General features: G+C 61.4%; 57 protein-coding genes, 2 tRNA genes and 1 pseudogene (1 of these 60 only partly in view). 29 read left to right on the forward strand and 31 right to left on the reverse strand.

Annotated features, from left to right (window positions below; all coding sequences use genetic code 11):
* Positions 1-178: 178 nt before the first annotated feature.
* The 9 genes from J1G35_RS21680 to J1G35_RS21720 all read right to left on the reverse strand — a co-directional run bounded on the left by J1G35_RS21680 (position 179) and on the right by J1G35_RS21720 (position 8129).
* Positions 179-541 (reverse strand): 5-carboxymethyl-2-hydroxymuconate Delta-isomerase, encoded by a 363-nt coding sequence (locus J1G35_RS21680; protein ID WP_053136714.1) that lies wholly within the window; start codon positions 539-541, stop codon positions 179-181.
* Between the two features lie 55 nt (positions 542-596).
* Positions 597-1520 carry a LysR substrate-binding domain-containing protein gene (locus J1G35_RS21685; protein WP_053136717.1) on the reverse strand — a complete coding sequence of 308 codons (924 nt, stop codon included), beginning with the start codon at positions 1518-1520 and terminating at the stop codon, positions 597-599.
* Between the two features lie 83 nt (positions 1521-1603).
* Positions 1604-2923, reverse strand: coding sequence for an MFS transporter (locus tag J1G35_RS21690; RefSeq protein ID WP_223015972.1), 1320 nt, complete (start codon positions 2921-2923; stop codon positions 1604-1606).
* Between the two features lie 56 nt (positions 2924-2979).
* Entirely contained in the window at positions 2980-4302 is a 1323-nt protein-coding gene (locus J1G35_RS21695; RefSeq protein WP_223015973.1) for an MFS transporter, read from the reverse strand.
* Positions 4303-4375: 73 nt separating this feature from the next.
* Complete coding sequence (locus J1G35_RS21700; RefSeq protein ID WP_223015974.1) at positions 4376-5254, reverse strand: SMP-30/gluconolactonase/LRE family protein; 879 nt, start codon at positions 5252-5254, stop codon at positions 4376-4378.
* A gap of 64 nt (positions 5255-5318) precedes the next feature.
* Positions 5319-6251, reverse strand: a complete 933-nt coding sequence (locus J1G35_RS21705; RefSeq protein WP_053136728.1) for a 3-keto-5-aminohexanoate cleavage protein — start codon at positions 6249-6251, stop codon at positions 5319-5321.
* Positions 6252-6318: 67 nt separating this feature from the next.
* On the reverse strand, positions 6319-7107 hold the full coding sequence (locus J1G35_RS21710) for an SDR family oxidoreductase (RefSeq protein ID WP_223015975.1): 789 nt from the start codon (positions 7105-7107) through the stop codon (positions 6319-6321).
* Complete coding sequence (locus tag J1G35_RS21715) at positions 7104-7826, reverse strand: GntR family transcriptional regulator (protein WP_053136733.1); 723 nt, start codon at positions 7824-7826, stop codon at positions 7104-7106. The genes J1G35_RS21710 and J1G35_RS21715 overlap by 4 nt, the downstream gene beginning before the upstream one ends.
* Before the next feature lie 156 nt (positions 7827-7982).
* Positions 7983-8129, reverse strand: coding sequence for a hypothetical protein (locus J1G35_RS21720; protein WP_172681511.1), 147 nt, complete (start codon positions 8127-8129; stop codon positions 7983-7985).
* A gap of 197 nt (positions 8130-8326) precedes the next feature.
* Here J1G35_RS21720 and J1G35_RS21725 point away from each other — a divergent pair, with 197 nt between their 5' ends.
* Complete coding sequence (locus J1G35_RS21725) at positions 8327-9631, forward strand: MFS transporter (protein ID WP_223015976.1); 1305 nt, start codon at positions 8327-8329, stop codon at positions 9629-9631.
* Complete coding sequence (locus J1G35_RS21730; protein WP_053136739.1) at positions 9631-10389, forward strand: substrate-binding domain-containing protein; 759 nt, start codon at positions 9631-9633, stop codon at positions 10387-10389. The genes J1G35_RS21725 and J1G35_RS21730 overlap by 1 nt, the downstream gene beginning before the upstream one ends.
* Here the strand turns inward: J1G35_RS21730 and J1G35_RS21735 are convergent.
* Positions 10381-11283 (reverse strand): LysR family transcriptional regulator, encoded by a 903-nt coding sequence (locus J1G35_RS21735; RefSeq protein WP_053136742.1) that lies wholly within the window; start codon positions 11281-11283, stop codon positions 10381-10383. The two genes, J1G35_RS21730 and J1G35_RS21735, sit on opposite strands and share 9 nt — an antisense overlap.
* 209 nt (positions 11284-11492) lie before the next feature.
* On the opposite strand from J1G35_RS21735, the gene J1G35_RS21740 reads away from it, so the two are divergent.
* The 7 genes from J1G35_RS21740 to J1G35_RS21770 all read left to right on the forward strand — a co-directional run bounded on the left by J1G35_RS21740 (position 11493) and on the right by J1G35_RS21770 (position 17855).
* Positions 11493-12344, forward strand: a complete 852-nt coding sequence (locus tag J1G35_RS21740) for an STAS domain-containing protein (RefSeq protein ID WP_053136745.1) — start codon at positions 11493-11495, stop codon at positions 12342-12344.
* A gap of 2 nt (positions 12345-12346) precedes the next feature.
* Positions 12347-12709: an STAS domain-containing protein gene (locus tag J1G35_RS21745; protein WP_027604299.1), complete on the forward strand. Its 363-nt coding sequence runs from the start codon at positions 12347-12349 to the stop codon at positions 12707-12709.
* Positions 12706-13110: an ATP-binding protein gene (locus J1G35_RS21750; RefSeq protein ID WP_053136748.1), complete on the forward strand. Its 405-nt coding sequence runs from the start codon at positions 12706-12708 to the stop codon at positions 13108-13110. Before J1G35_RS21745 ends, J1G35_RS21750 begins: the two co-directional genes overlap by 4 nt.
* A complete protein-coding gene (locus J1G35_RS21755) occupies positions 13101-14108 on the forward strand; it encodes an ATP-binding protein (RefSeq protein ID WP_223015977.1) in 1008 nt (335 codons plus the stop codon). The genes J1G35_RS21750 and J1G35_RS21755 overlap by 10 nt, the downstream gene beginning before the upstream one ends.
* On the forward strand, positions 14101-14964 hold the full coding sequence (locus J1G35_RS21760; protein WP_053136751.1) for an ATP-binding protein: 864 nt from the start codon (positions 14101-14103) through the stop codon (positions 14962-14964). The genes J1G35_RS21755 and J1G35_RS21760 overlap by 8 nt, the downstream gene beginning before the upstream one ends.
* A complete protein-coding gene (locus J1G35_RS21765) occupies positions 14954-16888 on the forward strand; it encodes a response regulator (RefSeq protein ID WP_223015978.1) in 1935 nt (644 codons plus the stop codon). Before J1G35_RS21760 ends, J1G35_RS21765 begins: the two co-directional genes overlap by 11 nt.
* Before the next feature lie 85 nt (positions 16889-16973).
* Entirely contained in the window at positions 16974-17855 is an 882-nt protein-coding gene (locus J1G35_RS21770; protein ID WP_262417369.1) for a hypothetical protein, read from the forward strand.
* Between the two features lies 1 nt (position 17856).
* On the opposite strand, the gene J1G35_RS21775 is transcribed toward J1G35_RS21770, so the two are convergent.
* Positions 17857-19482, reverse strand: a complete 1626-nt coding sequence (locus tag J1G35_RS21775) for a methyl-accepting chemotaxis protein (RefSeq protein ID WP_053136757.1) — start codon at positions 19480-19482, stop codon at positions 17857-17859.
* Positions 19483-19567: 85 nt separating this feature from the next.
* Between J1G35_RS21775 and J1G35_RS31015 the strand changes: the two are divergent.
* Positions 19568-19723: pseudogene (locus tag J1G35_RS31015) on the forward strand (transcriptional regulator); the annotation flags it as partial.
* 139 nt (positions 19724-19862) lie between these two features.
* Here the strand turns inward: J1G35_RS31015 and J1G35_RS21780 are convergent.
* The 5 genes from J1G35_RS21780 to dapA all read right to left on the reverse strand — a co-directional run bounded on the left by J1G35_RS21780 (position 19863) and on the right by dapA (position 23551).
* Positions 19863-19952: transfer RNA gene (locus J1G35_RS21780), tRNA-Ser, on the reverse strand.
* 83 nt (positions 19953-20035) lie between these two features.
* The gene (gene purC, locus J1G35_RS21785; RefSeq protein ID WP_027604309.1) at positions 20036-20749 is read right to left on the reverse strand and encodes a phosphoribosylaminoimidazolesuccinocarboxamide synthase; all 714 of its coding nucleotides are present in this window, start codon (positions 20747-20749) and stop codon (positions 20036-20038) included.
* Between the two features lie 27 nt (positions 20750-20776).
* On the reverse strand, positions 20777-21535 hold the full coding sequence (locus J1G35_RS21790; RefSeq protein ID WP_027604310.1) for an MBL fold metallo-hydrolase: 759 nt from the start codon (positions 21533-21535) through the stop codon (positions 20777-20779).
* A 4-nt stretch (positions 21536-21539) separates the two neighbouring features.
* Positions 21540-22655, reverse strand: coding sequence for an outer membrane protein assembly factor BamC (bamC, locus tag J1G35_RS21795; RefSeq protein ID WP_053136792.1), 1116 nt, complete (start codon positions 22653-22655; stop codon positions 21540-21542).
* Positions 22656-22672: 17 nt separating this feature from the next.
* Entirely contained in the window at positions 22673-23551 is an 879-nt protein-coding gene (gene dapA, locus J1G35_RS21800) for a 4-hydroxy-tetrahydrodipicolinate synthase (protein ID WP_053136795.1), read from the reverse strand.
* A 273-nt stretch (positions 23552-23824) separates the two neighbouring features.
* On the opposite strand from dapA, the gene J1G35_RS21805 reads away from it, so the two are divergent.
* A complete protein-coding gene (locus J1G35_RS21805) occupies positions 23825-24385 on the forward strand; it encodes a glycine cleavage system protein R (protein ID WP_003172487.1) in 561 nt (186 codons plus the stop codon).
* A 12-nt stretch (positions 24386-24397) separates the two neighbouring features.
* Positions 24398-24871, forward strand: a complete 474-nt coding sequence (locus J1G35_RS21810) for a peroxiredoxin (protein ID WP_065928211.1) — start codon at positions 24398-24400, stop codon at positions 24869-24871.
* 60 nt (positions 24872-24931) lie between these two features.
* On the opposite strand, the gene J1G35_RS21815 is transcribed toward J1G35_RS21810, so the two are convergent.
* Together J1G35_RS21815 and J1G35_RS21820 are read right to left on the reverse strand one after the other, a co-directional pair.
* The gene (locus tag J1G35_RS21815; protein ID WP_053136801.1) at positions 24932-26002 is read right to left on the reverse strand and encodes an AI-2E family transporter; all 1071 of its coding nucleotides are present in this window, start codon (positions 26000-26002) and stop codon (positions 24932-24934) included.
* A 31-nt stretch (positions 26003-26033) separates the two neighbouring features.
* Positions 26034-26273 (reverse strand): sulfurtransferase TusA family protein, encoded by a 240-nt coding sequence (locus tag J1G35_RS21820; RefSeq protein ID WP_010212198.1) that lies wholly within the window; start codon positions 26271-26273, stop codon positions 26034-26036.
* 95 nt (positions 26274-26368) lie between these two features.
* Here J1G35_RS21820 and J1G35_RS21825 point away from each other — a divergent pair, with 95 nt between their 5' ends.
* Positions 26369-27802, forward strand: a complete 1434-nt coding sequence (locus tag J1G35_RS21825; RefSeq protein WP_053136804.1) for a M48 family metalloprotease — start codon at positions 26369-26371, stop codon at positions 27800-27802.
* A gap of 67 nt (positions 27803-27869) precedes the next feature.
* Here the strand turns inward: J1G35_RS21825 and J1G35_RS21830 are convergent, their stop codons facing one another.
* The 4 genes from J1G35_RS21830 to rpoE form a co-directional block, all read right to left on the reverse strand.
* Positions 27870-29306, reverse strand: a complete 1437-nt coding sequence (locus J1G35_RS21830; protein ID WP_053136807.1) for a DegQ family serine endoprotease — start codon at positions 29304-29306, stop codon at positions 27870-27872.
* A 226-nt stretch (positions 29307-29532) separates the two neighbouring features.
* Positions 29533-30504 carry a MucB/RseB C-terminal domain-containing protein gene (locus tag J1G35_RS21835; protein WP_223015979.1) on the reverse strand — a complete coding sequence of 324 codons (972 nt, stop codon included), beginning with the start codon at positions 30502-30504 and terminating at the stop codon, positions 29533-29535.
* A 16-nt stretch (positions 30505-30520) separates the two neighbouring features.
* Entirely contained in the window at positions 30521-31108 is a 588-nt protein-coding gene (locus J1G35_RS21840) for an RseA family anti-sigma factor (RefSeq protein WP_003172479.1), read from the reverse strand.
* A gap of 32 nt (positions 31109-31140) precedes the next feature.
* Entirely contained in the window at positions 31141-31722 is a 582-nt protein-coding gene (gene rpoE / locus J1G35_RS21845) for an RNA polymerase sigma factor RpoE (RefSeq protein ID WP_003172477.1), read from the reverse strand.
* Positions 31723-32185: 463 nt separating this feature from the next.
* Between rpoE and nadB the strand changes: the two genes are divergently transcribed.
* Positions 32186-33802, forward strand: a complete 1617-nt coding sequence (gene nadB / locus J1G35_RS21850) for an L-aspartate oxidase (RefSeq protein WP_223015980.1) — start codon at positions 32186-32188, stop codon at positions 33800-33802.
* On the opposite strand, the gene J1G35_RS21855 is transcribed toward nadB, so the two are convergent.
* Positions 33771-34217: a protein YgfX gene (locus tag J1G35_RS21855; protein WP_223015981.1), complete on the reverse strand. Its 447-nt coding sequence runs from the start codon at positions 34215-34217 to the stop codon at positions 33771-33773. The two genes, nadB and J1G35_RS21855, sit on opposite strands and share 32 nt — an antisense overlap.
* A complete protein-coding gene (locus tag J1G35_RS21860; RefSeq protein ID WP_027604321.1) occupies positions 34201-34455 on the reverse strand; it encodes a succinate dehydrogenase assembly factor 2 in 255 nt (84 codons plus the stop codon). The genes J1G35_RS21855 and J1G35_RS21860 overlap by 17 nt, the downstream gene beginning before the upstream one ends.
* 140 nt (positions 34456-34595) lie before the next feature.
* On the opposite strand from J1G35_RS21860, the gene J1G35_RS21865 reads away from it, so the two are divergent.
* On the forward strand, positions 34596-35537 hold the full coding sequence (locus tag J1G35_RS21865) for a folate-binding protein YgfZ (RefSeq protein ID WP_223015982.1): 942 nt from the start codon (positions 34596-34598) through the stop codon (positions 35535-35537).
* A 36-nt stretch (positions 35538-35573) separates the two neighbouring features.
* Positions 35574-36395, forward strand: a complete 822-nt coding sequence (locus tag J1G35_RS21870) for an HDOD domain-containing protein (protein ID WP_053136828.1) — start codon at positions 35574-35576, stop codon at positions 36393-36395.
* Here the strand turns inward: J1G35_RS21870 and J1G35_RS21875 are convergent, their stop codons facing one another.
* Both J1G35_RS21875 and J1G35_RS21880 read right to left on the reverse strand, forming a co-directional pair.
* Complete coding sequence (locus tag J1G35_RS21875) at positions 36396-37781, reverse strand: sensor histidine kinase (RefSeq protein ID WP_053136831.1); 1386 nt, start codon at positions 37779-37781, stop codon at positions 36396-36398.
* Complete coding sequence (locus J1G35_RS21880; protein WP_027604325.1) at positions 37774-38445, reverse strand: response regulator; 672 nt, start codon at positions 38443-38445, stop codon at positions 37774-37776. The genes J1G35_RS21875 and J1G35_RS21880 overlap by 8 nt, the downstream gene beginning before the upstream one ends.
* A gap of 235 nt (positions 38446-38680) precedes the next feature.
* Here J1G35_RS21880 and J1G35_RS21885 point away from each other — a divergent pair, with 235 nt between their 5' ends.
* From J1G35_RS21885 to J1G35_RS21905, 5 genes are read left to right on the forward strand one after another with little or no spacing between them, the layout of a single operon-like run.
* On the forward strand, positions 38681-39973 hold the full coding sequence (locus tag J1G35_RS21885) for an OprD family porin (protein ID WP_223015983.1): 1293 nt from the start codon (positions 38681-38683) through the stop codon (positions 39971-39973).
* Between the two features lie 45 nt (positions 39974-40018).
* Positions 40019-41002 carry a tripartite tricarboxylate transporter substrate binding protein gene (locus J1G35_RS21890; RefSeq protein ID WP_223015984.1) on the forward strand — a complete coding sequence of 328 codons (984 nt, stop codon included), beginning with the start codon at positions 40019-40021 and terminating at the stop codon, positions 41000-41002.
* Between the two features lie 59 nt (positions 41003-41061).
* A complete protein-coding gene (locus tag J1G35_RS21895; protein WP_053136840.1) occupies positions 41062-41520 on the forward strand; it encodes a tripartite tricarboxylate transporter TctB family protein in 459 nt (152 codons plus the stop codon).
* 1 nt (position 41521) lies between these two features.
* Positions 41522-43036: a tripartite tricarboxylate transporter permease gene (locus J1G35_RS21900; protein ID WP_053136843.1), complete on the forward strand. Its 1515-nt coding sequence runs from the start codon at positions 41522-41524 to the stop codon at positions 43034-43036.
* The gene (locus tag J1G35_RS21905) at positions 43029-44066 is read left to right on the forward strand and encodes an AbrB family transcriptional regulator (RefSeq protein ID WP_053136846.1); all 1038 of its coding nucleotides are present in this window, start codon (positions 43029-43031) and stop codon (positions 44064-44066) included. Before J1G35_RS21900 ends, J1G35_RS21905 begins: the two co-directional genes overlap by 8 nt.
* A 65-nt stretch (positions 44067-44131) precedes the next feature.
* Here the strand turns inward: J1G35_RS21905 and ung are convergent, their stop codons facing one another.
* Complete coding sequence (ung, locus tag J1G35_RS21910) at positions 44132-44824, reverse strand: uracil-DNA glycosylase (RefSeq protein WP_053136849.1); 693 nt, start codon at positions 44822-44824, stop codon at positions 44132-44134.
* A 136-nt stretch (positions 44825-44960) separates the two neighbouring features.
* Between ung and J1G35_RS21915 the strand changes: the two genes are divergently transcribed.
* Complete coding sequence (locus J1G35_RS21915; RefSeq protein ID WP_223015985.1) at positions 44961-46073, forward strand: enoyl-CoA hydratase/isomerase family protein; 1113 nt, start codon at positions 44961-44963, stop codon at positions 46071-46073.
* Positions 46074-46128: 55 nt separating this feature from the next.
* Here the strand turns inward: J1G35_RS21915 and J1G35_RS21920 are convergent, their stop codons facing one another.
* Positions 46129-46500 (reverse strand): hypothetical protein, encoded by a 372-nt coding sequence (locus J1G35_RS21920; RefSeq protein ID WP_082341025.1) that lies wholly within the window; start codon positions 46498-46500, stop codon positions 46129-46131.
* 315 nt (positions 46501-46815) lie between these two features.
* On the opposite strand from J1G35_RS21920, the gene J1G35_RS21925 reads away from it, so the two are divergent.
* The 7 genes from J1G35_RS21925 to J1G35_RS21955 all read left to right on the forward strand — a co-directional run bounded on the left by J1G35_RS21925 (position 46816) and on the right by J1G35_RS21955 (position 51997).
* On the forward strand, positions 46816-48438 hold the full coding sequence (locus tag J1G35_RS21925) for a methyl-accepting chemotaxis protein (protein ID WP_053136855.1): 1623 nt from the start codon (positions 46816-46818) through the stop codon (positions 48436-48438).
* 134 nt (positions 48439-48572) lie between these two features.
* Positions 48573-48779: a cysteine-rich CWC family protein gene (locus tag J1G35_RS21930; RefSeq protein ID WP_053136858.1), complete on the forward strand. Its 207-nt coding sequence runs from the start codon at positions 48573-48575 to the stop codon at positions 48777-48779.
* Positions 48769-49461, forward strand: a complete 693-nt coding sequence (locus J1G35_RS21935) for a pseudouridine synthase (protein WP_053136862.1) — start codon at positions 48769-48771, stop codon at positions 49459-49461. The genes J1G35_RS21930 and J1G35_RS21935 overlap by 11 nt, the downstream gene beginning before the upstream one ends.
* A gap of 304 nt (positions 49462-49765) precedes the next feature.
* Positions 49766-50650 (forward strand): alpha/beta hydrolase, encoded by an 885-nt coding sequence (locus J1G35_RS21940; protein ID WP_053136864.1) that lies wholly within the window; start codon positions 49766-49768, stop codon positions 50648-50650.
* Positions 50651-50873: 223 nt separating this feature from the next.
* Positions 50874-50947 (forward strand) — tRNA-Gly (locus J1G35_RS21945).
* A gap of 199 nt (positions 50948-51146) precedes the next feature.
* Positions 51147-51671: a DUF3833 domain-containing protein gene (locus J1G35_RS21950; RefSeq protein ID WP_223015986.1), complete on the forward strand. Its 525-nt coding sequence runs from the start codon at positions 51147-51149 to the stop codon at positions 51669-51671.
* A 20-nt stretch (positions 51672-51691) separates the two neighbouring features.
* Positions 51692-51997: a DUF6482 family protein gene (locus tag J1G35_RS21955; protein WP_223015987.1), complete on the forward strand. Its 306-nt coding sequence runs from the start codon at positions 51692-51694 to the stop codon at positions 51995-51997.
* A 68-nt stretch (positions 51998-52065) separates the two neighbouring features.
* Here J1G35_RS21955 and J1G35_RS21960 read toward each other — a convergent pair whose 3' ends face one another.
* From J1G35_RS21960 to J1G35_RS21970, 3 genes are all read right to left on the reverse strand, one after another.
* A complete protein-coding gene (locus J1G35_RS21960; RefSeq protein WP_027604347.1) occupies positions 52066-52305 on the reverse strand; it encodes a DUF6124 family protein in 240 nt (79 codons plus the stop codon).
* Positions 52306-52592: 287 nt separating this feature from the next.
* Entirely contained in the window at positions 52593-53768 is a 1176-nt protein-coding gene (locus J1G35_RS21965) for an MFS transporter (protein WP_223015988.1), read from the reverse strand.
* Positions 53765-54879, reverse strand: partial view of an MFS transporter gene (locus tag J1G35_RS21970; protein ID WP_223015989.1) — the 3' portion only. It continues 49 nt past the right edge of the window; the window shows 1115 of its 1164 coding nt (coding positions 50-1164); its start codon lies off the right edge, out of view — the gene reads right to left on this strand; it ends in the stop codon at positions 53765-53767. Before J1G35_RS21970 ends, J1G35_RS21965 begins: the two co-directional genes overlap by 4 nt.

Genomic DNA, 54879 nt, shown 5'->3' on the forward strand with positions numbered 1-54879 from the left:
GAACCAGGCGCAGAGGAGTGCCTGATACACCGCATTCTTCTTCATTAGGGGCGCTTCGCACCCCAACGCGGGACAAGCCCGCTCGCCACAGGAGCGCGCTCGCCTGAAATGGCTTATGCGAGACTCAAGACTTTAGAGTGAAATTTTAAATTGCTCCCTCGCCACGATGGATGGCGTGTCAGCCAATCGCGACTTTGCTGTAGGAGTCGCGATCCATGTCGACGAGCAGGACGCTGAGCTGAACCTGTATATCCGCCGGCCAGTCGCCCAGGTCCTGCAATGCTGCCAGCAGGCTTTGCGACAATTGCTGCTTGACCTGCGGCGAACGCCCGCTGAGCAGCGACAGCTTCACCGCGATGAAACCGCGAGGGTTGAGGGAGGTGCCCACCTGAAAATGCTCGACCTTCACGGCGCGGCTTTTGATATCGAACTCGGAGCCGAATTGCCCGGACGCCATCAGCACGTTATTGAGCCGTAACAGGGTTTTCTCGACGGCCAGGTTTGTCAGATTGGCGGTGTATTCCAGGTGCAGGTGTGGCATGGATGACTCCGAGTCATTCGTAGGAAAGTTGTTAGATATAGCACGGATAAAAGCCTCAGGCGTTGTTCGCCAGGCCCCGATCACTCATGAACGCTTCCAGCCGCGAACGCACCCAGCGTTCAGCCGGGTCGGTGTCCACATGGCTGAGCCAGACCATGGACAAATCCAACGTCGGCGTCTCGAACGGAAACGGCTCACAGAACAGGTTGCCCGACACCGCCATGGCTTCGGCGGTGTAGTCCGGCAGGCTGGCGATCAGGTCGGTGCCGGCCAGCAACGCCGGCAACGCGCTGTATTGCGGCACCGACAACACCACATGGCGCTTGCGACCGATTTCCGCCAGCCACTCATCGGCAAACCCGGACACGTTGGCGGTGTGGGACACCAGCACATGGGGGCGCGAGCAATATTCATCGAGGGTCAGCGGGGTGTCCGAGGCATCGGCGCGCAGCAGTCGCGGACGAATGTGGCGCAACAGCTTGCGCTTGGCATTGGCCGGCAGGCCACGGGTCTGGGTGATGCCAACCGTGATATCGCCGGACGCCAGTAGATCAGGAATCCGCCAGTAGTCCACGTGCTGCACCACGAACACCACCTGCGGCGCTTCCTGGCGCAAGGCGCGCAGCAACGGTGGCAGCAGGCCGAACTCGACATCATCGGACAGGCCGATGCGAAAGGTCATGGTGCTGATGGACGGGTCGAAATCGTGGGTCAGGCTCAGGGCCGACGACAGTGAGTCCAGGGCCGGCGACAGGTGCTGGATGATTTCCTCGGCGCGCGCGGTGGGTTCCATGCGATGGCCGACGCGAATGAACAGTGGGTCGTTGAACAAGGTGCGCAGACGGTTGAGCGCCGAACTGATGGTCGGCTGGCCGAGAAACAGCTTCTCGGCCACCCGCGTCACATTGCGCTCGAGCATCAGTGCTTCGAAGACCACCATCAGGTTGATATCGGCCTTGCGTAATTCATTGCGATTCATCGGCGCCTGCCCCTTCCCCAAGACAAGCCGCAGTTTAGAAAGGCAATAGGGCCGCGTCTATGCCGGTGGACGCATGGGGTTGCCTATTTCGTCGCCGGTTTCATCACCCCGTGAGTGGCAGGTGCCGGCTCCTGGCCCTGACGCAAGCGCAACGCCGCCAGCGCGGCGACCACCAGCACCACGGCGATGACTTTCAAGCCGTTCATGGCATTGCCGGTGCTCATTTCAATTGCGCCCATCACCGAGGGGCCGACAAACCCACCCAACAGCCCGCAGGCATTGACGAAGCCCAAGCCCCCCGCCAGCGCCACGCCTTTGAGGCGCGAGGCCGGGTACAGAAAAATGATCGACTGCACCACAAAGAACATCACCGCCGACAGGCAAAAGCCCAACAGGCTGAACACCGGCCCCGACACCGACGCAATGCCCAAGCCCAGCGCCATGGTCAATAACCCCGTGACCAACAGTCGACGACAACGCCCGGGCGTGGTGGCAAAACGCGGGATCAGTACCGCACCGAGTGCCGCCGCGATCCACGGCAATGAGGTCAGCAAACCGACGCTCATGGTGCTCAGTTCGCCATACTTGCTGATGATGCTCGGCAGGAAAAAAATCACGGTGTAGACGGTGATCTGATGGCAAAAGTACACAAAGATCGCCAGCAGGATTTGCGGGGTCAGCCAGTTTTTCAACGCGTGACCGCCCTCCCCGGCACCTTCCTCGGTTTCCACCGCGATGCGCTGTTCGATGCCGCGTGCCTCTTCAGCCGTCAGCCACGGTGCCTTGCTCGGGCGGTCCGGCAACTTGCGCCATACCACCCAGGCAAACGCCACGGCCGGCAGGCCTTCGAGCAGGAACATCCACTGCCAGCCGTGCCAGCCGAGCATACCGTCCATGCGCATCAAGGCCGCACCCACCGGGCCGCCGATGATGTTGGCAAAGCACACGCCAAGCAGGAAATAACCGGTGGCCCGCGCCCGCTGTTCACGGTTGAACCAGTACGTCAGATAGAGCATGACGCCGGGAAACAAACCGGCCTCGGCGATGCCCAGCAGCAGGCGCAATACGTAGAACGACGTCTCGCCCTGCACAAACGCCATGGCGGCCGAGATCAGGCCCCAGGTCACCATGATGCGGGCAATCCAGAACCGCGCGCCGACCTTGTGCATGATCAGGTTGCTGGGGATTTCCGACAGTGCATACGTGAGGAAAAACAGCCCGGCCCCCAGCCCGTAGGCCGCCGCGGAAATGCCCAGGTCGACGTCCAGGTGATGCTTGGCCAGGGCGATGTTGGTGCGGTCCAGAAAACTCAGGATGTAGGCGATGATCAGCAAGGGCATCAGCTTGGCGAACATCAGTGTGTTCAGCGCCTGCGGGTCGCGGGCCGAAGTGGCGGTAGTCATTGGGCAATTCCTCTTGGCGCCCCGCCAGCCTGGCTGGGGGGCGCATCACTGTTGTTCTAGGGTTCGAGTTGCACAACCAGGGCCTGCGGGCGATGGGAAAACAGTTGCAGCAGCGCGCCGCCCAGGGCGCAGCCGGCCATCACGAAGAAACACACGGTGTAGCCATGCAAGGTGGTCCAGCCGCCACCCATGGCAATCAGGCTGCCCATCAGTACCGGCGCCAGGCCGCCGCCGATAAACATCGCGGTGGTGATGATGCCGTTGGCGGTGGACGTCGCCGACGGCTCGGCCGAGTCGCAGGCCACCGCGTAGTAGATCGGCCACACCGCGTTGGCCACCAGGCCGAACAGCAGTTGCACGACGATAATCAACGTCAGAGTGTTGGCGAAGTAGAACGCGCCGACACTCGCTGCCATCCAGAGCCCGCAGATGATCAGGGTGGTACGCCGGCCGATGATGTCCGATAGCGACGGCCACACTAATTGCCCGAGAATGCCGGTGAGGGTGAACACCACGCTCATCCCTGCCGACTCCGCCAGCGACAGCCCGGCGATGTTGTAGAGGTAGGCCGGCAACACGATGTTGACGCCCATGTACACCACTTGGGTGAGCATCGTATTGCCCGCCGTGAGGGCAATATTGCGGTTACGCAAGGTGGCGACAAACGTGCGCCAGGCCTCGCCCTTCACGGTGCTGGCCGGGGCGTTGTCGGGTGGGGTCATGCCCTTGGCGGCGATGTCGACGTACAGCGCGGTAATGCGCTCGGCTGTGGAATAACGCGCCCAGAAGATCATCAGCGGCAGCGCCACCACGAAGGCGAAGAAGAACACGTAGCGCCAGTTGTCCTCGCCGAACACGGTGATGACAAAACTGGCGACGATGCCGCTGAGCATTGCGCCAATCGGGTAACCCGTATGGTGCGCTCCCAAGGCAAACCCGCGACGCTCCACCGGCCACCACTCGGCGGTGTTGCTCACGCCTACCGGCTCGCCCCAGCCGGCGCCGAGGTTGACGCCGACGCGCAGGGCGATAAAGGTCGCGAGGTTGCCGCTCAAGGCTTTGAAGCCGGACAGAAACGAGATCGCCGTGTAGCCGAGCACCAACGGCACCTGGAACCGTGCACGTTTCCAGCCGCCGCCGTAGCGGTCGCTCCACATCGAACCGGGAATATCCAGCAGGGCCAGCGCGAGCATGACCACCGTGGCCACGGTGCCCCATTGGTCGGCGGATAAATCGAAATGCTTGGAGATGGTCGGCCCCAGGCGCAACACGATCTCACGGTCGTAGGCGTTGAGGATCCAGATCATCCAGCAGACCAGCAGCGATACCCAGGAATGCCGGTGAATGCTGCGCAGCGACGCTTTTTTTAAAGTTGCCATGGGCCTCTCCAGGCGCGCGAGGGCGCGCACTGACACAAGGTTGCAAAGGAAGGTGCCTTGTTGAATCAACGCGCTAGCTGGCGAATCGTCGCTCGGCTATTCCTTGCACGCCCAACCCGGTAATGGCGAACAGCGCGCCGCGCTGCTGGCCGTCGGCCGGAAAACGCGGCAGCGGCGGCTTGGCCATGGAGGTCACAAACAGGGTGTCCAGGTTTGGCCCGCCAAAGGTCAGGCTGGTGACCTTTTTTACCGGCATCTGGATGATGCGATCAACGTGGCCGTCCGGGGTGTAGCGCACCAGTTTCCCGGCGTAGACCAGCGCCTGCCACAGGCAACCTTCGGCGTCCACGGTGCAGCCGTCGGCCGCGCCGCCACTGGCGGTATCGACCTTGGCGAAGGTGCGGCGGTTGCTCACGGCGCCGGTGGCGAGGTCGTAGTCATACGCCCAGATCTCGCCGGACCAGGTGTCGCAAAAGTAGAAGGTCTCCCCCGACGGGCTCCAGCACGGGCCGTTGGACACGATGATGCCTTCGTCCAGGGTGTGCAGGCTCAAGTCGGCGTCGAGACGGTAGAGTTTGGCGCTGGCGCTGTCTTCCAGGGTGTCCATGGAGCCAAACACAAAGCGGCCCTGGCGGTCGACCTTGCCGTCGTTGAGGCGGTTGTTCGGCAGGTTCGGTTCCGGGTCCTGGATCAGCGCCAGTTCGCCGCTGGCGAGGTCCAGGGTGTGCACGCCGTTTTGCAGGGCGACGATGGCCGCCTCGCCGTTATGGCGCAGGGCCATGGAGCCGATCTTCTGGCCGACGTCCCAGCCGCGCAGTTCGCGACCGTCGTCGGTGCAGCGCAGGATGCGGCCGTCGGCACTGTCGATCCAGTACAGCCGTTGTTGTTCGACGTCCCATACCGGGCCTTCGCCCAGGGTGGTCTTGACGTCCACAAGCACTTCGATACGCATGGTGTGATCCCCTTATTGTTGTTGTGCGGGATGCAGGCCGCGCGATTACGCGGCCTTTCGCTGGTTAGAAGTTGACGTGGTCACGCCCCTTGAGCCCGAGGATTTCCCGCGCTTCATCCGGCGTGGCGACACGATGGCCGAGGGCTTCGATCACCGTACGAATACGCCGCACCTGGTCGGCATTCGAGGCCGCCAGCTTGCCTGGGCCGTCCCACAATGAATCCTCCAGGCCGACACGGGCGTTACTGCCCATGGATAGGCCCATGGTCGCCAACGGAATTTGCCCACGCCCGGCACCGAGGATCGACCACACGTAGTCGTCGCCAAACAGGCGGTCAGCGGTACGACGCATGTGCGCCAGGTCTTCGGGGTGGCTGCCGATGCCGCCGCGCAGCCCAAACACTGACTGGATAAACAACGGCGGCTTGAGCAGGCCGCGCTCCAGGAAGTGCGCGGCGGTGTAGAGGTGGCCGATGTCGTAGCACTCGATTTCAAAGCGGGTGCGGTTCTCGGCGCAGGCATTGAGGATGTGGGTGATGTCGCGGAAGGTATTGCGGAAGATCCGGTCGTCACTCTCTTCCAGGTACGGGCGCTCCCAGTCGTGCTTGAACTCGGTAAAGCGGTTAAGCATTTCGTACAGGCCGAAGTTCATCGAGCCCATGTTCAGCGAGGCCAGTTCCGGCTTGAACTGCATCACCGGTTGCAGGCGTTCTTCCACGCCCATCGTGGGTGCGCCGCCGGTGGTGATGTTGATCACCACGTCACTGGCGGCCTTGATGTGCGGCAGGAATTCGGCGAACAACGCCGGGTCCTGGCTGGGGCGGCCGTCAATCGGGTCACGGGCATGCAGGTGAACAATGGCCGCGCCGGCTTCGGCGGCGCCAATGGCGGCGGCGGCAATTTCCTGGGCGGTGATGGGCAAATGCGGCGACATCGACGGCGTATGAATCGCACCGGTGACGGCGCAGGTAATGATGACGGGGCGTTTTTTGGACATGACGATTCTCCGACTTTTATTCTTATGAAAAAAATCCTGGGTCCAGCGCTGTGTGTTCTTCCGTGGCTTACAGGTACTCGACGTTTCCGTCGACGCTGATCGCTTGGCCGGTCACGTTGCGTGCGGCGGGCGAACAGAGGAACAAGGCCATGGCCGCGACGTCTTCGGCGGTGACCATGCGCTTGAGGGAGATCTTGTTGAGGTATTCCTGGCGCATCTCGGCTTCGGGCACGCCGACCTGTTCGGCCCGGGCACGGATCACGCCGTCCATGCGCGGGCCTTCGACGATACCGGGCAGCAAGGCGTTGACGCGGATGTCGCTCTCACCCAGCTCCGACGCCAGGGATTTCATCAGGCCGACGATGGCCCACTTGGTCGCCGCATACGGCGTGCGCCAGGCGTAGCCGAGGCGTCCTGCCACCGAGGCGATATGCAGCAAGTGGCCGTGGGACGATTCTTTGAGCATCGGCACCGCGTGGTGGGCAAAGCGGTATTGCGCCGTCAGGTTGACATTGATGGTGGCTTGCCACTCGGCGTCGCTGATCGCATCGATACCACCGGTGGGCCCGGCGATCCCGGCGTTGTTGACCAGCACATCAAGGCCGCCGAAATGCTCGCGCTGTACCTTGAAGACCGCCTCGATCTGCGCGGCATCGCTGACGTCGGCACGGGTGGCGATGCTGCCCGGGTACTTGTCACGGAACGCCGCCAGGGCCGGTTCGCTCACATCACACACATGTACCTGGGCGCCGGCTTCCAGATACGCCGCCGCCAACACCTCACCAATCCCGGCAGCCCCGCCGGAAATCAATACACGTAACCCAGGATAGGGCTGCAGCCGTTGTAGGACACTCATGCACGTTTACCTCCTGAAACAGACGACCGCGCACGGTCGCTCTTGACGAGCAGGCGCGCCAGGGAATCGGCGGCCTGCATGATGTCATCGGTCACCGCCGCGCGGGCACCGGCGCCATCGCGGGCGGCCAGGGCTTCAACGATGCGCGTGTGCGCTTCCATCGAACGTTGCAGGTGAGCTTTATCCGGGGCAACCAAGGCAAAGCACGGGCCCATGTGCAGCCAGAAGTTTTCCACCGCAGCCATGGTCAATTCGGCCTGGGCCACCGCGTAGATGCGCCGGTGGAAAGCGAAGTTGGTCCACAGGTAGCGGGACACGTCGACTTCATCGGCGGCATGTTGCATCTGTTGGCACAGGTCGGTGATTTCGTCGAGGTCGGTTTTTTGCAGGAGCTGCACGGCTTTTTCCGCCAGTAAGCCTTCGAGGGCGACCCGCGCATCACGAATTTCGCGCAGGCGTTCGACGGTCATCAGGCGTACGCGCAGACGGGAGGTCTCGGTAACTTCAAAGGCGTTTTCGGCGCTGAGGCGTTGCAGCGCTTCACGCACCGGCATGGGGCTGGAGCCGAGCGCTTCGGCCAGGCCACGGATGGTGAGTTTCTGGCCGGGCTGGAAACGGCCACTCATCAAGGCTTCGCGGATCTGGCGATAGACCTGGTCTTGCAAGGTATCGCGGGAGACCTGGCGCAGGGTGGGCAGGAGCAGCGGACCATCTGTCATGAGTCAAAACCTGTGTTGTCGTTCTTATGCCTCCAATATGTGATCACAAATCAAATATGTCAAATAATTTCCCGGCGAAAAAAAGGGAGCTGCCGAATCACCTATCGGCAACTCCCATTGGGGTCGCGCCTTGGCCAAACTTACCCTTGGGAAAAATCAGGGCTGCAAAGGGCGCTCCTGATCCCGCTCGGAAAGCTCCGTACCATCATCCGGATGTTTCCAGGTCTGGGGTTTTTCCTCTTCACGCTGCCGAGGGGGTTGTTCACGCTCCGGCTCATCCTGGCGCTGCTGTTCGTTGCCCATGGTCACCTCCCATCCGTAAAAATTGGTCACACCTTTGCAGCATAGAACAGCACAGGACTTTTAAGCGGCGCTCCTATTGATAGCTAACGCACATCAATCAATCTAAATTTGTCACTTTTCATTTCTAAATGTGTCAGCCACTATTCCAGGTCTTAAGCGAAACAAGCACGTTAAAAGAACGCTGGAGACACAAAACCATGACTAGCCATTCCCGGCCCGACTCTGCCAGCTCGAAAGTAGGCGCTGTATTGCGCGTTACTTCGGGCAACTTCCTCGAACAGTTCGACTTCTTTCTGTTCGGCTTCTACGCCACCTATATTGCTGCCGCGTTCTTCCCCGCCGCTAATGAGTTTGCGTCATTAATGATGACCTTCGCCGTGTTCGGTGCGGGGTTCCTGATGCGGCCACTGGGCGCGATCATCCTGGGTGCTTACATCGATGACGTCGGTCGCCGCAAAGGGCTGATCGTGACGCTGTCGATCATGGCCAGCGGCACGCTGTTGATCGTGCTGGTGCCGGGTTATCACACCATTGGCCTATGGGCGCCGCTGCTGGTGCTGCTGGGCCGCCTGTTGCAAGGCTTCTCGGCCGGCGCGGAACTGGGCGGTGTGTCGGTGTACCTGTCTGAAATGGCCACGCCAGGGCGCAAGGGTTTCTACACCAGCTGGCAATCGGGCAGCCAACAGATCTCCATCGTGGTCGCCGCCGCGCTGGGCTATGGCTTGAACGTGTGGATGGAGCCGTCCGTGGTGGCCGACTGGGGCTGGCGTATTCCGTTCGCCGTCGGTTGCGTGATCATCCCGTTCATCTTTGTGCTGCGTCGCAACCTGCAGGAAACCGAAGAGTTCGCCAACCGCAAGCATCGCCCGACCATGCGCGAAGTGCTGGCCACATTGGCGAAGAACTGGACCATGGTCATCGGCGGCATGCTGATGGTGGCGATGACCACCACCGCGTTCTACCTGATCACCGTGTACGCGCCGACGTTCGGCAAGACCGTGCTGCAACTGAGCACCTCCGACGCCCTGCTGGTGACCTTGCTGGTGGCGGTGTCGAACTTTGTCTGGCTGCCGATCGGCGGCACCCTGAGCGACCGCTTCGGCCGCAAGCCGGTACTGATCGCCATGACCGCGCTGACAGTGCTCACGGCTTATCCGGCGCTGTCTTACGTGGTGAATGCACCCAGCTTCGCCCATATGCTGGAAACCCTGCTGTGGTTCTCGTTCCTGTACGGCATGTACAACGGTGCAATGATCCCGGCCCTCACCGAGATCATGCCAGTGGAAGTGCGCGTAGCGGGTTTCTCCCTGGCCTATAGCCTGGCGACCGCGATCTTCGGTGGTTTCACCCCGGCGATCTCCACCTGGTTCATCCACATCACCGAAGACAAGGCGTCGCCGGCGTATTGGATGATGTTCGCAGCGCTGTGCGCGCTGTGTTCGACCCTGGCGCTGTATCGTCGCGCCAACGCACGCGGGCAGGTCATGCAGGGGGCGGCGTGATGAAGTCTCTGCTCAAGACCCTGACGGCCCTGGCCCTCGGCGGACTGGCGCTGACGGCCCAGGCCGAACAGCTCAAGGTGATGACCTCGGGTGGCTTCACTGCCGCTTATAAACTGCTGGGCCCGCAATACGCCCAGCACAGCGGCGACACCCTCGACACGATCCTCGGCCCGTCCATGGGCAAGGCGCCGGAAGCGATTCCCAACCGCCTGGCCCGAGGTGAGCACGCCGACGTGGTGATCATGGTCGGCTACGCCCTGGATGACTTGATCAAACAAGGCAAGGTCGACCCGGCGTCCCGCGTAGAACTGGCCGACTCACGTATCGGTATGGTGGTGAAACAAGGTGCGGCCAAACCCGCGATCGGCACCGATGCCGAACTCAAGGCAGTGCTCAGCCAGGCCAAGTCCGTGGCGTATTCGGACAGCGCCAGCGGTGTGTATGTCGAGAAAGAGCTGTTCAAGAAGCTGGGCATGCCCGCCAAAGGCACCATGATCGAACGCCTGCCGGTGGCCGAACAGGTTGCCAAGGGCGATTACGAAGTGGGCTTGCAGCAGGTGGCGGAGTTGTTGCCCGTGCCGGGTGTGACCTACGTCGGCAAGATCCCGGAGGATGTGCAATCGGTGACGCGCTTTGCGGCGGGCATTCCGGTCAACGCCGAACACCCTGAGCAGGCCAAGGCACTGTTGCAGTTCCTGGCTTCGCCCCAGGCACAACCGGTGGTGCAATCCACCGGCCTGGACTCGGTGTCACGCTGACCGAAACGGCATCTCCCGCACCAATCGCTCCAACTCCAGCGCCGCCGGCGGCAATGTCCGCCCGCGGCGCTTGATCAAGCCCACATTGCGCATCACCTGCGGCTCCACCAACGGCACACTGACCAAAATCGGGTGCTCCGAGGCGGGCATCGCAATCGACGGCACCATCGCCACCCCCAACCCTGCCTCCACCAGCCCGATCATGGTGGTCACATGGTGCGTCTCGCAGATACTCGGCTTTTTCACCCGCACCCCGCGCAAGGCCTGATCCAGCAGGAAGCGGTTGCCCGAAGTCTTGTCCACAGTGATGTATTCGTACTCATAGGCTTCGGCCCAAGTCACGGCGTCACGCTGGGCCAGTGGATGGTCACGGCGACAGGCCAGCACATAGCGCTCTTGCAGCAGCAACTCGAACTCCATCTCATCGGCCAGGCTGCCACTGAAGCTCACGCCGAAATCTGCCTCACCACTTTCCACCGCGTTACACACTTCACCGGCACTGGCATCCAGCACCCGTAGGCGAATCTTCGGATAGAGCTTGTGGAATTCGGAGATCACGTGGGGCATGAAGTAGTACGCGGTAGACGGCACGCAGGCGATGGTCACGTTGCCCATGCGCGTGGACGCGACATTGCTGATGCCCATCAGGGCGACGTCGAGGTCGTCGAGTATGCGTTCGACCTGCGGCAGGAAGGCGCGGCCGACCATGGTCAGGCTGACGCGGCGGGTGGTGCGTTCGAACAGCTTTACGTCGAGGGCGGACTCAAGTTTTTCGATGCGCCGGCTGAGGGCCGGTTGCGAGATCCGGATGGCCTCGGCGGCGCCGCGAAAACTGCCCTTGTCTACCACGGCGCGAAAGGCTTGGAGGTCGTTGAGGTCGAAGTTGATGATCACAAGGGCTGGCCAGTTGAGTCGGGATGGGTGGCATTATCGTCTCGCTGCCGAGTGCACGCTAATTAAACCCTGCCGCCAAACCCTACACAGGCCTGAAGCGCCCGCGTGATGCGGCTTGCGGCGATTGAACGAAAACCATCGAAACAATTCAAAACACTTCAATTTAGTATAAATTGCATGCCATTCCCAAGGCATTCAAGGAGATCCCCGTGGCAACTCTGCAAGCTCATACCATCCAGGCACTGCACACCCATCGCCCTACCCTGCTGACCGAATGGGTTGCCAGCCTTGAGGCTTCGGGGGCCACGCGCAACGTCAAGGCCGAGGACACCCGGCAGCAGGCCAACGACTTCCTCAACCTGCTGATCGCGGCACTGCAGCAAGGCGGTTCGCAACAGGTCAACCATGAAAACTGGGCAGAAACCCGGGTCTTCCTGGAAAAGCTCTCCCACAGCCGCGCCCTGATCGGCCAGGACTCGCAACAGACCGCCAGCTTTATCTTCGCCCTCAAGGGCCCGCTGTTCGCCCTGCTGCAACGTGAATACGCCGAGCAACCGACACAGATGGCCGAACAGCTGTGGGAAATCTCCGAACTACTCGACGCGCTGGGCATGCACACCATCCGTACGTTCCAGAAATCCCGTGAGTCGGTGATCAAGCGCCAGCAGGAAGAGTTACTGGAACTGTCCACCCCCGTGGTCAAGCTGTGGGACGGCGTGCTGGCCCTGCCGATGATCGGCACCCTGGATTCGCAACGCACCCAGGTGGTCATGGAATCGCTGTTGCAGCGCATCGTCGACACCGGCTCGGAGATCGCCATCATCGACATCACCGGCGTGCCGACCGTGGACACCCTGGTCGCGCAGCACCTGTTGAAAACCGTCACCGCCATCCGCCTGATGGGCGCCGACTGCATCATCAGCGGCGTGCGTCCGCAAATCGCCCAGACCATCGTGCACCTGGGTCTCGACCTGCAAGGCGTGGTCACCAAGGCCAACCTGGCGGACGCCTTGGCGCTGGCCCTTAAACGCCTGGGCGTCACCATCAGCAAGGCTGTTTAAGCATGGAACGCATCCCGATTTTGCAGATGGGCGAATTCCTGCTGGTGACGATTCAGGTCGACATGCACGACCAACTCGCGCTGACCTTGCAGGACGACCTGTCTGAACGCATCAGCCGGACCTCGGCGCGAGGCGTGTTGATCGATATCTCGGCGCTGGACATGGTCGACTCGTTCATCGGCCGCATGATCGGCACCATTTCCGGCCTGTCGCGCATCATGGATGCCCAGACCGTACTGGTGGGTATGCAGCCGGCCGTGGCGATCACCCTGGTGGAGCTGGGCATGACCCTGCCGGGTGTGGCGACCGCGTTGAACGTCGAGCGCGGCATGAAACTGCTGCGCGACCGGGTAGACCACTCATGACCCAGGCCAGCAGCGGCACCCAACCGGTGCTCATCGAACAGGATGTGGTGCTGGCCCGACAATTGGTGCGCAAGCTCGCCCAGGAATGCGGCATGCGCCTGATCGATCTGACCAAGCTGGTCACCGCCGTCAGCGAGCTGGCGCGTAACACCGTGGTCTACGGCGGCGGCGGCCATATGGACTGGGCCGTGGTCGAGAAAGACCACCGCCCCGGCCTGCGCCTGACCTTTCGCGATGAAGGCCCGGGCATCCCCGACCTCAAACTGGCGATGACCGACGGCTGGACCTCCGGCAGCGGCCTGGGCCTGGGCCTGACCGGCGCCAAACGCCTGGTGCACGAGTTTGAACTGGACACCGCTCCCGGTAAGGGCACCCGCGTGACGATCACCCGATGGACGTGAACATTCCCAGCGCCTTGACCGAGGTGCTGCTGATCGAAGATGTCAGCCAGGTCGGCCATGCCCGACGCACCGCGCAACAGCTCGCCGAGCAATTGGGCTTTGACGAAACCGACGCCGGCCGCGTGGCGCTGGTGGCCACTGAGCTGGCCAGCAATATCCTCAAGCATGCCACCCACGGCGAGTTGCACTTGCGCGCTACGGGCAATCAGGGCGTGGAGATGATCGCCGTGGACCGTGGCCAGGGGTTTGACCTGGACAGCTGCCTGGTGGACGGTTTTTCCACCGGCGGCACCCAGGGCATTGGCATGGGCGCCATCTCGCGCGTGGCCCAGGTGTTCGATGTGTACGCCGATCAACGCGGCACGGCGATGCTCGCCCGCCTGTATCCGCGCGCATCAGGCGCAAAGGACATTCGCTACGGCGTCAGCCAGCACTCCCTGCACCACGACCCGGCGTGCGGCGATGCCTGGCACCTGGCGATCGAGCCCGGCCGCTTCAGCGTGATGGTCGCCGACGGCCTGGGCCATGGCAGCGAGGCCGAACGGGCAGCGCACGCCGGTGAAGCGGTGTTTGCCGAGGACGCGTTCCTGGACCCGACCGTATTGTTCAACGACCTGCATATCGGCATGGGCGGTACACGCGGCGCCGCCGTGGCCGTCGCCCAGTACGATGCCGCGGCCGACAGCCTGCGCTTCACGGGCGTGGGCAATATCGGCGCCAGCCTGATCGGCCCCGACAAGTCGCGTGGGCTGGCCTCGCACCCCGGCATCGTCGGCGTGCAGTTCCGCAAGGCGCAGCCCTTCGACTACGCTCAGGTCACCGGCCAACTGCTGGTCCTCTACAGCGATGGGCTGCAATCACGCTGGAACCTGACCAACTACCCTGGGCTTTCCCAACGCCATCCGGCCTTGATCGCCGCCATCCTGCACCGTGATTTCTGTCGCGGCCGGGATGACGTTACCGTTTTCGTGATTGCCCTGGAGGCCATTGATGGCTGAGACCACCGCTGCCCTCGCCGATGAAGTGCAACGCCTGCGCCAGGAGGCCGATGCGTTGCGCGCGGAGCTGGACGAAACCAATCAGGGCGTATTGGCGCTGTATGCCGAGCTGGATACCCAGGCCGACCAACTGCGCCAGGCGTCGGACCTCAAAAGCCGCTTCCTGTCGTACATGAGCCATGAATTCCGCACGCCCCTGGGCTCGATCCTGAGCATCACCAGCCTGCTGGCCGATGAGCTCGATGGCCCGTTGAGTCCCGAGCAACACACCCAGGTGGGGTTTATCCGCAGCTCGGCGCGGGAGCTGCGTGAAATGGTCGACGACCTGCTGGACCTGGCCAAGATCGAGGCCGGGCGCATCACCATCTCGCCGGCCTGGTTCGACATGTTCGATTTGTTTTCGGCGTTGCGCGGGATGTTCCGCCCGATTGTCGATGCCTCCTCCATCGACCTGATCTTCGAAGAACCCATCGGCCTGCCCAAGCTCTACACCGACGACAAGAAGCTGGCGCAGATCCTGCGCAACTTCATCTCCAACGCGCTGAAGTTCACGGTACACGGCGAGGTGCGGGTATCGGCGCAACGGGTCGGTGAGCAGGAAATCCGCTTTGCCGTGCATGACACCGGCCTGGGCATTCCCGCCGAACTGCACAACAACCTGTTCGAAGACTTTTCCCAGATCGACTCACCGCTGCAAAAACGCCTGCGCGGCACCGGCCTCGGCCTGTCGCTGTGCAAGCGCTTTGCCGAGCTGCTTGGTGGCCGGGTCGGCGTAGAGAGTACTCCCGGCGTTGGCTCGATGTTTTTCGTGATCATTCCTCTTTCTATTGCTGGCGGGCCTGTCGATGAACCGTGACATTCAACTGCTGATCGTCGACGACAACGCCGCTACCCGCTACGCCCTGCGCCGGCGCCTGGAAAGCCATCATTACCTCGTGCTTGAGGCCGGCACCGGCCAGGAAGGCCTGGACCTGATCGCCAGCAAGAAGATCGACGGGCTGATCCTCGACGTCAACCTTCCGGACATGAGCGGCTTCGACATCGTGCGCGTGCTGCGCGCCAATCCGGTCACTGCCTTGCTGCCGGTGGTGCACGTATCGGCAGCGTCGATCGAGACCGGCGACATCATCACCGGCCTGGATGCCGGGGCCGATGCCTACCTGATCCACCCGGTCGACCCCGATGTACTGTTGGCGACCCTGCGCACCTTGTTGCGCGTGCGTGACACTGAATACGCTCTGCGCGAGAGCGAGGCGCGCTTTCGCGAGATTTTCTTCAACATCAGCGCCCCGATTGCGGTGATGGACGCGCAGCTCAAGGTTCACGAGTGCAACCACGCCTTCGCCCAGTTGATTCACGACAACCTCAACCCCGACGCCCTGCTGGAGTGCTTCGCCGCCGACCAACTCGCGGTGCTTCAGGAACTGTGCCTGCGCCTGGCCGCCGGTGAGCGCTGGAAAGGCACATTGCAAATGAAGGTCGACGGTCAGTTGCGCGAGACCGAGTGGCAGATTTCGCCCTATCGCAGCGCTGAATTGAGCCTGGTGTTTGTCGAGGATGTCACCGAACACCGCCACCGCGAACGGCATCAGCAGGCCGAACTGGCCAACGCCACCAACCGGCTGGCCCACACCGAGGCGCAGCTGTTGCAGGCGCAGAAAATGGATGCCCTGGGCAAACTCACCGGCGGCATCGCCCATGACTTCAACAACCTGCTGACCGGGATCATCACCAGCCTGGAGCTGATCAAGAAACGCATCGACACCCAGCGCACCGACAAAGTCATGGGCTATGCCGATGCGGCGTTGAGTTCAGCCCTGAGTGCCGCCGGTCTGATCAACCGCCTGCTCGCCTTCGCCCGCCAGCAACCGCTGGATACGCGGCCGATCGACATCAATGCCCATGTGCGCTCGCTGGAAGAGCTGCTGGTGCGCACTATCGGTGAACATGTCGCGCTGAAACTCGAACTGACCAACAACTCGGCCGTGGCCATGGTTGATCCGATCCAGCTGGAAAGCGCCGTGCTGAACCTGGTGATCAACGCCCGCGACGCGCTGCCCAAGGGCGGCAATATCTGGGTGACCACCTACCTGGCCTACTCCAACGGCAACCTCAAACTGGAAAACGGCCCCTACGTCGCCCTGTCGGTGCGCGATAACGGTGTGGGCATCGAGCACAGCGTCATCGACAAGGTGTTCGATCCGTTTTTCACCACCAAGCCCGTCGGCCAGGGTACCGGGCTGGGCCTGTCGACCATCTACGGGTTTGCCCGCCAGTCCGGCGGCGATGCACAGATCCGCAGCGTGCCCCGACAGGGCACCGAGGTGACCATCATGCTCCCCGCCGCAAGCGGACCCGCCAGCACGGCGGTCAAGCCCCTGGCAGAACCCGGCCACAGCCACGGCGAACATGTGCTGATCGTCGAAGACATGCCTTCGGTGCGCAGCTTCGTGGCCGAGGTGCTGATCGACGCCGGCTACCGCTGCAGCCTGGCCGCCGATGGCGACGAAGCCATCGCCAGCCTGCGCAACGACCCGAGCATCGACCTGCTGCTGACCGATGTCGGCCTGCCCTACATGACCGGGCGCGAACTGGCCGATGTCGTACGTGAAATGCACCCTGCACTGCCGATTCTGTTCATGACGGGCTACGCGGAAAACGCGGCGAATCGCCAGAGCTTCCTCGGCGAAGGCATGGACCTGATTTACAAGCCGTTTCATATCGATGAGTTGCTGGCGAAGATCCGTCGCGGGCTGGACGCCACGGCAGGCACCCGTTAGCAGGGACATCGGACAGTTTCGAGGTGATGTTCAGCCCTATGCTTGGTACCGTGGCGGCCTTTCGATCCGCTACCGGTAGTGAGCAATGACTCAATCCCTGAACCATCATCGAGCCCTGCGCTGCATCCTGGCGGTGTTCGCCCTGCTGAGCGCCGCCACCTTGGGCTTTTTCGCCTGGCAGAGTTTCTACCCGGTTCGCGCCGCCGATCAGTGGCGTTACCAGGTGCTGCATCGCGACGTGGCTAAGGCAGCGTCCCTGATGCCGATGGCCGACGGATCCTTGATGGTCAGCCAGGAACTCGACGACGCCAAGGGCAGCATCGTGCGCATTCACCCGGACGGAACACGCGACGTGGTGGTGGGCAACCTGTCCAAGCCGGACGGCATGTTCGCCACCCGTGGCGGCTGGGTGTTCAGCCAGGAATCGGCTGATTTACCCGTGAGCTTCTTCAAGGACGGCGTCGTGACTGAATTGTTCAGGGGCGAAAGTGTGCAAGGCCTTTGGGACGACGGCGACTACCTCTATGCCATCGAAGACCGCAAACCGGTAGGACGCCTGCTGCGCTATCGCTGGAGCGATCAATCCTTGACCGTGCTGCGCGACCAGGTCCAGGAAGGCGAATCCATCGTGCGCTGCACGGATGGACGCCTGCTCTACAACGAAAAGAAAAAAGGCGTGGTGCGCGAGCTGAGCGCAGATGGCAGCGATCCGGTGGTGCAGGCTGGCCTGAACCAGCCGACGTTTCTGATGTGCGATGCGCGTGGGTTATGGATCAATGAAGACGCCACCCACCGGGCACGCTTGTTGCTGATTGATCAACAGGGGCGCCAGCAGACCATTTTGTCGTTCTTGAAGGCGCCGCAATCGATTGTGCCGACGGGGCATGGGACGTATCTGCTGGCCGAAGGTGGGCGCGATCGCGTACTGGAATTAACGCCGCCCCCGACCACCCTGGCGCACGAGTGAGTTACAGCTGAAACCGCGCCACCGCCTCGTTCAGCGAGACGGCCAATTGCGCCAGTTCACGGCTTGAGCCATTGATCTGCCCGGCCCCGGAAGAGGACTGTGCGGACAGGTCGCGAATATTGACGATATTGCGATCGACTTCCTTGGCCACCTGGGCCTGCTCCTCGGCGGCGCTGGCGATGACCAGGTTGCGCTGGTGAATCTGGTCGATGGAGTCGGTGATCTGGCTTAACGCACCGCCCGCGCCCTCAGCCAAGGCCAGGGTGTCGGTGGCACGCTGGGTACTCGACTGCATCGAGGTCAACGCTTCGTTGGATCCCGTGCGCATCGCGGTCACCATCTGGTCGATTTCCAGGGTCGATTGTTGGGTGCGATGGGCCAGGGCGCGGACTTCATCAGCCACCACCGCAAAGCCGCGCCCGGACTCACCGGCGCGCGCCGCCTCAATCGCGGCGTTAAGCGCCAGCAGGTTGGTCTGCTCGGCGATGGAGCGAATCACGTCGAGTACCTTGCCGATGTCCCGCGATTGCTCGGCGAGGTTCTGCACCAGGGTCGAGGTTTCGCCGATGTTGGTGCTCAGGGCTTGAATGGCGCTGACCGTTTCACCCACACGGTGCTGGCCTTCGCGCGCGGTTTCATTGGAAAGACGCGTGGACTCGGAGGTGGACACCGCATTGCGCGCCACCTCATCCGCCGCCGAGGTCATCTCGTTGACAGCGGTAGCGGCCTGCTCGATTTCAGCGGTCTGCTTTTGCAGGCTGCGGCTGCTCTGGTCAGTGATGCCGTTCAGGTCAGTGGCCGATGACGCCATCTGCCCCGCCGACTGGCGAATCAGTTGCAACGTCCCGCGCAGGTTGGCCTGCATGGTCTTGAGTGCCACCAGCAGGCGAGTCACTTCGTCATTGCCGCTCACGTCTACCGTCTGGGTCAGGTCGCCCTCGGCCACGTTTTCGGCAGCCCGCACCGCATGGCTCAGCGGGCCGACAATGCTGCGCGTGAGCAACCAGGCCAGCAGCACCGTGCTCAACCCCGCAACGATCACAAAGCCGAACACCATGGTGCGCGAGCGGCCGTACTGCGACTCGGCCGTCTGGCCCTGTTGGTTGATCTGGGCGTTGTAATAGTCGGCCAGGGCATTGAGCTGGGCACCGGAGCCATCGACCACGGTTTTCATATCCACCAGCAACAACTTGTTGAGCTCTGCGCCCTGCTGCTTGTCGGCAAGGCTGAACGACTGCGCCAGCCCCTGCTGGTATTGGCGCAGCGAGACCTGGAATTGGTCATAAAGCGTGCGTACTTCGGGGGTGTCGATCACCGCATCGAGGTCAGCCAGCCGTTTGGCCAGGTCCTGGCTGCGGGTGTCCATCTGGCTACGGTATTGCGGGATGCTCGCCGGATTCGGGTCCAGGGCCATGCGCAAAGAGATCGTACGAATGCGCAGCATGATTTCACGAATGTCCGCCACCAGCCGCATCTTCGGCACCAGCCCACTTTCCACCTGCACCGCGCTGGCGCGGATGCTTGCCATGTTCGACAGTGCAAAAAAACCCAGCAGGGCCACGAGCAAAGCAATCAGGGCAAAACCCAGACCCGCACGGCGGGCGATGGACAGGCTGCGAAGGGACATTAGGGGGGACTCTCTTATTGGGGATACGATGTCGTACGAGAGTGTTTCGGCCGTGTGGATAAAGACTTGAGGGGCGTACACCCAATCAGCGGCTGATCTTATTCCCGCCATTGGCCGCCAGAATCGTGTTTATGAAGTGCTGAATGGAAAACGAGCGCTGACCTTGCCAATGATTTGGAAGCTGCATGAGATGTTTGGTATTCCAGCAGAAAGCCTGATCAAGCCAGTAAGGCATGCTTGAAGACGGAATACGGTTGGTTGTGCCTGCTGGAAACAACCACTACGGCCCTGTTTGCTGCTCGGAACGAGTAGCTTGCCCTCAAATCTCAGAAACGAAAAAGCCCCGTAGCTTATTCAGCTACGGGGCTTTTTCTATGTAATGGCGGAGAGATAGGGATTCGAACCCTAGGTACCGGTGAAGGTACAACGGATTTCGAATCCGTCCCATTCGGCCACTCTGGCATCTCTCCAACGGCGCGCATCATAACAGCATGATTCGTGGAAGCAAAGCGCAGATGCGATTTTTTTCCGTGCTATCAGATGCTTGCGTCGATTAAAGCGGTACGCCGAGGCGCTTGGCGACTTCTTCGTAGGCTTCGATCACATCACCGAGGCCTTGGCGGAAGCGGTCTTTGTCCATCTTCTTTTTGGTGTCCTTGTCCCACAGGCGGCAGCCGTCCGGGCTGAACTCGTCGCCCAGGACGATGGAGCCGTCGTGGAACACGCCGAATTCCAGCTTGAAGTCCACCAGCAGCAGGCCTGCGTCGTCGAACAGCTTGCTCAGCACGTCGTTGACCTTGAGGGACAACTCCTTCATGCGCGCCAGTTGCTCAGCGGTGCCCCAGCCGAATGCCACGACGTGGGATTCGTTGATGAACGGGTCGCCCTTGGCGTCGTCCTTCAGGAACAGCTCGAACGTGTAAGGGTTGAGCTTGAGGCCCTCTTCCACGCCCAGGCGCTTGACCAGGCTGCCGGCGGCGTAGTTACGCACGACGCACTCGACGGGGATCATGTCCAGCTTCTTCACCAGGCACTCGTTGTCGCCCAGCAGTTTGTCGAATTGGGTCGGGATACCGGCCGCTTCGAGTTTCTGCATGATGAAGGCGTTGAACTTGTTGTTCACCATGCCTTTGCGATCAAGCTGTTCGATGCGCTTGCCGTCGAACGCCGAAGTGTCGTTGCGAAACAGCAGGATCAGGCGGTTGGCGTCGTCGGTCTTGTAAACCGACTTGGCTTTGCCGCGGTAGAGTTCTTCACGTTTTTCCATGATGGGCTCCGCTTTGAGTGAGGTGGGCTAGGCGATGTGTCGCCAGTCGAGCCCTGAATCTTGATCGGCCAGTTGCAGCCAGTCCGGGTCGCACCCGAGGGTGTCGACAAAACATTGCCGGGCAAGCGTCGGCAGGTTGTTCTTGCTGCTCAGGTGGGCCAGGACCAAGTGTTGCAGGTCTTGCCAGCCCAACTCATACACCAGGTACGCCGCCTGATGGTTGTTCAAATGCCCCAGTTCGCCGCCCACCCGCTGCTTGAGAAAGTAGGGGTAATGACCGCGAGCCAGCAGGTCTCGGCAGTGGTTGGACTCGATCATCAAGGCATCGAGGTTCCGGTAACCGTCCAGTACCTTGGCGCAATAGGAGCCCAGGTCGGTGAGCACGCCGAAGCGTCGCTCTCCGTCACTGAATACATACTGCGTCGGTTCCTGGGCGTCGTGCGCTACGGCAATCACATCAATGCTCAGGGCACCGATCTGCAGTTGCTCGCCACCGGCCAGGAAACCTGCGGGTTCAATGGGTTTGCGCATCCCGCGCAGTGTGCCGCGACTGAGGTACACCGGAAGATTGTAGCGCCGAGACAGCAAACCCACGCCATGCACGTGGTCGGCATGTTCGTGGGTCACCAGAATCGCGCTCAGCTGCGAGGGGTGAACCCCCAGGCGCAGCAGGCGCCGCTCGGTTTCTTTTAACGAGAAACCACAATCCACCAGTACGTACGTGTCGTCATGGGCGACCAGCGTGCCGTTCCCTTGGCTACCGCTACCGAGAACAGCAAAACGCATCGGATCAGCCCAGGTTGTCCTGAATCACGCCCAACACTTTGCGCGCTGTTTCAGCTGGCGCAACGGTGTTGATGTTCTTCTCGACGGTGACTTGCACAGCCTCGCCAACCTTGCTCAAACGAACCTGATAACGCTCGGCGCGAGTCTCGATTTCTTCCTTGCTCGGCTTGCTGCCGAACAATTTGCCGAAGAAACCAGGCTCTTCATCTTTGCGCTCGGCCTTTTCAGCCACGTTGATGTAGTACAGGCCCAGGCTGCGGTTGATGTCTTCAACACGCCACGGGCCTTGCTCCAACGCACGACCGACACTGGCCCAGGCACGATCCAGGTCTTCACCCAGGTTCAGCACCACGTTGCCGCTGCCGTCTTCGGTGAGGCTGACGCGGCTCGGGGTGTCGTAATCACGTGCGGCGAGCAGGGAGACGGAACCGCCCTTCTCGGAGATACGGCTCATGCTGGCCAGCATCTCGTCGACCAATGCCGAGTCGACACCGGTGTTGACCGAGCGGTTGGTGAAGTCGACGTTGGCGGTGCTGCCGGCAGGACGCTCGGCGCTGACCACATAGACTTCACTGGTGTTGCGCTGCACGCCTGGCTCGATGCGCACACGCACACGGGCTTCGCTGTCGGCAGCTACACCACCGGCCTGCAGGCGCTTGGCCATGGTGGCGGACAGTTCACTGCCCTGCTGCCATGCCGTGGTGAACTCACCGGTCTGCGGGCGCTGCTCGTCGATGCGGAAACCGTTGTCCTGGAAGAACTGCACCGCTACCGGCCAGACTTCGGCAGGTGGGCGTTGCGCCACGATCCAACGCGAATCACCGCTCTTCTGCAGGCTGTAATCGCTGGCATCCGCCACGGCCGAGATCGGCTGTGGACGTGGCACTACGTATTCACCTTTGGTGGTGTCGTCGGCAACGTTGCGTGGAATCGGCAGCAACGGGTCAAGACGCTTGGCGACGTTGACGTCCGGCGGCAGTTGCATCGGTTTGGTTGCTTGTGCTTCCAGGTAATCGCTGCCGCGGTCACGGAAGTAGCCTTCCGGGCCCCAGATCCAACCGCAGCCACTGGTGCTGGAGATAATCAAGGCAAGTGCGGAAAGTCCGGCCAATCGCTTCATGCGTAGTGCTTCCTCAATTAAACCAGGACGCCGGACTGGCGCAGGGCCTGTCGCAGCGGTTCGTGAAAGGCTTCGCTGAGGCGGGTGAGCGGCAGACGGATACCGTCCGGCATCAGGCCCATCTCGAACAGTGCCCACTTCACGGGAATAGGGTTGGATTCGATAAACAGTGTCTTGTTGAGCGGCATCAGCTTCTCGTGGATCGCACGGGCGGTCACGGCGTCGCCGGCGATGGCGGCGGCGCACAGGTCGCTCATGGCGCGCGGGGCGACGTTGGCGGTCACGGAGATATTGCCCTTGCCGCCCAACAGCATCAGCTCGACTGCGGTGGCGTCGTCACCGGAATACAGCAGGAAGTCGCTGCTCACGCCGGCCAGGATGTCCTTGGCACGCTGCAGGTCGCCGGTGGCTTCCTTGATGCCGATGATGTTCGGCACGGTGGACAGGCGGATCACGGTCTCGGCCTTCATGTCGCACGCGGTACGACCGGGCACGTTATAGAGGATTTGCGGGATGTCGACGGCTTCGGCAATGGTGCGGAAGTGCTGGTACAGGCCTTCCTGGGTCGGCTTGTTGTAGTACGGGGTGACCAGCAGGCAAGCGTCGGCGCCAGCTTTCTTGGCGTTTTTGGTCAGCTCGATGGCTTCGCGCGTCGAGTTGGCGCCCGTGCCGGCGATCACGGCGATACGCCCCGCGACACGCTTGACCACGAACTCGATCACCTGGATGTGTTCTTCCACATCGAGGGTGGCCGATTCACCAGTGGTGCCGACCGCCACGATGGCGTTGGTGCCTTCTTGCAGGTGGAAGTCCACCAGTTTGCCAAGGCTGTCCCAGTCGAGATGACCTTGTGCATCCATGGGTGTGACCAGTGCCACCATACTGCCCGCAATCATGCAACCGCTCCTGCCGGAAAAAGAGAGCCGTAATGGTACTGGCGCCAAGATGCTTGTACAAGCGAAGTACCGCCTGAGGATGCGTTCTGGCGCAACTAAACGACAGGCAATGCCATCATCGGGCCAAAGCACCGCTCGCAGGAGGGTGAAATCAAGCCGTTCACGTAATGAAAACGCCCCCTCCTATCCCTTGGCGACGCTTTTCGCTACCCTTCATGCTTTGATCGATACAGCCCTCACAGTATCGACCGCTCATCGTTTTAGGAAGGCTGCATGTCCACCCCCACAGTTCGCGAACAATTCCTTGTTATCAGTGCCCTCGGCGCCAACCCCATGGAGCTGACCAACGTCCTGTGCCGCGCCAGCCATGAAAACCGCTGTGCCGTGGTGACCTCCCGCCTGACCCGCCACGGCGAGTGCAGTGCGCTGGTCTTGCAGATTTCCGGCACCTGGGATGCCCTGGCGCGCCTGGAAACCGGCCTGCCGGGCCTGGCCAAGAAGCACGATTTCACCGTCAACGTGGTGCGCAGCGCGGCGCTGGAAAATCGCCCGCAAGCGCTTCCTTATGTGGCGTATGTCAGCTCGGCCTATCGCTCGGACATCGTCAATGAGCTGTGCCAGTTCTTCATCGACCACAACGTCGAACTGGAGAACCTGACCTGCGACACCTACCAGGCCCCGCAAACCGGCGGCACCATGCTCAACGCGACGTTCACCGTGACCTTGCCGGCCGGCGTGCAGATCAGTTGGCTGCGCGACCAGTTCCTGGATTTCGCCGATGCCCTGAACCTCGACGCGTTGATCGAGCCGTGGCGCCCACAGAACCCAATGTAAGGAAGTTTTTTCATGGCGGTAGTCATCGACAAACCCGTAGCCGATTTCGAAGCCCAGGCCACCAGTGGCCAGACCTTCAGCCTTGCCGCCCTCAAGGGCAAGCAAGTAGTGATCTACTTCTACCCGAAGGACAGCACCCCCGGCTGCACCACCGAAGGCCAGGGTTTCCGTGACCAGTACGCCGCATTCAAGGCCGCCAACACCGAAGTGTTTGGCGTGTCGCGCGACAGCGTGAAGTCCCACGAGAACTTCAAGGGCAAGCAGGAATTCCCGTTCGAGCTGATCAGCGACAAGGACGAGGCGGTTTGCCAGCTGTTTGATGTGATCAAGTTGAAGAAGCTGTACGGCAAGGAATACCTGGGCGTGGATCGCAGCACCTTCCTGATCGACAAGGACGGTGTGCTGCGCCAGGAATGGCGCGGCGTGAAAGTGCCAGGGCATGTGGATGCCGTTCTGGCCGCAGCCCAGGCATTGAACAAGGCCTGATCTGTAGCGCGAGCCATTGTGGTGCGGGACACACGCCCTCACCACAATTCTCTCCTGCCGTTACAACAACGGCGCCACCACCGGTTCCTGCCGCGGCCACGCATCCAGTACGGCCTTGAACAGCGTCGCCAGGGGAATCGCAAAGAACACCCCCCAGAATCCCCACAGCCCACCAAACAACAACACTGCGCAGATAATCGCCACAGGGTGCAGGTTGACCGCCTCCGAGAACAGCAGCGGCACCAGCACGTTGCCATCCAGGGTCTGGATGATGCCGTAGACCGCCATCAGGTAGATGAACTGGTCGCTCCAGCCCCACTGGAACAAGGCGATCAAGGTCACCGGCACCGTCACCACCACAGCGCCGACATACGGCACCACCACCGAAATACCTACCAGCAGTGCCAGCAAGGCGGCGTAATTGAGGTCCAGCGCGATAAACGCGATGTAGGTGACGCCGCCACAGATAATGATCTCTATGACTTTGCCACGAATGTAGTTGGCGATCTGCCGGTTCATTTCCTCGGCCACCCGGGTGATCAATGCCCGTTCGCGTGGCAGATAACCGCGCACCCAGCGCCCGATCATGGCGCGGTCCTTGAGGAAGAAGAACACCAGGATCGGGACGAGCACCAGGTAGATCATGATGTTGACCAGCAGCGGCAGGCTGGACAGGGAAAAGGTCAGCGCCCATTGTCCGAACTTGCCGATCTCGCCGCGCGCCACTTCTATGGCCTGCAACACCTGCTCGTCCGAGACCAGGTGCGGGTAGCGCTCCGGCAACAGCAGCAACAGCGACTGCCACTTGGCGAGCATGCCCGGCAACTCGTTGAACAACGTGATCAGTTGGTGCCACAGCAGCGGTAACACCACCACGATAAACACCACCAGCAGCCCCATGAACAAGGCGAATACCAGGCCCACTGCCGCGCCGCCCGGCAAGCGTAAACGCTCCAGCGTGGTGACCAGGCCCTGCATCAGGTAAGCCAGCACCATCCCCGCCAGTACCGGCGCCAGCATGCCACCCAAGGTGAGTACGGCCGTAAAGGCCAGGAATAGCAGGACCGCCAGCACCACGGCTTCTTCATCGGAGAAGTAGCGCTGGATCCAGTCTCGTAACACTTTGAACATCAATCAACCTCGGGCGGTAGGGGCAAACGGTTCAGGCCTTGCGCAACCAGTAACGGTACACACCGGCGGCGTCTTCTTCATGCAACAGGGTATGGCCGGCCAGCTTGGCGAAGGTACGGAAATCACGCTGGGAACCTGCGTCGGTGGCGATCACCTTGAGCACTGCACCACTGGCCAATCGATTGAGCTCCAGCTTGGCCTTGAGCAGAGGCAGCGGGCAATTGAGGCCGCTGGCATCGAGTTCGGCATCAAAGGCTACAGCGTCGGTCATGGTTTTACTCCGGACAAGCATTCGGGGTGCTTAGAATATCTGGTCCGAAGCTCAGTGTCCGGCTACAGTAAGCTCTTTGTCGAAAGGCTCTGTGCATGACTTTTTTGCGCCCTACCCTGCTGACGCTGGCTTGCCTGCTGGCCTCCCCAGGCTTCGCTGACGACCTGCCGTCACTTGGCGACGCCAGTTCTGCCATTGTCTCGCCACAACAGGAATATCAGTTGGGCCGTGCCTGGCTGGCCTATCTGCGGGGCCAGGTCTCGCAACTGAACGACCCCCAGCTCAAGGACTACGTGGAAACCAGCGTGTACAAGCTGGTGGAGACCAGCCAGGTGAATGACCGGCGCCTGGAGTTCATCCTGATCAACAGCCCGCAACTGAACGCCTTTGCTGCGCCAGGCGGTATCGTCGGCGTGAACGGCGGCCTGTTTCTCAATGCCCAGACCGAAGGGGAATATGCGTCGGTACTGGCCCACGAATTGGCTCACTTGTCCCAGCGTCACTTCGCCCGGGGTGTTGAGGCGCAGCAGCGCATGCAGATCCCGATGATGGCCGCCCTGCTCGGCGGCATCATTGCCGCCGCCGCCGGTGCAGGGGATGCCGGGATTGCTGCGATTGCCGGCACCCAGGCGGCGGCCATCCAGGAACAACGACGGTTCTCTCGGCAGAATGAACAGGAAGCGGACCGTATCGGCATCGTCAACCTGGAGAAAGCCGGCTACGACCCGCGTTCCATGCCGACCATGTTCGAACGCCTGATGCGTCAGTACCGCTTCGACGCAAAGCCGCCGGAATTTCTGCTGACGCACCCGGTGACCGAATCGCGTATCGCCGACACCCGCAACCGCGCGGAACAAGCCAAGGCCGGCGGCAAGGAAGACAGCCTGCGCTACCAGCTGATTCGCGCACGGGTACAACTGCAATACGAAGACACGTCAGGACTGGCCGCCAAGCGGTTCCAGGCGCAACTGGACGAGAATCCGAAAAACGATGTGGCGCGCTATGGCCTGGCTATCGCCCAGATCAAAGCCTCCCAGTTCAAGCAGGCACGGGAAAGCCTGCAACCCTTGCTGGCCAAGGAGCCCAACGACATCACCTACAACCTGGCGCAAATCCAACTGGATATCGACAACAACCGCTTGCCCGATGCCCAGCAACGCACAGATCGGATGCTGACCCAATATCCTGGCAACTATCCGCTGAATCAGATTCGGGTAGATCTGCTGCTTAAGCAGAACCGCACTGCCGATGCGGAAAAAGCCCTGGATGGCTTACTCAAGTCGCGCCCTGACGACCCGGACGTGTGGTATCAGGTCGCCGAGACGCGTGGCTTGTCGGGCAATATCATCGGTTTGCATCAGGCTCGTGCTGAATACTTTGCATTGGTGGGCGACTTCCAGCAGGCCATCCAGCAATTGGATTTTGCCAAACGTCGTGCCGGCAGCAATTTCCCGCTGTCGTCACGTATCGATGCACGTCAGCGTGAGCTGATCGAACAGGAACGCCTGGTTAAAGGCATGATGAGCTAAACCCATCGCCCACAAAAAAGCCCCGCCCTCGTAAAACGAAGGCGGGGCTTTTTATTGGCCGGCTGGGTTACTCGGCCAGCTTGAAGGTAATGAAGCTGGCACGCCCTTGACGAAGCACGCGCATCGATACCGAGCGGTTCTTCGGCAGTGCCTTGGCGATGTCGGTGAACTGCTTGGTGGTGTCAATCGCCTGGTTATTCAGGTGAGTGATCACGTCGCCAGGCTGCAGGCCGATCAAGGCTGCGGGGCCGTCCTGCACTTCCTTGATCACCACGCCGCTTTTGAGGTCGAAGCTTTTCTTCTGCTCATCGGTCAGCTCGGCCACGGCAATACCCAAGCGGTTACTGCTGCGCTCGGCGCCCGGCTTGGTGCTACCCAGGGCGTCCAGGGTCGCGCCTTCTTCAGGAATGGCACCTACCGTCAGTTCAACGTTCTGGCGCTTGCCATCACGAATCACTTCCAGCTTGGCCTTGCTGCCGGCCTTGAGGGCGCCGACCAGATGTGGCAAGTCTGCCGACATGACGATCGGCTGGCCGTTCATGCTCAGGATCACGTCGCCGACTTGCAGGCCACCTTTGGCAGCCGGGCCATCGTCCTGGATTTGCGCGACCAAGGCACCGGCCGGCTTGTCGAGGCCAAAGGATTCAGCCAGGTCCTTGTTCACTTCCTGGATCACCACGCCCAACCAGCCACGGCTGACCTTGCCACCGCTTTTCAGCTGATTGGAAACATCCATGGCCACGTCGATCGGGATAGCGAACGAAACGCCCATGAAACCACCGGAACGGGTGTAGATCTGCGAATTGATCCCCACCACTTCGCCCGCCAGGTTGAACAACGGGCCACCGGAGTTACCCGGATTGATCGGCACGTCGGTCTGGATGAACGGCACGTAGTTCTCGTTCGGCAGGCTGCGCCCAATGGCACTGACGATGCCCTGGGTGACGGTATGGTCAAAACCAAACGGCGAGCCGATCGCTACCACCCACTGACCAGCCTTCAGGTCCTGGGACTTGCCCAGCTTCAGCACCGGCAGGTCTTTGCCCTCGATCTTCAGCAAGGCCACATCGGAACGCGGGTCCGTGCCTACCAATTTGGCCTTCAGCTCACTGCGATCGGCCAGGCGTACGAGGATCTCATCGGCGTCGGCAATCACATGGTTATTGGTGAGGATGTAGCCATCTGGCGAGATGATGAAGCCCGAACCCAGGGACTGCGCTTCACGCTGGCCACCGCCGCCACGCGGGGTACGGGGCTGTGGCATACCACGTTCGAAGAACTCGCGCAGCATCGGCGGCAGGCCTTCCAGGTCGGGCATTTGCTGGTTGGAGACTTTGCGATCCGGCAGCTTCTGGGTGGTACTGATGTTCACCACGGCAGGCGAGGCTTGCTCAACCAATTGGGTGAAGTCAGGCAACTCGACCGCTTGCGCGGACACGGCCTGACCCAGCACCAAAACCGTGGCGACTATGGATAGGTAAGACTTCAAGCGTGGTATCGACATACAGCTCCCGTTACGACGAGCAGGGTTGAGCGACAGGGTTCAAGAAACGCCGAAAACTGCGACCGACATTTTTGTTCCGCGAACAAAACAAGGCCAGAGCCGACAAGCCCTGACCTATAAAAAACATGGGAGATTTTTGCAAGTGAAAATGCTGATCCAGACATTTCATGCTCTCGGCAGCCAACCTGGCATGGGCTTAGAGTGAAAGGTCAGGATGAACATAGGATTAACGGCTCACTGCGGGGGCGACCGGTTTTTTCTCGCCACGTACCGACAACGCGATGCGTTCGGCGGTGCCGATAGGGATTTCGCCCACAACCGTCACCATCATTTCTCCATCCACCGTATTCAGGCGGCGAGATACTGCGACCGTAGGCCCCAATTGAGTGCGAGTCTCGGTCACGCTCACATCGCTGATCGGTTCAAGAAACACCGAGAAGCGCGCCAGCCCATCTTCATACATGAGGCTGTCGACCGTGGTTTTGGTATGGGGGTCCTGGCGGGCGCTGCTATTGGTCAGGTGAAAGCCCGGCGGTAACCACTCCAGGTGCCATGTCTCGGTGGCCTTCACGTCCGCCGCCTTGGTATCGCTGGCGGCGATAGACGTGCATTCGCTGCTGGGCTGCAAGTCGCGATCATTCGGCGCGGTGGAGGTATCCAATCGAGTGAACTGAAAGCGTTCCAGCAACTGTCCTTGATCGTTCAGCAACAAGGACTTGAGCGGCAGTGCGGTTTCACGATCAAGATGCAGTTCAAAACCGTAGCGGTATTGATCGCGCGGGGTGATCGACACGATTACCGCATTACGACCGGCCACGCGGGATTTGCCGATAACGGCCAGTTCGTAGAATTGATTGAGTTTTTCAGGATCAAGCGCGCGCGAGGGTGCATCACGCGAATTACCAAGGCCGGCGACAAGAGCGCCGCTGACGCATTGAGTACGACCATCTACACGGACGACTTCCTGGGCAGAACCATCAAGCTGCAAGAGCCGCTCACGGACCTGACCATTCTGGACGCGATGCCAGATGTCATGGGTAGAAAAATTGCCATTACGTTCGTAGACAAACGTACCCTGAAAACTTTGCTGCTGCTCTGCACGCCCAAGTCGAGTTAGCCAGTCTTGCGCTTCATCGGCATGGGCGGGGAGTGCAAACCAACCACTGAGCAAAATCGTAAGGAGCGGTATGGCGCGCATAGGGCTCCTTAACGTATTAGCGGTTTTCCAGGCTTGCAGCGCGAGCGTATGGCAGAGCGCTTTCAGTGCCTTTCAAGGCGGATTCCTGTGCGTGTTGGCGCAGGTAGCCTGGAAGACGCTGATCTTGCCAGCCGGATTGCCCTTGCAACACACCGTTAGCCATAGGGCCGGTAGTGTCAGAGCTTTCCTTGTAGCCGGCCAGTACCGCCGGGCCTTTGACTTGCGGGCCGGCCATGACCGGTTGCTGAGTCTGCTGGGCCAGTTCGGCACCAGCGATTTCGTCCTGGTTGTACAGGCGAACACCGGCCAGCACTGCAACAGTTACCGAGGCAGCTACTGCAAGGCGACCGAGGCTACGCCAAGGACCACGAGCAGCCTTTGCCGGAACGGCTTCATCAGCCAGCGCGGCAGAAACAGCCGCAGCAATATCCAGACGAGGGATTAGAAGATCCTTGTGCATCACCGCCCGAGCGACTTGGTAACGAGACCAGGTATCACGGGTTTCGGCATCATCAAATGCATTAAGCACTCGACGAAGTTCCAGTTCATCCGCTTCGTTATCCATCACTGCGGACAGCGATTCCTGCAGGGCATCACGACTCATGGCGGTTCCTCTCTTGGCTGTCGCCGCTGTCTTTAGTTTTCCTGCAACAACGGTTGCAAGGCTTTATCGATGGCTTCCCGGGCCCGGAAAATCCGTGACCTTACAGTCCCCACCGGACACTGCATGACACTCGCAATGTCTTCATAACTCAGACCATCGAATTCACGTAAAGTTAACGCCGTACGCAAATCTTCTGGCAGTTGCTGAATTGTGCGATGAACGGTGCCTTCGATCTCGTCGCGCAGCAATGCACGCTCCGGCGACTCGAGATCTTTGAGGCCGTGATCACCATCGTAAAATTCTGCATCTTCTGAACTTACATCGCTATCCGGTGGGCGGCGTCCGCGAGACACCAGATAGTTCTTCGCCGTGTTGATGGCGATGCGGTAGAGCCACGTATAAAACGCACTATCACCGCGAAAATTGCCAAGTGCACGGTACGCCTTGATAAAGGCTTCCTGTGCAACGTCCTGCGCTTCATGGGTGTCGTGCACAAACCGCACGATCAACCCGAGAATTTTGTGCTGGTATTTCAGCACTAGCAGATCAAATGCTCGCTTGTCGCCGCGTTGAACGCGCTCGACCAGCTGCTGATCCTCTTCCTGGGTTAGCATGAACACTCCTCGTTGTACTTGAAGGAGGCTTGCATAACTAAACGATCAGGCTTGCAAACATAGACTCGGACTTTTCGCAAAAGTTCTCCCCCTCCAAGCAAGTTTCCGGCATGCACTGATTTGGCACACACGAAAAACGCAGCACGGGTATCGCCGGCTGCGCGAATAATCTTGTCGTCGGTTTTCTGACGCGTCCAATGCTCCCGACGGGCCAATAAACTCAACGTTTTCCCAGCTTTCGGGCAACCTGCTATTGAGTCGAGGCTTATGCAAAAAGTTCCCGCTTCAATAACCGGCTGATTTTACCCGAGCCGCGCACCGTAATCTCACATTGCCACGAATGCCCGGCTATTGTGCCGCTCCCCCCCTCTATATACTAGTGGCCCGTGTGACCCTTTGATTCGCCGATCCAGGCGTCCTGTTTGCGCCAGCCCTTTGGATCGCTTTTTGCGGAATCCTTCAAATGAGCCAACAGTTTCAACACGATGTCCTGGTGATCGGCAGCGGCGCGGCCGGCCTGAGCCTTGCATTGACACTTCCCAGCCACCTGCGCATTGCAGTACTGAGCAAGGGCGACCTGGCCAACGGCTCGACATTCTGGGCCCAAGGCGGTGTCGCCGCCGTGCTGGACGACACCGACACGGTGCAATCCCACGTCGAAGACACCCTCAATGCCGGCGGCGGCCTGTGCGACGAAGACGCCGTGCGCTTCACTGTCGAGCATAGCCGCGAAGCGATCCAATGGCTGATTGACCAGGGGGTGCCCTTCACCCGCGATGAACACGCCGGCAGCGATGACGGCGGCTTCGAGTTCCACCTGACACGCGAAGGCGGCCACAGCCATCGCCGTATCATCCACGCCGCCGACGCCACCGGCGCCGCCATCTTCAAGACCTTGCTCGACCAGGCCCGCCAACGCCCCAACATCGAACTGCTGGAACAACGCGTCGCCGTCGACCTGATCACCGAGAAACGCCTAGGCCTGAATGGCGAGCGCTGCCTCGGCGCCTACGTGCTCAACCGCACCAGCGGTGAAGTCGACACCTACGGCGCGCGCTTCACCATCCTCGCCTCAGGCGGCGCAGCCAAGGTCTACCTCTATACCAGCAACCCCGACGGCGCCTGCGGCGACGGCATCGCCATGGCCTGGCGTTCGGGCTGCCGGGTGGCCAACCTGGAATTCAACCAGTTCCACCCCACGTGCCTGTATCACCCGCAGGCCAAGAGTTTCCTGATCACCGAAGCCCTGCGCGGCGAAGGTGCACACCTCAAGCTACCGAACGGTGAGCGCTTCATGCAGCGCTTCGACCCGCGCGCCGAGCTGGCCCCACGAGATATCGTCGCCCGCGCCATCGACCATGAAATGAAGCGCCTGGGCATCGACTGCGTCTACCTGGACATCAGCCACAAGCCCGAAGCCTTCATCAAGAGCCACTTCCCGACCGTCTACGAGCGCTGCCTGGCGTTCAACATCGACATCACCAAAGGCCCGATCCCCGTGGTACCGGCCGCGCACTACACTTGCGGCGGCGTGATGGTCGACCAGCATGGCCGCACCGACGTACCCGGCCTCTATGCGATTGGCGAAACCAGCTTCACCGGCCTGCACGGCGCCAACCGCATGGCCAGCAACTCGCTGCTCGAATGTTTCGTCTACGCCCGCTCGGCCGCGGCGGACATTCTCGAACAACTGCCACGCATTCCCGTACCGGCTGCCCTGCCCCGCTGGGATGCCAGCCAGGTTACCGATTCGGACGAAGACGTGATCATCGCCCACAACTGGGACGAGCTGCGGCGCTTCATGTGGGACTACGTAGGGATCGTGCGCACCAACAAGCGCCTGCAAAGGGCTCAGCACCGGGTGCGCCTGCTGCTGGATGAGATTGATGAGTTCTACAGCAACTATAAGGTCAGCCGCGACCTGATCGAACTGCGCAACCTGGCCCAGGTTGCCGAGCTGATGATCCGCTCGGCCATGGAACGCAAGGAGAGCCGGGGCCTGCATTACACCCTCGACTACCCGCAGATGCTACCCGAGGCCCGCGACACTATTCTGGTGCCAACCACCTACGGCGGCTGAACTTCAGGCGAACCCGCAGGCGCCGGTGCACATCGGCGGCCTGCGCATCCCTCGGCACACAGACCGAACGTACCCACCACTCGCCCTGCACGCGATAGCGCAACACGACAACCAGCGGCAACGCCAGGCTGTCGGGTCGCAGTTGCACGCGATGCCAACCGCGCTCACTGCTGAATAACTGCCAACCCTCTTCATCGCGACGCAGGCCACGAATCGACGAACGGTGAGTCAGCCGGACATGCCGCGGCAACACCCAGGCCGCGTGGGCCAGGCATACCAGCACGCCAAGGAAAGCAAAGGGAACGTCGAGAACCAACAGGGCACCCAGCGCGAAAAGCTGGGCAAGCACATAGGCCGCCAGCAACAGCCGTGAGGCCTGCCAGCGGCATTCGAAACGATTACTTGGGCTGGACACGATCCAGGATCATCCGGACCATGCGCTGCAACTCAGGATCTTCCGACTCGGCCCGCTCCATGAACCAGCCAAACATGTCCTGATCTTCGCAAGTCAGCAGCCTGACGTAGAGATCGCGATCTTCCTTATTGAGCGTCGCGTACACCTCTTTGGTAAAGGGCACCAACAACACATCCAGCTCAAGCATGCCACGACGGCTGTGCCAGTAGAGACGATTGATTTCTACATCTTCGACCATGGAGCGCTCCTCAAATAGGGCGCAAGTATACAGGCCCGACGGCACCGGAACAGTCGGCTTTGGTCGCCCCATATGGAAACTATCCATTTGCCGGGCGCCCCTCTATGATGCACCCATGACTTTTTGACCTGCGATGACCCATGGCTGACTCTGCTTTCTTCTGCCCCCTGTCCCACGAAGGCGTTCTCGCCGTCCGCGGCTCCGACGCTGCCAAGTTCCTGCAGGGACAACTCACCTGCAACCTCAATTACCTGAGCGACACCCAGGCCAGCCTCGGTGCGCGCTGCACGCAAAAAGGCCGCATGCAGTCGAGCTTCCGCATCCTGTTGCAGGGCGACGGCGTGCTCCTGGCCATGGCCACCGAGCTGCTCGAACCGCAGTTGGCGGACCTGAAAAAATATGCGGTGTTCTCCAAGTCCAAGCTCACCGACGAAAGCACCGCCTGGGTGCGTTTCGGTGTGGCCAACGGCGATCAAGCGCTGGCCAGTCTTGGCCTTGAGCTGGCGGCGGAGACGGACAACGTTGCCCGTACCGAACACCTGATCGCCATTCGTGTCTCCCCGGCCCGCGCCGAACTCTGGGTGCCCGCCGAGCACGCCGACAGCGTGCGCAGCCAATTGGCCGCACAGTTGACACAAGCCGAGCTGAATGACTGGCTGCTGGGCCAGATCCGCGCCGGTATCGGCCAGGTCATGCCCCAGACCCGCGAACTGTTCATCCCGCAGATGCTCAACCTGCAAGCGGTGGGCGGCGTCAGCTTCAAGAAAGGCTGCTACACCGGCCAGGAAATCGTCGCGCGCATGCAGTACCTCGGCAAGCTCAAGCGTCGCCTGTACCGCTTGTCCCTCAATGCGGCTGAACTGCCCGAGCCAGGCACCCCGCTGTTTTCCCCCAGCCACAACAGTGCGATCGGCGAAGTGGTGATTGCGGCAAAAGCTGACCAAGTGATTGAACTTCTGGCGGTATTGCAAGCCGAAGCTGCCGATAGTGGCGATGTGCATATAGGCACACTGGAAGGCACCAATCTGCAACTGCTGGATCTGCCCTACACGCTGGACCGCGATCGTGAGATCCAGCGTTAGTCGCCGTATTTTTCTGCAACACCCTAGAGAGCATGAATGAACAAACTGGCGGAAAAAGTCCAAAAGGCGTTGGTCAAGGCCATCGCCAACGATGACCTGGTTCTGCCGACATTGCCGGAAGTGGCCCTGAATATCCGTCAGGCCGCTGAAGACCCGGAAATCAGCATCAGCCACTTGAGCAAAGTGATCGGCCGCGACACGGCGCTGTCGGCGCGCCTGATCAAAGTAGTCAACAGCCCGCTGTTGCGCGCTACCCAGGAAGTCACCGACCTGCACACCGCCATCACCCGGCTGGGCACCAACTACAGCAGTAACCTGGCCATCGGCCTGGTCATGGAACAGATCTTCCACGCCCGCTCCGAGGTGGTCGAACAGAAAATGCGCGATGTGTGGCGCCGCAGCCTCGAAGTGGCCGGCGTCAGCTATGCCCTGTGCCGCAGCCACAGCCAGCTCAAGCCAGACCAGGCAGCGCTGGGCGGCCTGGTGCACCAGATCGGCGTGCTGCCGATCCTGACCTACGCCGAAGACCACTACGAGTTGCTGTCCGACCCGGTCAGCCTCAACCACGTGATCGACAGCATCCACCCGGTGCTCGGTGACAAGTTGCTGGGTGGCTGGGACTTCCCGGAAATGCTGGCGAAGCTGCCGGGCCAATACCTGAACCTGGAACGCGATTCAGCCAGCCTCGACTACATCGACCTGGTGCAGATCGCCGTGTTGTATTGCCATCACGGCACCGATCATCCGCTGGCAAAGGTGGATGTCTCCAGCGTGCCTGCGATGAAGAAACTGCGGGTTGACCCCTACAGCGAGAAGCTGCGTGCCGAGCTGGATGAAGCACGCGCAATGTTCGATTGATCAACCGGCGATAAAACTCACCCGCACCTTCAAGCCCGCCTGCTCGCCATCGTGCAGACTGATCTGCGCCAGATGCGCGCGACAGATTTCGCCGACGATCGCCAGCCCCAGGCCAGAGCCCATGCCTTGCTGGCTACGGCGGTAGAAGCGTTCGAACACCCGGTCGCGCTCATCCAGCGGAATACCCGGGCCGTCATCTTCCACTTCCAGTACCGCCGGCGCCGTCACCCGCAGGATCACGTTGCCGCCCGGTGGCGTGTGCGCCAGGGCGTTGTCCACCAGGTTACTCAACAGCTCATTGAGCAGCGTCGGCTCGCCGCGCAACCACACCGGCTCATCAGCCTCCAGCGCCAGTGCTACACCGCGCGCATGGGCCAACGGCGCCATGGCCATGCCCAGTTCACGGGCCAATTGGCTGAGGTCCAGCAACTGCGCACCGCCTTCGGCAATCGCCCGGGCACCATTTTCGATGCGCGCCAGGGACAACAACTGATTGGCCAGATGGGTCAACCGATCGGTGCCTTGGGCGGCAGTTTCCAGGGTACTGCGCCAGATCGCTGGATCTTCGGCGCGCAGCCCCAATTCCAGACGGGCCTTGAGCGCCGCCAGCGGAGTGCGCAATTCATGGGATGCATCGGCAATAAACTGCGCCTGACGCTCGAATTGGCCGCGCAGGCGTTCGGTGAAGTGGTTGAGGGAACGCACCAACGGGCCGAACTCATGCTGAACCTCCACCAACGGCAACGGCCGCAAGTCGTCGGGCTGGCGCTCTTCCACCGCCGTGCGCAGGCGCTCCAGCGGGCGCAACGCGGCGCTGACGGCAAACCACACCAACAGCAACGCGCCGATGGCGAGCATGCCCAGGCGCAGCAAGGTGTCGGCCATCAAGCTGCGAGCCATGCTCACGCGGGCTTCATCGGTCTCAGCCACGCGGATTTCCGCCATGCCGTTCATGTTCGGTTCGGAGACCGCCTTGAGCAGGCTGACCACCCGCACTTCCTGGCCCTGGTACTTCGCGTTGTAGAAGCGCGCCAGCGCCGGATAATCGTCGGTGCGCGGTGTACCGGGGGGCGGGCCGGGGAGGTTTTCGTAGCCGGAAATCAACTTCTGATCAATGTCATTGACCTGGTAATAGATACGCCCGGCGCTGTCGTAGGCAAAGGTGTCCAGGGCGACATAGGGCACGTTGGCGCTGAGGGTGCCGTCCACTTGGGTCAGGCCGGCCGCGATGGTCCGCGCCGAGGCCAGCAGCGTACGGTCATAGGCGGTGTCGGCCGCCTCGCGACCGTTCCAGTAGGCACTCATGCCACTGGCGAGCATCAACAGCACCAGCAACAGCGCCAGGTTCCACAGCAGGCGCCAGCGCAGGCTGCTGGGCTTATGCATCGCGGGCTTCCAGCAGGTAGCCAAGGCCACGGAACGTCACGATGGCGATGGGTTGGCCATCGAGTTTCTTGCGCAGGCGGTGCACGTAGATTTCGATGGCATCGGGGCTGGCCTCTTCGTCCAGACCGAACACCTGGGAGGCCAACTGTTCCTTGCTCATCACCCGGCCTGGACGGGCGATCAGCGCTTCAAGCACGGCCTGCTCGCGGGAGGTCAACGTCATCAGCTCGCCGCCCACGGTGAAACGGCGGGTGTCGAGGTCATAAACCAGCACACCACACGCCTGCTGGCGCTCGCCGCCCAACACACTGCGGCGCAGCAGCGCCTTGACCCGGGCTTCCAGCTCGGTCAGTTCGAAGGGTTTGGCCAGGTAATCATCGGCGCCCAGGTTCAGGCCATGCACGCGGTCCTTCACATCGCTGCGCGCGGTCAGCATCAGCACCGGCAGGTTTTTTCCACGTGCCCGCAAGCGCGCCAGCACCTCGAAACCGTCCATGCGGGGCAGGCCCACGTCCAGGATGGCGACCGCGTAATCCTCACTGCTCAAAGCCAGGTCGGCGGCCACGCCGTCATGCAATACGTCAACGGTCAAACCCGTGCTCTTGAGCGCTTGGGCGACGCTTTCGGCGAGTTGCAGATGGTCTTCAACCAGAAGGACACGCATGGATTTCTACCTTATTCGGACGTGATCGACGCCACGCTTTGCCGGGCAGTTTACAGGCGCCGACTGCCCTGTGAAGCCTGAAAACATTGAAAGGCCGCTGAAAGGTTAGTGAAAGCTTCGCCCTTTAGCATCCAGCCACGGTAGGTCATGCCTGCCGAGCGACCTGATGGGTCGCGCCCGAAAAACGCCTCGAAGCGTTTTCGCCAAAATAAGAACAATAACGGAGTGCACCACGATGCTGTCGACACAGCCCCAGGCTTGCCCGCCTGTTCGTATTCCCCGCCTGACCCACACCGCCCTTGCCAGTGCCGCTGCCCTTGCCGGCTTTTCGCCGCTTAGCCAGGCTGCCTTCTTCGAAGACAGTAGCGCGACCCTGGAAACCCGCAACATGTACTTCAACCGCGACTTTCGCGACGGCACCAGCGCCCAACAATCCAAGCGCGACGAATGGGCCCAGGGCTTCATGCTCAACCTGCAATCGGGCTACACCGACGGCACCGTCGGCTTTGGCGTGGATGCGCTGGGCATGCTCGGGGTCAAGCTCGACTCCAGCCCCGACCGCACCGGTACCGGCCTGCTGCCCACCCACGACGATGGTCGCGCCGCCAACGAGTACTCCAAGCTGGGCCTGACCGGCAAAGTGAAAATTTCCGCCACCGAGCTGAAGATCGGTTCGCTGATGCCCGAGTTGCCGATCCTCAAGCCCAACGACGGTCGCATCCTGCCGCAGACCTTCAACGGTGGGCTGATCACCTCCAAGGAATTCAAGAACCTGGTGTTCACGGGTGGCCGCCTCGACAAGGCCAAGGACCGCGACGACACCAACTACGAGGACATCGCCCTCAACAACAAGAACAGCCGCTTCCTCAGCGGCGCCACCGGCAAGCATTTCAACTTCGGCGGTGTCGACTACAAGTTCGCCGACAAGATCACCGGCAGCTACCACTTCGCCCAACTCGATGACGTGTACCGCCAGCACTTCCTCGGCCTGGTCGCCGCGCGTCCGATGGGCCCCGGCACCTTCGCCACCGACCTGCGCCTGGCGATCAGCGATGACGCAGGCGCAGCCCGTGGCGGCAAGATCGACAACACCTCCCTCAATGGCCTGTTCAGTTATGCGCTCAATGGCCATAAGCTCAGCGCCGGCTACCAGCATATGTCCGGCGACAGCGCCTTTCCGTATGTGGATGGCAGCGACCCGTACCTGGTCAACTTCGTGCAGATCAACGACTTTGCCGGCGCCGAAGAGCGTTCCTGGCAGGCGCGCTACGACTACGACTTCGCCAAGCTGGGGATCCCAGGCCTGAGTTTCATGAGCCGTTACCTGTCCGGTGACAACATCAAGCTGCGCAACGGCGACACCGGCAAGGAATGGGAACGCAACAGCGAGATCAAGTACGTGGTGCAAAGCGGCACGTTCAAGGATGTCGCCGTGCGCCTGCGCAATGCCACCTACCGTTCCAACTATTCAGCCCGTGATGCGGATGAAATGCGCCTGCTGGTCAGCTACAGCGTTGCGCTCTGGTAAGTAGTGCCTGGTAAGCCACTCATAACAACAAAGACGGAGATCACCATGACCCCTTCACTGCGTAAATTTGCCCTCGCCGCCGGCTGCATGCTGTTCGCCGGCCACCTGCTGGCCGCTGATGAACCCAAGCGCCCGGAGTGCATCGCACCGGCCTCCCCCGGTGGCGGTTTTGACCTGACCTGCAAACTGGCGCAGAGCGCGCTGGTCAACGAGAAGTTGCTGAGCAAGCCGATGCGCGTGACCTACATGCCCGGCGGCGTGGGCGCGGTGGCCTACAACGCCGTGGTCGCCCAGCGCCCGGCGGACGGCGGCACCCTCGTGGCCTGGTCCAGCGGTTCGCTGCTGAACCTGGCCCAGGGCAAGTTCGGACGCTTCGATGAAAGCGCTGTACGTTGGCTGGCAGCCGTCGGCACCAGCTACGGCGCCATCGCGGTGAAAGCCGATTCGCCCTACAAGACCCTCGACGATCTCGTCAAAGCCCTGAAGAAAGATCCGGGCAGCGTAGTGATCGGTTCCGGTGGCACCGTCGGCAGCCAGGACTGGATGCAAACCGCCCTGATCGCCAAGGCCGCCGGGATCAACCCACGCGAGCTGCGCTATGTGGCGCTCGAAGGCGGCGGTGAAATCGCCACCGCCCTGCTCGGCGGACATATCCAGGTCGGCAGTACCGACATCTCCGACTCCATGCCGCACATCCTCAGCGGTGACATGCGCCTGCTGGCGGTGTTCTCCGAAGAGCGCCTGGACGAGCCGGAAATGAAGAATATTCCGACCGCCAAAGAGCAAGGCTACGACATCGTCTGGCCGGTGGTGCGTGGCTTCTACCTCGGGCCAAAAGTCAGCGATGCCGACTACGCCTGGTGGAAGGACGCCTTCGACAAACTGCTGGCCTCCGAGGAGTTCGCCAAGCTGCGTGACCAGCGCGAGCTGTTCCCGTTCGCCATGACCGGCCCGGAGCTGGACACCTACGTGAAGAAACAGGTGGCTGACTACAAAGTGCTGGCCAAAGAGTTCGGCCTGATCCAGTAATCGCCCCTCTGTCGCGCGGCCATGCCTGGCGAACCCCAGGCATGGCCCAGGAGTTCTACATGCTCTTACAACGCATTTTCGCCGCCGTGCTGTTGCTGGCCTGCGCCGGCCTGGCACTGATGGCCTGGCCGTATCAGGCGCAGTTTTCCTACGAACCGGTGGGGCCTCGGGCTTACCCGCTGCTGATGCTCGGGCTGATGAGCCTGGCGCTGATCTACATGCTGTTCCGCCCGCAACCCACCAAGCACACCGAAGAAGAACCCGCGCTCGACCGCCAGACACTGGCCAAGATCGGTATCTGCGTGGCGCTGTTGATCGTGTTTGCAGGCACCTTCGAGCCCCTGGGTTTCATCCTCAGCAGCATGCTGATCGGCATCCCCATGGCGCGCCTGTATGGCGGTCGCTGGGTGCCCAGTGTGGTGATCGTCAGCCTGATGGCCATCGGTCTTTATCTGCTGTTCGATAAAGCCATGGATGTTCCGCTGCCCCTCGGCCTGCTCGACGTTCTGGAGAACTGATATGGATACTTTCGGCTATTTGGGCCAGGGCTTCGGCGTTGCGCTGTCCCCCTACAACCTGGTGACCGCCCTGTGCGGCACCCTGATCGGCACCGTGGTCGGCCTGTTGCCGGGCCTGGGCCCGATCAACGGCGTGGCGCTGTTGATCCCCATCGCGTTCGCCCTGGGCCTGCCGCCGGAATCGGCGCTGATCCTGCTGGCCGCCGTGTACCTGGGCTGCGAATACGGCGGGCGTATCAGCTCGATCCTGCTGAACATCCCGGGCGAAGCCTCCACCGTGATGACCACCCTCGACGGTTACCCGATGGCCCGCAAAGGCCTGGCCGGTGTGGCGCTGTCGTTGTCGGCATGGAGTTCATTCATCGGCGCGTTTATCGCCACCTGTGGCATGGTGCTGTTCGCGCCGCTGCTGGCCAAATGGGCGATTGCCTTCGGCCCGGCGGAATACTTCGTACTGATGGTGTTTGCGATTGTCTGCCTGGGCGGCATGGCCGGTGACAAACCGCTGAAGACCTTCGTGGCGGCGCTGATCGGCCTGTTCCTGTCGGCGGTGGGTATCGACGCCAACAGCGGCGTGTACCGTTTTACCGGCGACAACATCCACCTCACCGACGGCATCCAGTTTGTGGTGTTGGTGCTGGGCTTGTTCTCCATCAGTGAGATCCTGTTGCTGTTGGAAAAAACCCACCGTGGCCAGGAAGCGGTAAAAGCCACCGGACGGATGATGTTCAACCTGAAGGAAGCTTCCTCCGTCTTCGTGGTGAACATCCGCTGCGGCCTGCTCGGTTTCATCATGGGCGTGCTACCGGGTGCGGGCGCCACCTTGGCCTCGGCGGTTGCCTACATGACCGAGAAACGCCTGGCCGGTGCCAGTGGCAAATTCGGCCAGGGCGACATGCGTGGCCTGGCGGCACCGGAAACCGCGATCGGCGCGTCCGCCTGCGGTGCCCTGGTGCCGATGCTGACCCTCGGCGTTCCCGGTTCGGGCACCACCGCCGTGATGATTGGCGCCCTGTCGCTGTACAACATCACCCCCGGCCCGCTGCTGTTCCAACAGCAACCCGACATCGTCTGGGGCCTGATCGCCTCGTTGTTTATCGCCAACATCATGCTGGTGATCCTCAACATCCCGATGATACGCATCTTCACGCGCATCCTCGCCGTGCCGAACTGGGCGCTGGTGCCGGTGATCGCGATCATCACCGCGATTGGGGTGTACGCGGTGCACGCCACCACCTTCGACCTGTTCCTGATGGTCGGTATCGGCATCTTCGGCTACATCCTGCGCAAGCTGGACTTCCCGCTGTCGCCGGTGCTGTTGGGCTTTATCCTCGGCGGCCTGATGGAGCAGAACCTGCGCCGTGCGCTGTCGATCTCCAACGGTGAGCTGCAGATTCTCTGGTCGAGCCCGATCACCTTTGGCGTCTGGGTACTGACCGCGCTGATGCTGGCTTTCCCGCTGATCCGCATCTACCGCAAACGTGCCCTGCAGCGTCGTGCCGTGGCCGATGTCTGAGGTCACCTTTAAACATTGGTGGGGAACACCGCTGGTCGGCCTGGCCGGCGGTTACCTGGCCAGCCTGGTCGGCTGGCCTTTGCCGTATATGGTCGGCTCATTGCTGGCGATTATCCTCGTGCGTTGCCTAACGCCGTGGCAGTTGGCGGAGATTCCCGGCGGGCGCAAATGCGGCCAATGGGTGGTTGGCATCGGCATCGGCCTGCACTTCACCCCGGTGGTGATCGAGCAGGTGATGAGCCACTTCGGCCTGATCTTCTTCGGTGCGTTGGTCACCAGCCTGTCCAGCGTGGTCGGCGTGTGGTTGATGCGCCGCAGCGGTGAAGACCGCGCCACCGCGTTTTTCTCCAGCATGCCGGGCGGTTCCGGCGAGATGGTCAACCTCGGCGCACGCAATGGCGCGGTGCTCAGCCGTGTCGCGGCCGGGCAGAGTTTGCGCGTGCTGGTGGTGGTGCTGTGTGTGCCGGCGATCTTCAAGTATTTGCTCGACGGCGGTGCACCGCAGTTTCATCCGGCACCGGTGAGTTGGATGTGGCTGGCGGTGCTGTTTCCACTCGGTGCGCTGATGGCTTGGGGATGGCAGCGCTTGCGTCAGCCAAACCCATGGCTGTTCGGCCCATTGCTGGTGAGTGCGACGGCCAGCGTGGTGTGGGACCTGCATATCGGCCTGCCCGACGGCGGCAGCCAGATCGGCCAATGGTTGATCGGCAGCGGGTTGGGCTGTCACTTCAATCGGCAGTTCTTCCGTCGTGCACCGTCGTTCATGGTTCGCACCTTGATCGGCACGGCCTTGACCATGGCCTTGGCGACGTTGGCGGCGGTGGGTTTGAGCGCCTTGACCCATCTGGACCTGCGCTCCCTGACCCTGGGCATGATGCCCGGCGGGATTGCCGAGATGAGCCTGACAGCCGAGACCCTGCAACTGTCGGTGCCGTTGGTGACGGCGATGCAGGTGATGCGCTTGTTGTTTGTGCTGTTTTTGGCGGAACCGTTGTTTCGGCATTGGAACCGTCAGCCGGAAAAATTCTAAACCTTCGGCACAGTTCAACATGTGGGAGGGGGCAAGCGCCCTCCCGCATTTGAATGTGCCTGGCCTTAGAGCGGCGGTAGGCGCCACTCAATCGGCGTCTCGCCATTCTGCTCAAGAAACTTGTTGGTGCGGCTGAAATGCCCGCAACCCAGGAACCCGCGATACGCCGACAGCGGCGACGGGTGCACCGACGTCAGCACCAAGTGCTTGGTGGCATCGATCAGCTTCTGCTTGCCCTGGGCATGGGCGCCCCACAACAGGAACACCAAATGCGGCTGGTGCTCGCTGACCACTTCGATAATCCGATCAGTAAAGAATTGCCAGCCCTTGCCCGCATGCGCGTTTGCGTTGGCACGCTCCACGGTCATGGTGGTATTGAGCATCAACACGCCCTGGTCGGCCCAGCTTTGCAGGTAGCCGTGGTTGGGGATGTCGATGTTCAGGTCGCGCTTGAGTTCTTTGTAGATGTTGACCAGGGAAGGCGGTGCCGGCACGCCCGGTTGCACCGAGAAGCACAGGCCGTGGGCCTGGCCGGGGCCGTGGTACGGGTCCTGGCCGAGGATCACCACCTTGACCTTGTCCAGCGGCGTTGAGTTGAGCGCGTTGAAGATCAGCGGACCGGGCGGGTAGATCTCTTTGCCGGCAGCATGTTCCTGGCGCAGGAACTCGCGTAACTGGCCCATGTAGGGCTTATCGAACTCATCACGCAGGGCGTGTTTCCAGCTGGGTTCGAGTTTGATACGGTCGCCTTCAGTCATAGTCGAATTGTCTTGTAAAAAAGAATGAGGCGAACCCTAGGAAAGCCGGCCCTGCTTGTCAATTGATCTGACACACCACCGGCACTTTCCCACGAAGCGATCATACTGATCCTTCACCTTCTCGATTGAGGTCACGATGAATCTGCACTTCGAAGAACTGACCGGCAGCGACGGTGCCCGTATCGGCATCGCCAGCCTCGACGCTGAAAAGTCCCTCAATGCCCTCTCCCTGCCAATGATCCTGGCCCTGACTGATCGCCTGGACGCCTGGGCCAAAGACCCGAACATTGCCTGCGTGCTGCTGCGCGGCAACGGGCCCAAGGCGTTTTGCGCCGGGGGCGAAGTGCGCAGCCTGGCCCAGGCCTGCCGCGAGCAGCCGGGCGAAGTGCCCGCCCTGGCTGCACAGTTTTTTGCCGCGGAATATCGCCTCGACTACCGCTTGCACACCTACCCTAAACCGCTGATCTGCTGGGGCCACGGTTACGTGTTGGGCGGTGGCATGGGCCTGCTGCAAAGCGCGGCCATACGGATTGTCACGCCGAGCAGCCGCCTGGCCATGCCCGAGATCAGCATCGGCCTGTACCCGGATGTGGGTGCCAGCTGGTTCCTGTCGCGCCTGCCGGGCAAGCTCGGTTTATTCCTTGGTCTCACCGGGGCCCATATCAACGGCCGTGACGCCCTGGACCTGGGCTTGGCCGACCGTTTCCTACGCGACGATCAACAGGACGAACTGCTCGACGGCTTGCTGCAACTGAACTGGCAGGAACAGACCGCGATACAGCTCAACAGCCTGCTCAAGGCCATGGCCCAGGAAGCCGTGGCTCAACAACCTGAAGCGCAATGGCTGCCACGCCGGGCACAGATCGACGAATGGCTGGACGTCGGTGATGTGCGCAACGCCTGGCGCGCCTTGAGCCCGCTGCGCGAGCATGCCGACCCGCTGTTCAACCGCGCCGGCAAGACACTGAGCGAAGGCTGCCCACTGACCGCGCACCTGGTGTGGGAGCAGATCCAACGCGCCCGCCATCTGTCCCTGGCCGAGGTGTTCCAGATGGAATACACCCTGAGCCTGAACTGCTGCCGCCATCCGGAATTCAGCGAGGGGGTGCGCGCGCGGTTGATCGACAAGGACCAGAAGCCCCATTGGCATTGGCCAGACATCAATACGGTCCCGGACGCGGTGGTGCAGGCGCATTTCACCAAGGCGTGGGAAGGCCGGCATCCGCTGGCGGACTTGTCGGATTACTGACGTTTTGCGCCCATAAAAAAGCGGCGCTTCATGCGCCGCTGGTCATACAGGCCTGTCACCGGTGACCGCCGCGGCCACCTCCACGGCCATGATCACCGCCGCGTCCATGCCCACCATTATTCCACCGATCACCCCAGCCCTGGTTCGGGTAAGGCCGGTAACCCGCCCTTGGCCCTGACGGGTAATAGCGAGGTGCTGGCTGGTAATAACGCGGGGCCGAGTAGTAACGCGGTGCCGGTGCGTAATAACGCGGCGACGGGTAGTAATCACGGCGATATTGATACGCCGTGCCGCCACCGTAGTAATAAGCCGGCGCCGGCGAGGTGTAGACCTCGGAACGGTAATAGCTCTGGCCTCCATCGTAATAGGGCACACAAGCGGAAAGGGTCAGACCGAGTAAAGCGCTGAGCAGCAGTCGTCGATACATGGCGGCCTCCTGGACCGCGAAAGAGCACCTCCAGCGACGCTGGGGGGCGGCATTCAGCTTTCACCGAATGACGAAATATCTGACATCAAAAACCGAATCTGGTGCGTTCTGGTAACAACTTGATACATCAATACCCAGTACCGACACACCGCGTCAGACGCACTGCGGCATAGCACTTACCTAACAACCACGTTTATCGATTCAGTAAATTTTTCTGGCCCGAAACTTTCCCGATTGCGATGATGTCACTATGACACTGCATGGGCCAGGGAGGCTCTAACGTGCGTCCTTCGCCACTTTCGCCGGATCCGAGCCATGAAAATCTCAACCAAACTGCTGCTTTCATTTCTATTGTGCGCGCTGGTCACCCTCGGGGTCGGCCTGCTGGGTATCAAAAGCGTCGTTCGACTCTCCAGCGCATTGGAACTGACGTTCTCCAATAACCTGGTGTCCGTCAGCAACACAGCCGCCACCCTCAATGGCTTGGTCGCCCACAACCGTGGTTTGTACCGTTTGATGGATGCGAGCAATGGCGACGTATCCCAACAAGACCGCGACCGCGTGCGCCAGGACATCGCCAACGAACTTAAACGCAGCCAGAGCGCATACGCCATCTACCGCGCCACGCCCCTGGAAGACGACGAACGGGCAGCAGGCGACAAGCTTGACCAGATCTGGCCCACCTACATCAGCAACTCCGAACGCATCATCGCGATGCTCGATGCCGGCCAGCGGGAACAGGCCCGCGCGCAGCTCAACAGCAGCAACAATGAACTGTTCCGCCAGGCGCGCGAGTTGATCCGCGTGATGATCGATTCCAACAACCGCCAGATCAAGGAAGGCGCAATCGCCGCCGAGGAGCTTCGCAGCAGCGCGTTGATGTGGATGATCAGCGGCATTGTCCTGGCCTTCATCATTGCGATCATCATTGGCGTGCTGATCACGCGCCTGATCACCCGCCCTATCGCACAGGCGGTGCAGAGCGCGCAGCGCATCGCTCAGGGTGACCTGACCCAAGCGATCACGACCGATCGCACCGACGAAGCCGGGCAACTGCTGATGGCGTTGTCCGATATGCAGGGCGGCCTGAAAAGCACACTGGTGGAAATCGCCAACGCCTCCGACCAGCTCGCTTCGGCAGCCGAAGAACTGAGCGCGGTCACCGATGAAAGCACCCGTGGCCTGACCCGCCAGAATGACGAAATCCAACAAGCCGCCACCGCCGTCAACCAGATGACCGCAGCGGTGGATGAAGTGGCGAGCAACGCCGTGTCGACCTCGGAAGCGTCCCGCCAGGCTACGACCGAAGCCGAAGATGGCCGTCAGCAAGTGGAACAGGCGGTGTCGGGCATGTCGTCGATGGTGGTGGAGATCAACGATTCGACCCAATCGGTCGCCGATCTCGCTGGCCAGGTACGCGAAATCGGCAAAGTGATTGATGTGATCCGCGGCATTGCCGACCAGACCAACCTGCTGGCCCTCAATGCCGCCATCGAAGCCGCTCGTGCCGGTGAGCAAGGCCGTGGTTTTGCGGTAGTGGCCGATGAGGTCCGGGCGCTGGCCCATCGCACCCAGACCTCCACGGTCGACATCGAGAAAATGATCGGTGAAGTCCAGGCAGGCGCCGATGGCGCCGTGGCCGCGATGAACAAGAGTCTGACCTGGGCCAACAACACCCAGACCCTGGCGCAAAACGCCGGCCAGGCGCTGGAGCGCATCACCGCCAGCGTGTCCAGTATCAATGAGCGCAACCTGGTGATCGCCTCGGCGTCCGAGGAACAGGCCCAGGTGGCCCGCGAAGTGGATCGCAACCTGCTCAACATCCAGGACCTGTCCACCCAGACCGCCGCCGGTGCGCATCAGACCAACGCCTCCAGCCAGGATCTGTCGCGACTGGCCACCTCGTTCAATGTGCTGGTCAGCAAGTTCCAGCTGTAATCGCCTCATAGCAGTGCGTCTGCCCGGTTGCCAAGCCGGGCCTCGGCGTACTGGGTACCCTCACGCTGGTGCTGGAACGGGACTGACCGGCGCTGTATCGTGCGGGGACTTCCGAGGCCCTGCCCCCATCGACCATGACCACGCCAACCCTTTGCCCCGCCTGCGGTGCCCGCAACGATTGCACCCTGGCCGACCCACGCACCGCCGACCAGGCCTGCTGGTGCTACAGCGTCACCATCGACCCGGCGGTGCTTGAAGCGCTGCCCGATGAAGTGCGTAACAAGGCCTGCCTGTGTCCGCGCTGTGCTCAGGTGGATGAGCAGATCCGCAATGCGCGTTGACCGTTTCCTCAGCAACTTGCCACGTTTCAATCGCCAGCAAGTGCGCATGTTGCTGGTTGCGCGGCGTGTCACCGTTGATGGCGTGGCGGTCAGCGATCCTCATCATGAAGTCCGCGAATTCAGCCGCGTGTGCGTTGACGATGATGTGCTGCAGGCAGGTAAATCGGCGCGCTATTTCATGCTGCACAAACCCCAGGGCTGTGTGAGCGCGACAGCAGACCCACAACACCCGACGGTCCTGGATCTGTTGGATGAGCCGGACCCAGGCGAGCTGCATATCGCCGGGCGGCTGGATTTCAATACCACGGGCCTGTTGCTGATCACCAACGACGGCCAGTGGTCGCGGCGCCTGACGCAACCGCAGACCAAGTTGCCCAAGGTCTATCGGGTGGAGACAGAGCAGGACATCGGCCCCGAATACGCGGCAACCTTTGCAGCTGGCCTGTATTTCGCGTTTGAAGACCTGACCACGCAACCGGCCGAGCTGGAGCTGTTGGGGCCACGCCTGGCACGACTGAGCATCATCGAAGGCCGCTATCACCAGGTGAAGCGTATGTTCGGGCACTTCAACAACAAAGTGATCGGCCTGCATCGCGAGCGAATGGGGCCATTGGTGCTCGATGCAGCACTGGCGCCGGGCGAGTATCGGGCGCTGTCCGAAGAAGAAATCCGACAGGTCTGACGACCGTTCGGCCGGTGATGGCAAAAAACCAGTTTATCGCCTTGCGAGCTGACGACTCTGCTGCTTGAATCAAACCGTCAGCCAAATTATGACTGACGAGTCGCCTATAACCTCCAAGAAACACCTTGCCCCGCCCGCGCTTGATCTACGGGCCTCCCAGGCAAACAGCCCGCCATAACAACACCCGTCGGCCAGCCGTCATCGGACCGACATGGGCCCTCATCTTCCAGGCGTATGCCTACCTGTCACAAAGCTCGTGCAGAGTCATCTGCGCGCCCTACCCGCTTGCCAGGAGTCTTACGACATGAGGCCAGAAATCGCTGTGTTGGATATACAGGGTCAGTATCGGGTTTACACGGAGTTCTATCGCGCGGATGCTGCTGAAAAGACCATCATCCTGGTCAACGGCTCGATGGCCACCACGGCCTCCTTCGCCCAAACCGTGAAAAGCCTGTACCCGCAATTCAATGTGGTTTTGTACGACCAGCCCTACGCCGGTCGCTCCAAAATCCATAACCGTCATGAGCAAATGCTGACGAAGGAAGTTGAAGGCCAGATCCTCCTGGAGCTTATCGACCACTTCGCCGCCGAGCACGTGCTGTCCTTCTCCTGGGGCGGTGCCGCCACCCTGGTCGCCCTCGCCCATCGGCCACGCCGTGTGGAAAAGGCCGTGATCAGCTCGTTCTCACCCGTGATCAACGCGCCGATGCGCGACTACCTCGAACGTGGCGTCGACTACCTCGGCAACCTCGACCGCGACCGCGTCGGCCACCTCGTCAACAGCACCATCGGCAAACACCTGCCGTCGCTGTTCAAGCGTTTCAACTACAAGCATGTGAGCAGCCTGGCCGAGCACGAATACGGGCAGATGCACTTTCACATCAGCCAGGTGCTGCACAGCGACCGCCTGTGCTACCTCAAGGCTGCGCGGCAGATCGACGTGCCGGTGCTGTTTTTGAACGGCGAATGGGACGAATACACCAGCGCCGAGGATGCCAAGCAGTTCGGGCAGTACGTGGCGAAGAGCAGCTTCAGCACGATCCAGGCGACGGGGCATTTCCTGGATATGGAGCACAAGGCGGCGTGCCGGGACAGCCGGGACGCGGTGGTGGGCTTTTTGAAACCGGAACGGCAGGCCAGCCGATTGCGTTATCACCAGGGTCAGACGCAGCATGCCTTTGCCATCTGAAATACCGTGTAGGAGCGAGGGGGACGCCTAGTTCTTGCTCGCGAAGATCGCCAACGATGACGTGCGCTCCCTGTTTGAACGCGGCGCTCTTGAATTCTTCGCGAGCAAGCTCGCTCCTACACCGGCTCTGTTCGTCGCCAGGGCAAGTGCCTGCAACTCGCACATTTTTCGAAGAAAAACTTCAAATCCCGGCGCACATCTGGTACAAAGTCAGCCGCTCTGAGCGGGTGTCGTATAATGGCATTACTCCAGCTTCCCAAGCTGATAACGAGGGTTCGATTCCCTTCACCCGCTCCACTCAGACATAGATTCCACGCCAGGAGGGTTTTGGCGGGGGATGCATAAAAAAACCGGTCCTTGGTGGCCGGTTTTTTTATGGGTGGGATTTGAGATTCAAAAAATAAAGCGCGGACAAACCTGTACAAATTAGTTTTCTTGTACAAGTATTATGCTTCGAGCGGCGGCACTTCGCCCTGCACCTTCGAAGAGCCAGGCCATGACACGTCTACTGTTTTCACTGTTGCTGGTCGTGAGCTTGGCCAGTTGCAGCAACGTTGAGGTCGACCACTACGCCGACCAGCAACCGAAACTGGACCTGGAGCGCTTCTTCAGTAAACCCGTGAAAGCCTGGGGTATCTTCCAGAAGCGTTCGGGGGAAGTGGCCAAGCGCTTTGAGGTCGATATTGCCAGCCGGCGCGAGGGCAACGCGTTGATTCTGGATGAGCGTTTCTTGTACAGCGATGGCACGCGCCAACAACGGGTGTGGACACTGACGCCCGACGGCCCAGGACGCTGGCGCGGACGAGCCGGGGATGTGGTGGGCGAGGCGATCGGCGAAGTGGCGGGTAATGCGCTGCGTTGGCGCTACCGGCTCAATCTGCCGGTGGATGGCTCGGTGTATGAAGTCAGCTTTGACGATTGGATGTACCTGATGGACGAGGACACCTTGATCAACCGCTCGAGCATATCCAAGTTCGGTGTCGAGTGGGGTCAGGTCACGTTGTTCTTTCGTCGCCAATGAGCCCCGAGCGAGGGTCAATCATGAATATGCAAATGCTGGCCGAGTTGGCCGGGAAAGGCGAAATACGTGAGCTGGAGTTGCTGTCCCTGGAGGGCGGTTTCTATATCGCTCGCGTCAGGCTGGATCGCGTCGAGGCAACGTTACTGGACGATCACGGCAAGCCGATGCGCATCGGGTCCACCACGCATTTACGCGACCTGTTGCAGCGGGTTCCGCCGTTTCCTTGCGTACTGGTGCAACACTGCGTTCACGATGAAATGTGCGGTACGCGTGAAGGGCCTATCGGTGCGTTGCGCATTCCGTTTTCGCTGGCGGCGACACTTTAAATTCTGGCTCCCCTCCCCCGTGGTATGGGCGGCCTGGGAAGGCAAGCCGTTTACAACCTACGGGTGACCTACGCGGCTCGGTCCACGCGGTCCTGAACAGCCTCGACCAGCAGCAGGCCCAGTTCAATCATTTGCTGAATGGCCAGGGCCAGGTAGCGCTGTTGAGAGGGCAGGCTTTCGACGAACTCGTGGGTCATGGCACCTGCACCGGCGATGGTTTCGTAGGCGTTGGCGAGCAGCGCTTGAGTGTCGATTTCGGGACGGACGCTGAACAGTTTTACGGATGGATTGCATGAGTCAGTACACATCTGTTGATCCTCGTTAGGGACCGCATACCAGAGCTACTAAACAATGGGTGGCGGCTGTACGCAGGTTAGTAGACCGGCGAATCAACGAAACCGGCGCGCCCGAAGACGCCCTGCGTGCAGCCACCATAAGAGCAGCCGTACGCCGTTGATCGTATCGGGCTACTAAACCCGACCGCTGATGGGCAGCGGCTGACGAACCTTAAAGAGGTCGTCCAAGGCGCACAACTCGGACGAGTCTGATCGTTGTGTAGGCAATGCCGCAAGGTTCAACTCTACGTTCTGACACCTCACTTTTCCTCCCCCCTCTGCACCACCCACGCCAACGGCAACGTCACACCCAACATCCCCGCCAACACCATCACCGCCACCGGCACGCCCAGCACATCCCCCACTGCACCAAACACCACCGGCGCCAACGCGCCACCGCCAATCGTGCCGGTGTAGAACAGCGCAAACGCCTGCTCGCGCTTGCCCGCGCCGGCAAGGTCGGGCACGGCGCCGTACAGCACCGAGGAGGTGCCATTCAGTACCAGCCCCAACAGCGGCAGCATCACCATCAACCCGCTGAGCGGCAGGTACACCGCCGCGACGATCAGCAGTGCAGTGCTGGTTTCCGTGATCCATACGGTCTTCATCATGCCGATGCGTGCGCCGAGGTAGCCGCAGAACAGTTTGCCGAAGGCGCCGCCGATGAACAGCAGGGTCAGGGCGAGGCCGATCCCGGCGGTACCGGCGCCTTTGGCTTGCAGCAGGAACGGCAGGAAGGTGAGGAAGCCCATGCGCACGGCGCTGTCGAGGGTGCCGGTGAGGATCAGCGCGCGCAGGCCGGTGGCCGAGCCGCTGCGCCTGAAGGGCTTGGCTGTTTTTGTGGCGGTGGATTCGGATGATTGAGCAGGAATCAGCCACCACAACAGCCCCGCCGCCGCCAGGCCAAGCAGGCCCAGCAACGTGGCGCTGGCCCGCCAACTGATGACAGTGAGCAGCAGCCCGACCAGACCAGGAATCAAGGTTTTGCCGATGTCACCGGAGAAGTTGTACTGGGACAGCGCCTGCTTGACCCCGCCCCCGTCCTCATAGGCATCGGTGATCATCGAGGAGGCCAGTGGGTGTTGGGTGCTGGCGCCCAGACCGCCGAGCAGCAGCGCCACGAGCAATACGGTCAGCCCTGTCGCCTGACCCACCAACAGGTAGGCAACTCCCGCCAGCGCAGTGCCGCCCACCAGCATCGGTGTACGGCCCCAGCGTTTGGCGGCGCGGCTGGCCAGCAATTGGAACACGGCCATCATCCCGGAATAGGCGCCACGTAGAAGGCCGATCTGGGCGTAGGACAAGGCGAACTGAGCCTGCCAGACAGGCAGCAAAACGTAGATCACATCAGTGAGCCCATCGTGCACCGCATGGGCGCTGCAACCGGCGAACAGGGCGCGACGGCGGGTGGATAATGCAGGCACGGTGTCGTTCATGGTGTCGGAACCAGCTCAGGCCGAAGAGGCTTCCAACCGGTCAAGGCGATCAACAAGGTCAGCAGCTGGAAACCGATGATCAGCACCACGCAACCGGCCCAGCCCCAGCGTTCCCAAATCAGCGCCGGGACGATGGCGCCGCCACTGCCGCCCAGGTAATAACAAGTGAGATAAACCCCGACAGCGCCCGTCTTGTTATCGCGCGCGGTGGCGGTGATAAACGCATTGGCGGCAGCTTGGGCAAGGAACACGCCGGTGGAACTGAGCGCCAGGCCGACTACGATGCACCACAGTGACGGCATCAGGGTCAGCGCCGAACCGCTGACGCCCAGCACGGCGGCGACACTCAGCAGTTCGGCATGGGGGCGGGCTTTGCTGAGGCGCCCGGCGATGGGGATCACGATCAATGCCAACAGGAACACCATGTACAGCGTCCCCAACGCTGCCGGCCCAAGGTTGAACGGCGGCAGGCCCAAGTACAAACCTGCGTAGGTAAACGCCGCGACCTGCGAGAACAACACGCAGAAACCTACGGCGTAAGCGGCCAACAGCGGCCGGCGAAATACACCTGACGAAGAGACTTTAGCCTGCACGGTCCGTGGGCGGTTGGCCGGTAACAGAAACTGGATAAAACCGCCGACCATAAGGCTCAGCACTGCCAGCAATTCAAAGGCTTCACGCCAGCCCACATACTCAGTCATCACCCCGGTAACGAAGCGCCCGGCGAACCCGCCCAACACGGTGCCCGCGACGTAGAGGCTCGTGACCTCAGTGACCGTGCCGCCGCTCCAGCGGTCGCCGATGTAGGCCACGCTGGTGGCGAACAGCACCGGGATCAGCATGCCCTCGACAAAGCGCCACACCAGCACTTCGGCAAAGCTGTCGGCATAAGCGGTCATCAATGCCGGCACCGCCAGCAGCACAGCGGCCACCGAGATCACCGTGCGTTGCGCAAAACGTCCGGTCAGGCGACTGACAAAAGGGGCGGTGATCGCCACCGCCAGGGTGGTGACGGTGATGCTCCAACCCGCCTCCTTGGCACTGATATGAAAGTGCGCGGCAAACGTCTGGAGAATGCTCTGGGTCGCATAGAGGTTGAGAAACGCCGCGC

The organism is Pseudomonas sp. SH10-3B (assembly GCF_019891415.1).
Lineage (GTDB): Bacteria > Pseudomonadota > Gammaproteobacteria > Pseudomonadales > Pseudomonadaceae > Aquipseudomonas.

Excerpts from the sequence above, each read along its gene's own strand:
- J1G35_RS21830 (WP_053136807.1), bottom strand. The coding sequence starts at position 29,306 with ATGTCGATACCACGCTTGAAGTCTTACCTATCCATAGTCGCCACGGTT.
- J1G35_RS21685 (WP_053136717.1), bottom strand. The coding sequence starts at position 1,520 with ATGAATCGCAATGAATTACGCAAGGCCGATATCAACCTGATGGTGGTC.
- J1G35_RS21790 (WP_027604310.1), bottom strand. The coding sequence starts at position 21,535 with ATGCGTTTTGCTGTTCTCGGTAGCGGTAGCCAAGGGAACGGCACGCTG.
- J1G35_RS21755 (WP_223015977.1), top strand. The coding sequence starts at position 13,101 with ATGGACGTGAACATTCCCAGCGCCTTGACCGAGGTGCTGCTGATCGAA.
- J1G35_RS21925 (WP_053136855.1), top strand. The coding sequence starts at position 46,816 with ATGAAAATCTCAACCAAACTGCTGCTTTCATTTCTATTGTGCGCGCTG.
- J1G35_RS21940 (WP_053136864.1), top strand. The coding sequence starts at position 49,766 with ATGAGGCCAGAAATCGCTGTGTTGGATATACAGGGTCAGTATCGGGTT.
- J1G35_RS21720 (WP_172681511.1), bottom strand. The coding sequence starts at position 8,129 with ATGGGCAACGAACAGCAGCGCCAGGATGAGCCGGAGCGTGAACAACCC.
- J1G35_RS21895 (WP_053136840.1), top strand. The coding sequence starts at position 41,062 with ATGCTCTTACAACGCATTTTCGCCGCCGTGCTGTTGCTGGCCTGCGCC.
- J1G35_RS21745 (WP_027604299.1), top strand. The coding sequence starts at position 12,347 with ATGGAACGCATCCCGATTTTGCAGATGGGCGAATTCCTGCTGGTGACG.
- J1G35_RS21725 (WP_223015976.1), top strand. The coding sequence starts at position 8,327 with ATGACTAGCCATTCCCGGCCCGACTCTGCCAGCTCGAAAGTAGGCGCT.
- J1G35_RS21900 (WP_053136843.1), top strand. The coding sequence starts at position 41,522 with ATGGATACTTTCGGCTATTTGGGCCAGGGCTTCGGCGTTGCGCTGTCC.
- J1G35_RS21805 (WP_003172487.1), top strand. The coding sequence starts at position 23,825 with ATGTCCACCCCCACAGTTCGCGAACAATTCCTTGTTATCAGTGCCCTC.
- J1G35_RS21935 (WP_053136862.1), top strand. The coding sequence starts at position 48,769 with ATGCGCGTTGACCGTTTCCTCAGCAACTTGCCACGTTTCAATCGCCAG.
- J1G35_RS21840 (WP_003172479.1), bottom strand. The coding sequence starts at position 31,108 with ATGAGTCGTGATGCCCTGCAGGAATCGCTGTCCGCAGTGATGGATAAC.
- J1G35_RS21715 (WP_053136733.1), bottom strand. The coding sequence starts at position 7,826 with ATGACAGATGGTCCGCTGCTCCTGCCCACCCTGCGCCAGGTCTCCCGC.
- purC (WP_027604309.1), bottom strand. The coding sequence starts at position 20,749 with ATGGAAAAACGTGAAGAACTCTACCGCGGCAAAGCCAAGTCGGTTTAC.
- J1G35_RS21705 (WP_053136728.1), bottom strand. The coding sequence starts at position 6,251 with ATGTCCAAAAAACGCCCCGTCATCATTACCTGCGCCGTCACCGGTGCG.
- J1G35_RS21750 (WP_053136748.1), top strand. The coding sequence starts at position 12,706 with ATGACCCAGGCCAGCAGCGGCACCCAACCGGTGCTCATCGAACAGGAT.
- J1G35_RS21730 (WP_053136739.1), top strand. The coding sequence starts at position 9,631 with ATGAAGTCTCTGCTCAAGACCCTGACGGCCCTGGCCCTCGGCGGACTG.
- bamC (WP_053136792.1), bottom strand. The coding sequence starts at position 22,655 with ATGAAGCGATTGGCCGGACTTTCCGCACTTGCCTTGATTATCTCCAGC.
- J1G35_RS21875 (WP_053136831.1), bottom strand. The coding sequence starts at position 37,781 with ATGCATAAGCCCAGCAGCCTGCGCTGGCGCCTGCTGTGGAACCTGGCG.
- J1G35_RS21880 (WP_027604325.1), bottom strand. The coding sequence starts at position 38,445 with ATGCGTGTCCTTCTGGTTGAAGACCATCTGCAACTCGCCGAAAGCGTC.
- J1G35_RS21690 (WP_223015972.1), bottom strand. The coding sequence starts at position 2,923 with ATGACTACCGCCACTTCGGCCCGCGACCCGCAGGCGCTGAACACACTG.
- J1G35_RS21905 (WP_053136846.1), top strand. The coding sequence starts at position 43,029 with ATGTCTGAGGTCACCTTTAAACATTGGTGGGGAACACCGCTGGTCGGC.
- J1G35_RS21860 (WP_027604321.1), bottom strand. The coding sequence starts at position 34,455 with ATGGTCGAAGATGTAGAAATCAATCGTCTCTACTGGCACAGCCGTCGT.
- nadB (WP_223015980.1), top strand. The coding sequence starts at position 32,186 with ATGAGCCAACAGTTTCAACACGATGTCCTGGTGATCGGCAGCGGCGCG.
- J1G35_RS21930 (WP_053136858.1), top strand. The coding sequence starts at position 48,573 with ATGACCACGCCAACCCTTTGCCCCGCCTGCGGTGCCCGCAACGATTGC.
- J1G35_RS21815 (WP_053136801.1), bottom strand. The coding sequence starts at position 26,002 with ATGTTCAAAGTGTTACGAGACTGGATCCAGCGCTACTTCTCCGATGAA.
- J1G35_RS21760 (WP_053136751.1), top strand. The coding sequence starts at position 14,101 with ATGGCTGAGACCACCGCTGCCCTCGCCGATGAAGTGCAACGCCTGCGC.
- ung (WP_053136849.1), bottom strand. The coding sequence starts at position 44,824 with ATGACTGAAGGCGACCGTATCAAACTCGAACCCAGCTGGAAACACGCC.
- J1G35_RS21700 (WP_223015974.1), bottom strand. The coding sequence starts at position 5,254 with ATGCGTATCGAAGTGCTTGTGGACGTCAAGACCACCCTGGGCGAAGGC.
- J1G35_RS21885 (WP_223015983.1), top strand. The coding sequence starts at position 38,681 with ATGCTGTCGACACAGCCCCAGGCTTGCCCGCCTGTTCGTATTCCCCGC.
- J1G35_RS21835 (WP_223015979.1), bottom strand. The coding sequence starts at position 30,504 with ATGCGCGCCATACCGCTCCTTACGATTTTGCTCAGTGGTTGGTTTGCA.
- J1G35_RS21810 (WP_065928211.1), top strand. The coding sequence starts at position 24,398 with ATGGCGGTAGTCATCGACAAACCCGTAGCCGATTTCGAAGCCCAGGCC.
- J1G35_RS21680 (WP_053136714.1), bottom strand. The coding sequence starts at position 541 with ATGCCACACCTGCACCTGGAATACACCGCCAATCTGACAAACCTGGCC.
- J1G35_RS21915 (WP_223015985.1), top strand. The coding sequence starts at position 44,961 with ATGAATCTGCACTTCGAAGAACTGACCGGCAGCGACGGTGCCCGTATC.
- J1G35_RS21820 (WP_010212198.1), bottom strand. The coding sequence starts at position 26,273 with ATGACCGACGCTGTAGCCTTTGATGCCGAACTCGATGCCAGCGGCCTC.
- J1G35_RS21955 (WP_223015987.1), top strand. The coding sequence starts at position 51,692 with ATGAATATGCAAATGCTGGCCGAGTTGGCCGGGAAAGGCGAAATACGT.
- J1G35_RS21865 (WP_223015982.1), top strand. The coding sequence starts at position 34,596 with ATGGCTGACTCTGCTTTCTTCTGCCCCCTGTCCCACGAAGGCGTTCTC.
- J1G35_RS21890 (WP_223015984.1), top strand. The coding sequence starts at position 40,019 with ATGACCCCTTCACTGCGTAAATTTGCCCTCGCCGCCGGCTGCATGCTG.
- J1G35_RS21695 (WP_223015973.1), bottom strand. The coding sequence starts at position 4,302 with ATGGCAACTTTAAAAAAAGCGTCGCTGCGCAGCATTCACCGGCATTCC.
- J1G35_RS21825 (WP_053136804.1), top strand. The coding sequence starts at position 26,369 with ATGACTTTTTTGCGCCCTACCCTGCTGACGCTGGCTTGCCTGCTGGCC.
- J1G35_RS21770 (WP_262417369.1), top strand. The coding sequence starts at position 16,974 with ATGACTCAATCCCTGAACCATCATCGAGCCCTGCGCTGCATCCTGGCG.
- J1G35_RS21950 (WP_223015986.1), top strand. The coding sequence starts at position 51,147 with ATGACACGTCTACTGTTTTCACTGTTGCTGGTCGTGAGCTTGGCCAGT.
- J1G35_RS21870 (WP_053136828.1), top strand. The coding sequence starts at position 35,574 with ATGAACAAACTGGCGGAAAAAGTCCAAAAGGCGTTGGTCAAGGCCATC.
- J1G35_RS21960 (WP_027604347.1), bottom strand. The coding sequence starts at position 52,305 with ATGTGTACTGACTCATGCAATCCATCCGTAAAACTGTTCAGCGTCCGT.
- J1G35_RS21965 (WP_223015988.1), bottom strand. The coding sequence starts at position 53,768 with ATGAACGACACCGTGCCTGCATTATCCACCCGCCGTCGCGCCCTGTTC.
- dapA (WP_053136795.1), bottom strand. The coding sequence starts at position 23,551 with ATGATTGCGGGCAGTATGGTGGCACTGGTCACACCCATGGATGCACAA.
- J1G35_RS21775 (WP_053136757.1), bottom strand. The coding sequence starts at position 19,482 with ATGTCCCTTCGCAGCCTGTCCATCGCCCGCCGTGCGGGTCTGGGTTTT.
- rpoE (WP_003172477.1), bottom strand. The coding sequence starts at position 31,722 with ATGCTAACCCAGGAAGAGGATCAGCAGCTGGTCGAGCGCGTTCAACGC.
- J1G35_RS21920 (WP_082341025.1), bottom strand. The coding sequence starts at position 46,500 with ATGTATCGACGACTGCTGCTCAGCGCTTTACTCGGTCTGACCCTTTCC.
- J1G35_RS21765 (WP_223015978.1), top strand. The coding sequence starts at position 14,954 with ATGAACCGTGACATTCAACTGCTGATCGTCGACGACAACGCCGCTACC.
- J1G35_RS21710 (WP_223015975.1), bottom strand. The coding sequence starts at position 7,107 with ATGAGTGTCCTACAACGGCTGCAGCCCTATCCTGGGTTACGTGTATTG.